Raw genomic sequence first — 56,794 nt, forward strand, 5'->3', positions numbered from 1 at the left:
GAGACATCATGGCCTGTTCCATCCGTTTCGTCGCGCCATTCCCGGCGCAGCCGCCCACCGCATCTTCCCGCTCGCTTCTTTCTTCGTTTAATCTTTTCAGGCAAGGCAAACCGCGTTTTGCCATGCGGGCAGCGCAAAGCCTATCGCTGTCCGTCGCGGCATAGCCCGTTTCTTGCCGTTTCCATTGATGCGCAGGACGCGTCCCAGCCGTCGGCATCGCGCCTGCCTGGTGTTTGAGTTGGAGGGAGTCAGATCATGTCGGAAGCCATCGCGGCCACAAAACACGCAGCAGCCGTTCCCGCCGCAGGCGCCGTCCCTGGCGCAAGCGGCAGCGCGGAGGCGCCTTACCTGAAGATATCCGGAGTGGTGAAGAAGTTTGGCGATCATCTGGCGGTGGACCATATCGACCTGGATATCCGTCAAAAGGAAATCTTCGCCCTGCTGGGCAGCTCCGGCTGTGGCAAGTCCACGCTGCTGCGCATGCTGGCGGGCATGGAGACGCCGAGCGGCGGGCGCATCATTCTGGACGGCCAGGACATGCAGGGCCTGCAGCCCTACCAGCGGCCGGTCAACATGATGTTCCAGAACTACGCGCTGTTCCCGCACATGACGGTGGAGGAGAACGTGGCCTTCGGCCTGAAGCAGGACAAAGTCCCCCGGGATGAAATCGCTGAACGGGTGGCGAAAATGCTGGATCTGGTGCAGATGCGCAAGTTCGCCGGCCGCAAGCCGCACCAGTTGTCCGGCGGCCAGCAGCAGCGGGTGGCGCTGGCGCGCAGCCTGGTGAAGCGGCCCAAGCTGTTGTTGCTGGACGAACCACTTGGCGCGCTGGACAAGAAGCTCAGGCAGCAGACCCAGCTGGAGCTGGTCAACACCATCGAAGCGGTGGGCGTCACCTGCATCATGGTCACCCACGACCAGGAAGAGGCGATGACCATGGCCAGCCGCATCGGCATCATGAGCGAGGGCAAGCTGCTGCAGGTGGGCACTCCGACCGAGATCTACGAATACCCCAATTGCCGCTTCACCGCCGAGTTCATCGGCGAGACCAATATGCTGGAGGGCGCGGTGGTGGTGGACGAACCGGATCTGGTTGAGATCAACTCGCAGGAGCTGGGCGGTGTGATCCGCATCGACCACGGCATCACCGGTCCCAAGGGCATGCACGTGTGGGCCAGCATCCGGCCGGAAGACGTGCGGCTGGACAAGCAGCCGCTGGCGTCGGGGCCCAACCGCGCCGCCGGCGTGGTGCAGGATATCGCCTATCTGGGCAGCTATTCCATCTATCACGTGAAACTGGCGGGCGGCAAGATCGTCAAATCGATAGTGCCATCGTCGCGCTGGTGCGACGCCAATGAAACGCCGCCCACCTGGGGCGAGCCGGTGTACGTCAGCTGGCGCGCCGATGTGCCGGTGGTGCTGATCATGTAGCGCTGCCTGTATGGCCCCGCCTTGGCGGGGCCTCCCGCCGGTCTTTGCTTTCGAGGATTCTATGCTGCGCTTCGCCCATCAGCCGCACCCTCCGTCCTACTATGCCGCCACTGCCCATCCCTGGGTCCGCCGCGCCGAACTGCAAGGGGACGCCAGCTGCGACGTCTGCGTGGTGGGTGGCGGCCTGGCCGGCCTGTCGGCGGCGCTGAACCTGCGCGAAAAGGGCTTCTCCGTGATCCTGCTGGAAGGCTCCGCGGTGGGTTTCGGCGCCTCCGGCCGCAACGGCGGCCAGGTGATAGCCGGCTTCGCCAGCGATATCGATTCCATCCGCCGCCAACTGGGCGACGACGCCGCGCGCGCGATGTGGAACATGTCGGTGGAGGCGATAGACATCATCGACGAGAGGGTGAGGCGCCACGACATCCAATGCGACTGGCGGCGCGGCTATGTCAGCGTGGCGGTGAAGCCGCGCCACCTGAAGGCGCTGGAAGCCTGGCAGCGGGAGGCGGAAATCCGCTATGGCTACGGCGGCCAGCAATTATGGGACCGCGCCGAGCTGCGTCGCCGTTTGTCCAGCGAGCGCTACCAGGGCGGCCTGTTCGATTCGCGCTCCGGCCACCTGCATCCGCTGAATTACACGCTGGGCCTGGCCCAGGCGGCGCGGGACGCCGGCGTGGACATCTACGAGCAATCGCCCGCCACGCGGCTGGAGCAGGGCGCGGCGCCCAAGGTCCATGCCGAGCATGGCGCGGTGTCTTGCAAGCAAGTGGTGCTGGCCTGCAACTCCTACATCGGCGCGCTGGTTCCAGAGCTGGAACGGCGCATCATGCCGGCCGGCACCTATGTCATCGCCACCGAGCCGCTGGGCGAAGCGCGCGCCCGCGCGCTGATCGCCGACAATATGGCGGTGTGCGACACCAATTTCGTGCTGGATTACTACCGCTTGTCGGCCGACCACCGCTTGCTGTTCGGCGGCAAGGTCAGCTATTCCGGTCGCGAGCCGCGCGACCTGGCCGGCGCCATGCGCGCCGACATGCTGCGCGTGTTCCCGCAGCTGGCCGACGCGCGCATCGACTATGCCTGGGGCGGCTTCTGCGACATCACCGTCAACCGCGCGCCGGACTTTGGCCGCCTATCCGGCAATGTCTACTACCTGCAAGGCTTTTCCGGCCACGGCGTCAACATCACCGGCCTGGCCGGCAAGGTGGTGGCGGAGGCCATCGCCGGCACCTCGTCGCGGCTGGATCTGTTCAGCAAAATCCGCCACCGGCCCTTCCCCGGCGGCAAGCTGCTGCGCACGCCGGCGCTGGTGTTGGGCATGGCTTATTACCGGATGCTGGATTACCTGTGATCCGGTTTCTGATAGGCATGGAAACGGCCCGTATGCGCTGAGCGCCTGCGGGCTGTCTGCTTTTCAGGGGCGTGCGACGCTTGCGGGATTGGTTCTGGCGGACTATGACGTCATCTGTTTGGGATTGAAGGGGATGGTTTTGGCCGCCTCCCGATTTGACTGGGCTGATTGTCGGAGCGTGTGATGGATGTCTCGATTGCTGACCTGGACGGACAGATTCTGGACGGCCTGGATTTTTGTTCCAAATCCTATGCCTTGTTTGAAAAACTCAGGGCGGAGCCGGGCGGGATCGAGCGGTTCAGGATGCGGTCCGAGCGGGGAGCGGTGAAACGCTTGCTGGACGAGATTATGCCGATTTGCCGCTATGTTCAGCATTATTACCGAGCGGGCCGGTATATCTCGGTGCGCTGGGTGGACGGGAGCCAGCATTATGATGCCGAGCTTCACCAGAGAGGAGACTACGTCGCGCAAGGTTATTATGAAAAGCTGGCATATCTGGAGGTAACCAGCGCTATGCACCCCAATCAGCACTGGGTGCGCAAGATGTTGAATCGAGGGGAGGTCGTCTACGCTCCCAAAGGGATAGACGCCAGCAGGAATACGCCTCTGAAATCCGAACCGGTCGTATTCGGAAACCACGAGCATGTGCTCAACTTTGTGCCTATCGTTGTCGAATCCATACGCAAAAAATCGGCAGTCGCCTATCCCCGCCATACCTCGCTGGTCATTCAATGCTGCCTGAATAATATTTACATGGTTGATGATTGGAAGCTGTTGGTGGCGGAAGTGGAGAAGCAGGTTGCATCTTCTCCTTTTCTGGAGATTCTCTTGATGGACGAGTGCACGCAAAGAGCCACTGCGCTGACGCTGACAATGTAAGCCGCCAGGCAGGGGAAACTGCAAGCGTATCGCAGGGTAACAAGTCCATGCGCAAGAGCGCCCTCTTGAGCAAAGACGGCTTGGCTGGCTTGCGGCTATTTTTCTGCCGGCGCCGCCTGCTTCAGGAAGCCGGCAATCGTTCCGGCCAGCTCCGGCGCCAGCGGCGGCGCCTGGTCTTGCTGCGAAACCGGACGACTGGACGAACCGTCGCCATGCAGCAGGTGATCCATGCCGTTTATCAGTGCCAGCCGGCTGTCCGGCTGGGCGGTGTGCAGCGCCAACGCTTCCTGCTTGTCCACCTGCCGATCCGCGGTGCCTTGCACGATCAGCATCGGGATGCGCAGCGACTGGACGACCTGGCTGGGCGTATAGCGGAACCAGGAGATCAGGTAGGGCTGGATGCTGGGGCGGTACACCACCATCAGCGGGCCGGGCACATTGTCGGCTTCGCGGCCTTGCTGCAGCGCCTGCAGGATGCGTTCACTCGCTTTGGCTAGATGTTCCGGCAGGCGCGGCTTCAACTGGGCGCGCAGGATATCGGCGGCGTTGCGGGCCGGGCCGTTCAGCGAGACGAAGACGGCTACCGGCTGTTTTCCCGCCGCCAGCATGCCAATCAGCGCCCCTTCGCCGTGTCCTATCACCATCACCGAAGAGAAGCGCGGATCGGCGCGCAGCTTGGCGATCCAGCCGGCGGCGTCGGCCACGTAGTCGTCGAAATGCAGCTTGCCTTCATCCAGGCCGGCGGCGCGGCTGGCGGCGATGGCGCGCTTGTCGTAGCGCAGCGAGGCGATGCCGGCGTCTGAGAGCGCCTGCGCCAGCTGCTTGAGGTTGTCTATCCTGCCATCGGGGGGCCCCGGGTAGTTGCCGTCGCGGTCTATCGCGCCTGAGCCGGCGATGATCAGCGCCACCGGCGGTTTGGCGGCGTGGTCCGGCAGCAGCAGCGAGCCGGAGATGCGGCCGCTGGGGGCGTCCAGGTCGATGGGCTGGCCGATCGCCGCCAGCGCCTGGCTGGAAACGATGGTCAGCAGGGCGGCGAAGAAGGCAAGGCGCATGGCGGACTCTACGGGTGAAAAGCCCATGATACGGCGCCAATTAATTTAATGTCATTCAATTGCCGCGGCGTCCGGCAAGCGGCGGTTTTATTGTCCGCGCATGAACAGCTTGTCCAGATCGCGCATGGTCAGCCGGCTCCAGGTGGGGCGGCCGTGGTTGCACTGGCCGGAGCGTTCGGTCGCTTCCATGTCGCGCAGCAGCGCGTTCATTTCTGGCAGCGTCAGCTGGCGGTTGGCGCGCACCGCGCCGTGGCAGGCCATGGTGGCCAACAGTTCGTTGCGGCGCTCGGTCAGCACCTGGGACAGGCCGAATTCGCGCACGTCCTTCAGCACCGCGCGCGCCAGCTCTACCGGATCGCCGTCTTTCAGCCACACCGGCACGCCGCGCACGGCGATCTGGGTCGGCGACAGCGGCGCCAGTTCCACCCCCAGCGTCTTCATTTCCTCGCCATGCTCGTGCGCGGTGGCCACTTCCATGCGGTCGGCGGCGAACGATACCGGCAGCAGCAGAGGCTGCAGCGGAATGGCGTCGGTCTCCAGCGCGGTTTTCAGCCGTTCGTAGACGATGCGCTCGTGCGCGGCGTGCATGTCCACCAGGATCAGGCCTTCGGCGCATTGGCTGAGGATGTAGACGCCGTGCAGCTGCGCCAGCGCGAAGCCCAGCGGCGGGATGCCGTCTTCGTCGTGGGCCGGCATGGCCAGGACGACGGGATGGGGCAGCGCTGACGCCGGCGAAGGCATGAGGGGGGCGGCCTGGTTCAGCGCCCGTTCTTCCTCGCGCATGCCGCCGAACATCTTGTCGTAAACGCCCACCGCTTCTCGCGCCACCGACAGCGGAATGGACTGTTGCTGATAGTGGAAGGGCTGCGGCGCCGGACGCGCGGCCGGCGGGCTGGAGGAGGTCGGGGCCTGGAATAGCGCCGCGGATTCGCCGCGCGCCAGCGCGGGTTCCGCCGGCGCGTCGTTCATCTGCACCGTCGGCGCGGCGCCGGCGCTGGTGCCGGCCAGCGCCTTGTGCACGCTGTGGAACAGGAACTGGTGCACCGCCTGGCTTTCGCGGAAGCGCACCTCGATCTTGGTGGGGTGGACGTTGACGTCGACGCCGGATGGCTCAAGCTGGAAGAACAGCGCGTAGGCCGGATGGCGGTCGTGGTGCAGCACGTCGCGATAGGCCTGGCGCAGCGCGTGCTGGGCGGTTTTGTCGCGCACGAAGCGGCCGTTGACGTAGAAATACTGGGCGTCGCGGCTGGCCTTGGAATAAGTGGGGGAGGCGATGAAGCCGGACAACGAGAGCGGCCCGGCCTGGTTGTCCAGTTCGATGGCGGCGGCGACGAAGTCTTTGCCCAGCAGCGCCGCCACGCGCTCTTGAGCGCCCTGCGCCGGCAGTCGCCACGCCACCTTGCCGTTGTGGCGCAGCAGGAACTCCACCTGCGGGTGCGCCAGCGCGATGCGCTCGAAGGTGGTGGCGCAATGCGCGTACTCGGTGTTTTCGCTTTTCAGAAACTTGCGCCGCGCCGGGGTATTGAAATACAGGTCCACCACTTCCACGCTGGTGCCGTGCGGATGCGCGGCCGGCTCCACCGGGTGCAGCGTGCCGTCTATCGCGATGATCTGGTGCGCGTGTTCGGCGTCGTGCGGCCGGCTGATCAGGGTAAGCCGCGAAACCGATGCCACGCTGGCCAGTCCTTCGCCGCGGAAGCCCAGCGTGCCCACCGATTCCAGATCGTCCAGCGAGGCGATCTTGCTGGTGGCGTGGCGGTCCAGCGCCAGCGGCAGGTCTTCCGCCGCGATGCCGGCGCCGTTGTCGGTGACGCGGATCAGCTTGATGCCGCCCTGGGCCAGGTCCACGCTGACGCGCGTCGCGCCGGCGTCCAGGCTGTTTTCCAGCATTTCCTTCAGCGCGGAGGCGGGGCGTTCCACCACTTCGCCGGCGGCGATCTGGTTGACGAGGTGGTCGGGCAGGCGGTGGATGCGTTTCATGGGCGGCGGCTATGCGGTGTCGGAGCGGTGTCGGAAAAGAATCATGGCCGCTGCGGCGGCCATGGGGAGAATTCTACTACTGTTTGGCGGCGGCGCGCTTGTGGCGCCATATCTCGATCAGCCCGGGCAGGAAGGAGACGAAGATGATGCCGAAGATCAGCAGCTCCAGATTCTTGCGGACGAAAGGCAGGTTGCCGAAGAAGTAGCCGGCATAGGTGAAGCCCGCCACCCAGACGACGGCGCCGACCACGTTGAACTTCAGGAATTGCGGGTAGTGCATCTTGCCGATGCCGGCGACGAAAGGCGCGAAGGTGCGCACGATGGGCACGAAGCGGGCGAAGATGATGGTCTTGCCGCCGTGGCGCTCGTAGAAGGCGTGGGTCTTGTCCAGGTAGCTTTGCTTCAGCAGCCGCGGAAAGCGCTCGAACAGCTTCATGCCGATGTTGCGGCCGATGGAGTAGTTGGCGGCGTCGCCCAGCACGGCGGCGACGAACAGCAGCGCCACCAGCAGGTGCGGGTTCATCTGGCCCATCGCCGCCAGGGCGCCGGCGACGAACAGCAGCGAGTCGCCGGGCAGGAAGGGCGTCACCACCAGGCCGGTTTCGCAGAACACGATCAGGAACAGAATCGCGTAGATCCACGGACCGTAGGCGGCCACCAACTGGGTGAGGTGGGCGTCGATGTGCAGGATGAAGTCGATCAGAAAGGTGATGGCTTCCATGGGTATCGTCTTGTCAGGGGGCTAAAGAAAAACTGGCCGGACAAGCCGGCCAGTCGGTAAAAACTGTGGTCAGACCACCGCTTCCTCTTTGGGTTTCACCGGTTTGATCATGTGCTCGCGCGTCACGCCCAGCCACAGCGCGATCGGGCTGGCCACCAGCACCGACGAGTAGATGCCGAACAGGATGCCGATGGTCAGCGCCATGGCGAAGCCGTGCAGCGCCGGGCCGCCGAATACCAGCATCGACACCACCATCATCTCGGTGGAGAAGTGGGTGATGATGGTGCGGCTCATCGTCGAAGTGATGGCGTTGTCGATGACCGAGGCCACCGGCTGGCCGCGCATGCCCGGCTTGCGGAAGTTTTCGCGGATCCGGTCGAACACCACCACCGATTCGTTCACTGAATAACCCAGCACCGCCAGGATGCCGGCCAGCACGGTCAGCGAGAACTCCCAGCGGAAGAAGGCGAAGCAGCCGAGGATGATCACCACGTCGTGCATGTTGGCGATGATGGCCGCTACCGCGAAGCGCCATTCGAAGCGCAGCGCCAGGTAGGCCATGATGCCCAGGCACACCAGGATGACGGCGGTCAGGCCGCTGGACACCAGTTCGGCGCCGACGCTGGGGCCGACGAAGTCCACCTTGCGCAGCTGCACGCCATTGTCGATGGCCTTAAGCTGGCCCATTACCTTGTCCGACAGCTGGGCCGAGCTGGTGCCCGGTTTGTTGGGCAGCCGGATCATCACGTCGCGGCTGCTGCCCAGGTTCTGCACGGTGGCTTCGCCCAGCTTCAGCTGGTCGACGGTGTCGCGGATCTTGTCCAGATCGGCCGATTGCTGGTACTGCACTTCCAGCACGGTGCCGCCGGTGAACTCCACGCTGAAGTTCAGGCCGCGGGTTGCCAGGAAGAATACCGCCACGATGAAGGTCACCAGCGAAATCGCCGTGGTGAGCCTGCCGTAGCTCATGAACGGGATGTCCCGTTTGATGCGGAAAAGCTCCATGATTTAGCCCTTGTTTTCCGGTTTCCACACCTGGCCGATGGCCAGCGAGGTCAGTTTGCGGCGACGGCCGTACCACAGGTTGACCAGGCCGCGCGAGACCAGCACCGCCGAGAACATCGAGGTCAGGATGCCCAGGCAGTGCACGATGGCGAAGCCCCGCACCGGGCCGGTGCCGAAGATCATCAGCGCCAGGCCGGCGATCAGCGTGGTGACGTTGGAGTCCAGGATGGTGGCCCAGGCGTGGCCGTAGCCGGCCTGGATCGCCGAGTGCGGCGGCACGCCGTTGCGCAGCTCTTCGCGGATGCGTTCGTTGATCAGCACGTTGGCGTCGATCGCCATGCCCAGCGCCAGCGCGATGGCGGCGATGCCGGGCAGGGTCAGCGTGGCCTGCAGCGCGGACAGGATGGCTACCAGCAGGAATACGTTGATCGCCAGCGACAGGCCGGAGAACACGCCGAACAGGCCGTAGTACAGCACCATGAAGGCGACGATGGCGGCGAAGCCCCACAGCGTGGCGTGGAAGCCCTTCTCGATGTTTTCCTTGCCCAGACTCGGGCCGATGGTGCGTTCCTCGATGATGTTCATCGGCGCGGCCAGCGAGCCTGCGCGCAGCAGGAGGGCGGTGTCGTTGGCTTCGGCGGAGTTCATGCTGCCGGAGATCTCGACGCGGCCGCCGCCGATCTCGGTGCGGATCACCGGCGCGGTCACCACTTCCTTGCGGCCTTTTTCCACCAGCACCATCGCCATGCGCTTGCCGACGTTTTCGGCGGTGAGCTGGCGGAAGATGGCGGCGCCGGCGCTGTCCAGCGTGATGCTGACGGCGGGCGCGCCGAACTGGTCAAAGCTGGGGTTGGCGTCGTTGATGTTGTCGCCGGTGAGCTCCACGTCGTTCTTCAGCAGGATCTTGCTGTGGCCGCGCGAACTGACATCGTCCAAGAGTTCATAGCCGGCCGGAACATTGCCGTTGACGGCGTCGTTGAGCTTGCCCTGGTCGTCTTCCACCATGCGCACCTGCAGCGTGGCGGTGCGGCCGATGATGTCCTTGGCGCGGGCGGTATCCTGGATGCCGGGCAGCTGCACCACGATGCGGTTGGGGCCTGCCTGCTGGATGATGGGTTCGGTGGTGCCCAGCTCGTTGACGCGGTTATGCAGAGTCATGATGTTCTGCTTGACGGCGTCGGTCTGGATCTTGGTGATCTCTTCCGGCTTCAGCGTCAGCAGCAGCTTGTTGCTGCTGTCGTCGGTCTTGACCGCCAGCGAGGGCAGCGTGCGGTAGGCCACGTCCTGCGCCGACTTCAGCGTGTCGCCATCGCGCAGTTGCACTTCCAGCGTGTTGCCGTTGCGCTTGATGGCGCCGTAGCGCACCTGCTTGTTCTTCAACTCGCGGCGCAGGTCGCCGGCGTAGCGCTCCATGGTCTTGTCGGTGGCGGCCTGCATGTCGACTTCCAGCAGGAAGTGGACGCCGCCGCGCAGGTCTAGGCCGAGGAACATCGGGTTGGCGTGCAGCGCGGTCAGCCAGGCGGGAGAGGCCGGCAGCAGGTTGAGCGCGATGATGTAGTTGTCGCCTAGCGCGTGCTGAATGGCGTCGCGCGCCTTCAGTTGGGTGTCGGTGTCCTTGAAGCGCACTTTCAGGCTGTTGGCGGCGTCCAGGTAGACGCCGTCAGGACTGATGTTCTGCGCTTTCAGCGCCTCTTCCACCCGCGCCATCACGGCGGTGTCCACCGGAATGGACTGGCGCGAACTGGAGACCTGCACGGCGGGGGTTTCGCCGTAGAAGTTGGGCAGCGTGTAGATCGCCGACAGGATCAGCGCCACCACGATGACGAGGTATTTCCAGAGAGGGTAGCGGTTCATGTTCTAGTTCTGGGGAGGGAAATGAACAGGCCGCCAGCGGAGGGCTTCCGGGGCGGCCAGGGCTTGCTTACAGGGACTTCATCGTGCCTTTTTCCAGCTTGCCGTTGACGGCGGCGCGCTGCACGTTGATTTCTACGTTGTTGGCGATTTCCAGGGTCAGGTATTGCTCGCTGGCTTTCACCACGCGGCCGACGATGCCGCCCTGGGTGACGACTTCGTCGCCCTTCTGGATTTCCGACAGCATCTTCTGGGTTTCCTTCATGCGCTTCTGCTGCGGGCGCACCATCAGTAACCAGAACAGCACGAAAATCACGATCATGGGCAGGAAGCCCATCAGGTCGAAACCGGCGGGAGAGCCGTTGCCGGCAGCGAAGGCGGGGGAGATGAACATCAGGATGACTCCTAGTTGTTATGGCTACTGATTTCAAACAGGGCATTGTAGCCATGCTCCATGGCTTTTCCAACCATGGAGCGCGGCAAGGGCTTAGGACCGGCGCTTTTGCGCGCCGGTTCCCCCGCCCCCGGCCTTAATTGACGCCGCGCGCGCGGTTGGCGGCGAATGCCAGGCGGAAGTCCTCGAAGCGGTCGTCCTCAATGGACTTGCGCACCTGGCGCATCAGTTCCTGGTAGTAGAACAAATTGTGGATGGTGTTGAGGCGGGCGCCCAGGATTTCTCCGACGCGATGCAGATGGTGCAGATAGGCGCGGCTGAAATTCTTGCAGGTGTAGCACTCGCACGCCTCGTCCAGCGGCTTCTTGTCGTCCTTGTAGCGCGCGTTCTTGATCTTGACGTCGCCCCACTGGGTGAAGATCCAGCCGTTGCGCGCGTTGCGGGTCGGCATCACGCAGTCGAACATGTCCACGCCGTTGGCCACGCCGTGCACCAGATCTTCCGGCGTGCCCACGCCCATCAGGTAGTGTGGCTTGTCCGCCGGCAGCATGTCCTTGAGCTCGGTCAGCATCCGGTACATTTCAGGCTTGGGCTCGCCCACCGACAGGCCGCCGATGGCGATGCCGTCGAAGCCCACCTGCATCAGGCCTTCCAGCGATTCCTGGCGCAGGTCGGTGTACAGATTGCCCTGCACGATGCCGAACAGCGCGTTGGGGTTGTTCAGGTCGTCGAAGGCGCGGCGCGAGCGCTCGGCCCAGCGCAGGCTCATCTGCAGCGATTTCTGCGCGGTGGCGTGGTCCACCTGGCCGGGCGTGCACTCGTCCAGCTGCATCACGATGTCCGAATTGAGCACGGTCTGAATCTTCATCGAGATCTCCGGGCTCAGGAACAGCTTGTCGCCGTTGATCGGGCTCTGGAAGGTGCAGCCCTCCTCGGTGAGCTTGCGCATGTCGGACAGGCTGAACACCTGGAAGCCGCCGGAGTCGGTGAGGATGGGGCGGTCCCAGCCTATGAACTCATGCAGGCCGCCGAACTGCTCGACGATCTCCAGCCCCGGGCGCAGCCACAGATGGAAAGTGTTGCCGAGGATGATCTCGGCGCCGATGTCCTTGAGCTCGACCGGGCTCATCGCCTTGACCGAACCATAGGTGCCCACCGGTTGGAAAACCGGGGTCTCCACGGTGCCGTGGTTCAACTCCAGCGTGCCGCGCCGCGCGCCGCCGGAGGTCTTGTGTACGGTAAACTTCAGCATTCTGGATGTGTTTGTTTAGCAAAATCAGGCCGCTAGTATACCGTAAGCGCGCCTTGCGCGGCGCGTCTTGAAAATTATGCTTGCCAAGCTTTGCGTGTTTCTTTAATATTCTGAGCTCGACGGCAGGCACGTAGCTCAGTTGGTTAGAGCACCACCTTGACATGGTGGGGGTCGTTGGTTCGAATCCAATCGTGCCTACCAGAATTTAATGCATGGAGTTGCCAAGTGAATTTCTTGCGAACTACCACAACCCGACATACTCACGGAAGCTGAGCCTTGCGGGTTGTTCCCATGCGAAAGAAGTGCGGCTCAGGCCGCACTTTTTTTTTACCCTTTTCCCAGAATTCGTTTTAGATTCGATCACCGAAAATACTCGCCCTCGTTGGAGTTGATATGCCAGACATTCGCTTGCCGGACGGCTCTATCCGTTCTTTCGACAAACCGGTAACGGTTCATGAGGTGGCCGCCTCCATCGGCACTGGCCTGGCGCGCGCCGCGCTGGCTGGCCGGGTGGACGGCAAGCTGGTGGATACCAGCTTCCTGATCGACGGTAATGCCGATCTGGCCATCATCACCGACAAGGACGCCGACGGCCTGTCCATCATCCGCCACTCCACCGCCCACTTGCTGGCCTACGCCGTCAAGGAGCTGTTCCCGGAGGCGCAGGTGACCATCGGGCCGGAGATCGAAAACGGCTTCTACTACGATTTCGCCTACAAGCGTCCGTTCACGCCGGAAGACCTGGCCGCCATCGAGAAGAAGATGGCCGAGCTGGCGAAGAAGGATATCCCGGTCGAGCGTTACGAGCTGTCGCGCGACGAAGCCATCGCCTACTTCAAGGGCATAGGCGAAGCCTACAAGGCCGAGATCATCGAATCGATTCCGGCGGACCAGGTGCTGAGCCTTTACCGCGAAGGCGATTTCACCGACCTGTGCCGCGGCCCGCACGTGCCTTCCACCGGCAAGCTGAAGGTGTTCAAGCTGATGAAGGTGGCCGGCGCCTACTGGCGCGGCGACAGCAAGAACGAGATGCTGCAGCGCGTCTACGGCACCGCCTGGGCCAAGAAGGAAGACCTGGAGCAATACCTGTTCATGCTGGAAGAGGCTGAAAAGCGCGACCACCGCAAGCTGGGCGTGCAGCTGGACCTGTTCCACCTGCAGGACGAGGCGCCGGGCATGGTGTTCTGGCACCCCAAGGGTTGGCAGCTGTGGCAGAGCGTGGAGCAGTACATGCGCGCCAAGCTGAACCGCGAGGGCTACCAAGAAGTGCGCACGCCGATGATGATGGACGTGAACCTGTGGGAGCGTTCCGGCCATGCCGCCAACTACCGCGAGAACATGTTCATCACCGAGTCGGAAAAACGCGACTACGCGGTGAAGCCGATGAACTGCCCGGGCCACGTGCAGATCTTCAATAGCGGCCTGCGCTCCTACCGCGACCTGCCGCTGCGCTACGCCGAGTTCGGCTCCTGCCACCGCAACGAGCCCACCGGCGCGCTGCACGGCATCATGCGCGTGCGCGGTTTTGTGCAGGACGATGGCCACATCTTCTGCACCGAAGACCAGATCAATCAGGAGGCGAAAGATTTCCACCGCCTGGTGATGGAAGTGTACGAACGCTTCGGCTTCGACAAGGTGGCGATCAAGCTGGCGCTGCGTCCGGACAAGCGCATCGGCGAGGAGTCCACCTGGGACAAAGCCGAAGAAGGCATGCGCGAAGCGCTGCGCGCCTGTGGCGTGGAATGGGAAGAGTTGCCGGGCGAAGGCGCCTTCTATGGCCCGAAAATCGAATATCACGTCAAAGATGCGCTCGGTCGCTCCTGGCAATGTGGTACCCTGCAACTCGACTTCATGCTGCCGGAGCGTCTGGATGCCGAATACGTGTCGGACGACAACAGCCGCAAACGTCCGGTGATGCTGCACCGCGCGGCATTGGGTTCGCTGGAGCGCTTCCTCGGCATTCTGATCGAAAACCACGCCGGGGCCTTCCCGCTGTGGCTGGCGCCGGTGCAGATGGTGGTGATGAATATCACCGAGGCACAGGCGGATTATGCTAGTGAAGTTGCCAAATCTCTTGAGAAACAAGGCTTCCGCGTCGCGCTTGACTTGAGAAACGAGAAGATCGGCTATAAAATTCGCGAACACAGTCTGCAAAAGTTGCCGTACCAGATCATTATCGGTGACAAGGAAAAGGCAGACGGTCTAGTTGCCGTGCGCGCCCGGGGCGAAGACCTGGGTCAGCTCACGCTGGACGCCTTCGCGGCGCGCCTCAAGGCTGAGATGCCTGAGGCCTGATCCAGCAACGGCAGACAAATTATTTTTTAGGAGATTTAGCTATAGCTCAGGAACGCGAAGCACGGATCAACGGCGAAATTACCGCCCGTGAGATCCGTCTGGTAGGTAAGGAAGGTGAGCAGATTGGCATCGTCAGTCTGCGTGAAGCGATGGCTCTGGCCGAAGAGGGCGATGTGGATCTGGTGGAGATTTCCCCGACCGCTCAGCCCCCGGTGTGCAAGCTGATGGACTACGGCAAGTACAAGTACGAGATGTCCAAGAAGCGTCACGAAGCCAAGCAGAAGCAGAAGCAGGTTCAGATCAAGGAAATCAAGTTCCGTCCGGGTACCGACGATGGCGATTACAACGTCAAGTTGCGCAATCTGGTCCGTTTCCTGTCTGAAGGCGACAAGGCCAAGGTCACTCTGCGCTTCCGCGGTCGTGAGATGGCACACCAGGACATCGGCCTCGCGCTGCTCAAGCGCGTGGAAGCCGATCTGGCGGAAGTGGGCACGGTGGAGCAGTTCCCGCGCCTGGAAGGCCGCCAGATGGTGATGATGATTGCACCGAAGAAGAAATAATCGGTATAATCGTTTTTCCGAACACGGCAGAGTGATCTCTGCCGTGTCGGTTTTGTAGGTCGGCAACGTCCTTAAAAGCGTGACGCAGCGGTTTCAAGTGCAACCAGTTAAGTCTGGGGGCCACCCTGTGTCTAATCCAAACAAATTCAGCAGGAGCATTTCCATGCCGAAAATGAAGACCAAGTCGAGCGCGAAAAAGCGTCTCAAAGTGCTGGGCAGTGGTGGTATCAAGCGCTCTTATGCGTTCAAGCGTCACATCCTGACCAAGAAAACCACCAAGAACAAGCGCCAACTGCGTGGTACCACCATGGTGGATAGCACCAACATGGCCTCTGTTCGCGCCATGCTGCCCTACGCTTAAGGAGACTGATATATGCCACGCGTAAAACGCGGTGTAACCGCACGTGCTCGTCACAAGAAAATCCTCGCACTGGCGAAAGGCTATCGCGGCCGCCGGAAGAACGTCTATCGCATCGCCAAACAGGCGGTGATGAAGGCGGGTCAATACGCCTACCGCGACCGTCGTCAGAAAAAGCGTCAGTTCCGTCAACTGTGGATTGCCCGTATCAACGCAGGTTCCCGTGAAAACGGCCTGCCGTACAGCAAGTTCATGAACGGTCTGAAAAAAGCCGGCATCGAAATCGACCGCAAGGTTCTGGCCGATCTGGCTGTTTTCGAAAAAGCGGCTTTTGCGCAGATCGTCGAAAAGGCGAAAGCAAGCCTCGCTGCTTAATCGTCTGGATGGATCTAGAGGGAGGCAACATTGCCTCCCTTTTTTTTGCTGTTGGCGCCGCGGGCGTCTGAAGAGTGCTGATTAGACTGGGTACGGACAGTGCCTGCTGTGGTCAGCCTTCTTTTCGCATACGGTGTGGAACACGATGAACAACGTCGACGCGATTCTCCAAGCCGGTCTGGCCGCCGTGGCGGCTGTGACCGATCTCGTGGAACTGGAGCAGGTCAAGGCTCGCTATCTCGGCAAGAGCGGCGAGTTGACCGAGCTTCTCAAGCAACTGGGCAAGCTGCCGCCGGAAGAGCGCAAAGCCGCCGGCGCCACCATCAACGTCGCCAAGCAGGCGTTCGAAGCCGCGCACAACGCGCGCCGCGACGCGCTGAACGCGCAGAAGCTGGAAGCCCAGCTGGCGGCCGAAGCGCTAGATGTGAGTTTGCCGGGACGCGGCAGCGTCGGCGGCGGCCTGCATCCGGTTGCGCTGACGCTGGAGCGCATCAGTGGCCTGTTCCGCAGCATGGGTTTCGAAGTGGCCGACGGTCCGGAAATCGAAACCGACTTCTATAATTTCCAGGCGCTGAACATTCCGGAAAACCATCCGGCGCGCGCGATGCAGGATACGTTCTACGTCGAAAATGGCGACGTGCTGCGCACCCATACCAGCCCGATCCAGGCGCGCTTCATGGAGAACAACCAGCCGCCGATCAAGATCGTCGCGCCCGGCCGCGTCTACCGCGTGGATTCCGACGCCACCCATTCGCCGATGTTCCATCAGATGGAAGGCCTGTGGGTGGACGAGGGCGTGTCCTTCGCCGACTTGAAGGCAGTGGTGACCGACTTCCTGCGCCGCTTCTTCGAGCGCGACGACCTGCAGGTGCGCTTCCGTCCGTCTTTCTTCCCGTTCACCGAAACTTCGGCCGAAATCGACGTGCTGGACGATAAGGGCCGCTGGCTGGAAGTGGGCGGTTGCGGCATGGTGCACCCGAATGTGTTGCGCATTGCCAACATTGATCCGGAAATCTACACCGGCTTCGCCTTCGGCATCGGCCTGGACCGTTTCGCCATGCTGCGCTACGGCGTCAACGACCTGCGGCTGTTCTTCGAGAACGATCTCAACTTCCTGAAGCAATTCAACTGATCGCGCACGGAGCCGACTATGCAATTTTCCGAACAATGGCTGAGAAGCTGGGTTAATCCGGCGCTGACTACCGCTGAACTGTCCGATCTGCTGACCATGGCGGGTCTGGAAGTGGAAGAAGTGAGCGCCGCCGCGCCGGCTTTTTCCGGCGTGGTGATCGGCGAAGTCAAAGAATGCGTCAAGCACGAGAACGCCGACCGCCTGCGTGTCACCAAGGTGGACGTGGGTGCTGGCGAACTGGTGCAGATCGTCTGCGGCGCGCCCAATGTCGCCGTCGGCGTGCGGGTGCCGTGCGCGCTGCCGGGCGCCATCCTGCCTGGCGACTTCAAGATCAAGCCGACCAAGATGCGCGGCGTGGAGTCCGGCGGCATGCTCTGCTCCGGCAAGGAACTGGGCGTGCCGGAAGACGTCGACGGCCTGATGCTGCTGCCGGCCGATGCGCCGGTAGGCCAGAATATCCGCGACTACCTGGGGCTGGACGATGCGCTGTTCACGCTGAAGATCACCCCCAATCGCGCCGACAGCCTGTCGCTGCGCGGCATCGCCCGCGAAGTGGCGGCGCTGACCGGCGCCGAGCTCAAGCCGGTGGCGATAGAGGCGGTGGCCCCTAGCATAGACGACGTCCGCTCGGTGAAGATCGCCGCGCGCGAAGCCTGCGGCCGCTATCTGGGCCGCGTGGTGAAGGGCGTCAATGCCGCCGCCGCCACGCCGGCCTGGATGCGCCAACGCCTGGAGCGCTCGGGCCTGCGCTCGATCTCGGCCATCGTCGACATCACCAACTACATCCTGCTGGAGCAGGGCCAGCCTATGCACGCCTTCGATCTGGCCAAGATTCAGGGCGGCATCACCGTGCGCATGGCCCGCGCCGGCGAGAACCTGCTGTGCCTGAACGAGAAAACCGTCGAGCTGAAGGATAGCCACCTGGTGATCGCCGACGACGCCAAGGCGCTGGCCATGGGCGGCATCATGGGCGGCGAAGAAAGCGGTGTCACGGAGGCCAGTACCGACATCTTCCTGGAGTCCGCCTTCTTCGCGCCGGCCGCCATCGCCGGCAAGGCGCGCGAGCTAGGCTTCGGCTCGGATTCCTCATTCCGTTACGAGCGCGGCGTGGATTTCCAGCTGCAGCGCGAGGCGATCGAGCGCGCCACCCGCCTGATACTGGATATTTGCGGCGGCGCGGCGGGCCCGGTGGTGGAAGAAGTGGCCGAACTGCCGGCGCGCAAGGCTGTGACCCTGCGCACCTCCCGCGTCGCCAAAGTGCTGGGCGTGGCCTTGTCCTCGCAGCAGATCGCCGGCATTCTCGGCCGTCTGGGCTTGGCATTCACTCTGGCCGACGAAGTCTTCACCGTGCAGGCGCCGTCGTTCCGCTTCGACATCGAAATCGAAGAGGATCTGATCGAGGAGGTGGCGCGCGTCTACGGCTACAACGCCATCCCGGCCGACGCGCCGCGTTCGGGCATGCGCATGCTGGCGCAGCCGGAAGAGTTGCGCCCGGTGGACCAATTGCGCCATCTGCTGGCGGCGCGCGACTACCAGGAAGTGGTCAGCTACGCTTTCGTGGATGAGCGCTGGGAGCGAGACTTCGCCGGCAATGATGATCCGGTGCGCTTGCAGAATCCGATCGCCAGCCAAATGAGCGTGATGCGCTCCACGCTGATCGGCGGCTTGGTCGACGTGCTGGCGGGCAATATCAACCGCAAGCAGCCGCGCGTGCGGGTGTTCGAAGCCGCCCGCGTATTCTTCAAGGCGGAAGAGGGGTTCGACCAGCCGGAAAAAGTGGCCGGCCTGGCCTGGGGCCTTCGCCTGCCTGAGCAGTGGGGCAGCAAGGCCGAGCGCGTCGATTTCTTCGATGTGAAGGCTGATGTGGAGGCTGTGCTGCATCCGGCGCTTGCCGAATACCGCAAGGCCAGCCATCCAGCCTTCCACCCTGGCCGTTGCGCCGAAGTGCTGGTGGATGGCAAGGCCGTCGGCTTCATCGGCGAGCTGCACCCGCAGTGGGTGCAGGCCTACGATCTGTCTAGCGCCCCGGTGCTGTTCGAGCTGGATCTGGCTGTGGCCACCGCGCGCAGCCGCATCAAGGCGCGGCCGGTGAGCAAGTTCCAGGCAGTGCGCCGCGATCTGGCGCTGGTGGTGGACGAGCAGGTTTCGGTGGCGCAATTGATGGCGGCATTCGCCATGCAACGTGCGCAAATTGTCACCGATATCGCCTTGTTTGACGTATATCGCGGCAAAGGCGTGGCGGAAGGCAAGAAGAGTCTGGCCTTTAGCGTGCTGATGCAGGACAATAGTCGGACTCTGACCGACGAGGAGGTGGAGCCTGCGGTGCAGGCGCTGCTGGAGGCGGTGTCGGGACTGGGCGCGCAGCTGCGCGTTTGATTATGAAGTGAGCGGATGGTCCATCTGGGGCCGTCCGCCGTTTGTCGCTTAGAAGTTTGAGGGGAATGTCATGACTTTGACGAAGGCTGAACTGGCCGATTTGCTGTTTGACCAGGTAGGTCTGAACAAACGCGAAGCCAAGGACATGGTCGAGTCGTTTTTCGAAGAGATCCGGTTGGCTTTGGAGTCGGGGGATTCGGTGAAATTGTCCGGTTTCGGCAATTTCCAGCTGCGCGACAAGCCGCAACGTCCGGGACGCAATCCCAAGACCGGGGAAGAGATTCCCATCACTGCGCGTCGTGTGGTAACTTTCCATGCAAGCCAGAAACTCAAGGGAATGGTTGAGCAATACCATGCTAACAAGCAAGGCTGATCTGCCGTCAATTCCATCCAAGCGTTACTTTACCATTAGCGAAGTCGGCGAGCTGACCGGGGTAAAGCCGCATGTATTGAGATATTGGGAGCAGGAGTTTTCCCAGTTGCGCCAGGTGAAGCGGCGCGGCAACCGCCGTTATTACCAGCACCATGAAGTGCTGTTGGTAAGGCGTATCCGCACCCTGCTTTACGATGACGGTTTTACCATTCAGGGCGCGCGCCAGCGCCTGGGTATGGGTATGGGCGAGGTTTCCGAGCGGCCGATTACGGCGCAGGAAGTGCGCGCAGAATTGGAATCCATCCTAAATTGGTTGGATTCGGGTATTGGCAAGAAATAACAAATCAGTTACACTGTGTTTCTCTTGAGTCGGGGTGTGGCGCAGCCTGGTAGCGCACCTGCATGGGGTGCAGGGGGTCGGAAGTTCGAATCTTCTCACCCCGACCAAAACCAAATTCTGTTTAATAAAAAACCCGGAAAATTCCGGGTTTTTTATTGTCATTTTTCTTGCGGGTTCTCCGCGGCATTTGAATTTGCTTGCAACTGATATATTCTGCTGAATCCCGCAGCTTTCTCGACAGGTGGCTGTGGGTTTTCGCAAGTTATTGCTTTCAATTGAATTGAGCGCTGATAGTCATGAGCACCTCCCGTCCTGATTCCCCTTGCATCGCCTTGTGTTCCACTGCGCTGGGGGATAACGTCTGCCGTGGCTGCGCGCGCACTTTTGCCGAGATCAGCCAATGGTGTTTCATGGGTGAGGACGAGAGAGAGCGGGTTTGGCGGAGTTTGCCGCAGCGGCAGCGGCTGCTGCAGTTGGCGACAGCGTGCGCGGTGTTGTTGGAGCTGGACAAGTTGGATGGCGTCGAGTGGGCCAGGTTGCCCAATGGTTCGCATTATCGCCTGGATGAGCATGGGAACGAGCGCCTGCTGCTCTGGCGGGACGCCGCCGGGGGCAGGGCGCAATTGCCATGCCGGGAGCTGGCGCTGGAGCAGGCGGCGCAGTGGCTGTTGGCGCAATGATTTGATGGAGGCGGCATGCAGGACAGTTCGCAGCAGGAGTTCTGGGAGCGTCGCTACCGCGAGGGCGTGATGCCATGGGAGGGGGCGGAGCTGCTGGAGCCGGCCCGAAAATTCTTTTCCGCTCAGCCGCGAATGCGAATGTTGCTGCCGGGCTGCGGCAGCGCGTCCGATATGCCGCCGCTGCTCGGCATGGGGCACGATGTGCTGGCGGTGGATTTCAGCGAGTCGGCGCTGGAGCTGGCGCGAAGGCAGTGGCCGGATGCGGCTGGCAGGCTGATGCTGGCCGATTTTTTCCAATTGGATTTGCCCGCTTTCGACTGCGTGTTCGAGCGGGCTTTTTTGTGCGCGTTGCCTATTTCGATGCGAAAGGAATATGCTGCTGGCGTGGCTAGGATGGTCAAGCCGGGCGGGGTGCTGGCGGGCGTGTTTTTTCTGGCGAAAACCGACCGGGGTCCGCCTTTCGGCATGGATATTGAACAATTGGAAGCGCTTGTCGGCCAATGGTTTTTCTTGGAGGACAAGCAGCATTTGCCGGATGGTCTGCATGTATTTCGCGGCCAGGAGTATTGGATGGTCTGGCGCAGGCGCAAGTTTGATCTGGATCAAGTTTCGACGGCGTGAGGTTCTGGCTATTCGAGTCGATTTAAGAAAAAATACCGACCAATAAAAATAATGATGCGAATTGTTCAGGAGGAGAGCAAATGGAATCGTTTTGGCGGCTGTACGCGTTTTCGGAAAAAAACTTCTGGAACACGCTGACCAGAAAGTTATGCAGTTTCTTTTTCATCAGCGGCTTCCAGTTGCTGATGGTGGCTTATTGCTATTGCGCACTGTCGGATATCCGCGCCACGTTGCGGGCGGCCGGGGTGGCGCCGCAAGTGCTGGCCCGGGTAGAGAACAATATAGACAGCGCGCTGTGCTGGACGCTGGGTTTGTGGCTGGTCAGTTTTGTCTTCATCGCTTTCATGGTGTGGTATCTGCGTTACCTGATCGTGCGCCCGCTGCGCATGATCATCCAGATCTTCAATGAAATCGGCGCGGGCGCCGGCGATCTGTCGCGCGAAATCCCCACCGTCACTTACGATGAAATCCGCGAGCTGTCGCTGTCGTACAACCGTTTTCTGCTGAAGATGCGCGAAATCATCAGCAATGTGCGGCTTATGACGGTGCGCATCGCGATGGACTCCGCGGTGACGCGGCGCAATGTCAGCGAATCTTTGGGCAGCGCCCGCCAGCAGGACGAGTTAGCCAAGCGGGTGAGCCAGGCCAGCGATCAGAGCACGCGGGGAGTCGAGCAGGTGACGGAGCAGACCGAGGGCATTTCGTCCACCACGGCGGAAAACCTCAAGGTGGCGCAGGAGTCCTGCGAGGAATTGCGGCGGGTCACCGGCAGCATTCACGACATCAGCCGCAAGGTCGGACACTTCAATCTGACGGTGGAAGATCTCAGCCAGCGTTCGGCCAGCATCAAGACCATTGTCGACCTGATCAAGGACGTGTCGGAGCAGACCAATCTGCTGGCGCTGAATGCGGCGATCGAGGCGGCGCGCGCCGGCGAGAGCGGCCGCGGCTTCGCGGTGGTGGCGGACGAGGTGCGCAAGCTGGCCGAGCGGGTGAAAAAGGCCACGGATGAAATCTCGCACAATATCGACGGCATGCTGGGGCTGGTGGCGGAGACCCAGCAGGAAACCGCGGCGATTACCCAGGACACCAATCAGGCGCGCGATGTGATTTCGCGGGCTTCCGAGCACTTCAGCAAGATGATGGGCGATTTCGAGGCCACTTCGTCCAGTCTGAGCCAGATCGCCGCGACCATGCACGATTTCTCGCAGGCCAATCATCAGGTGAACGAACATGTGGCGCAAATCCATTTGCTGGGACAGCAGGTGAATGCCCGCCTGGGGCAGACCGAGGGCGCGGCTGCGGAACTGACCGCGGCGGCCGAGCAGGTGCAGGAATTGGTGTCCAAGTTTGTGATCGGCGACGGCGTGTTCGACCAAGCGGTCAACCAGGCGCGCGGGGTGCGCGACGAGGTGCAGCAGCTGCTGCACGATGAGCTGACGCGCGGACTGGATCTGTTCGATCAGCGCTACCAGCCGATTGCCGGCACGACCCCGGCGAAGTACCGCACCGTTTACGACGGCAAGCTGGAAAAAATGCTGCAACCGCTGCTGGATCGGCTGGTGGGCCTGATTCCCGGCGGCAAGTTCTGCGTGGCGGTGGACGGCAACGGCTATGCGCCCACCCACAACAGCTGGTACAGCCGGCCGCTGAGTGGTGATGCGTCCAAGGACTTGGCTGAAAGCCGCGACAAGCGGATATTCAATGACCCGGCGGGTTTGCGCGCCGCGCGCAATCATCAGCCTTTCCTGCTGCAAACCTATAGCCGCGATACCGGCGAAGTGTTGTCCGAAGTAGTGCTGCCGCTGGAAGTGCGGGGCCGCCATTGGGGCGCCTTGCGGGTGGGTTTCGATCCTAACAGCCTGCTGGCGCAAGTCTGAGGCCTGTACCTCGGGCAGGGGCGGGGAGGCTAAGCCTCCCCGTTGCTTTTTGGCCGGTATCAGATGTTCAGCGGCGACAGCAGGGTGATGATGCCCAGCACCACGAATAGCACCGCGGCGATGCCGTGCATCAGCTTTTGCGGCAGCTTCTTGGCGGCCACTTCGCCCAGCAGCACCGCCGGTACATTGGCCAGCATCATGCCCAGCGTGGTGCCGGCCACTACCATGGGCAGATCGTGGAAGCGGGCGGCCAGGGCGACGGTGGCGATCTGGGTCTTGTCGCCCATCTCCGCCAGGAAGAAGGCGATGACGGTGGTGCCGAAGATGCCGAAACGCTCGCGCAGCTTGTTGTCTTCATCCAGCTTGTCCGGAATCATCATCCACACCGCCATGGCGACAAAGGAAATGCCCAGGCCCCAGCGCATGATGTCGGGGCCGACTTTGACCATCAGCCATTGGCCGACGGCCGCGGCGGCGAAGTGGTTGACCAGAGTGGACACCAAAATGCCCAGGATGATGGGTACGGGTTTTTTGAAGCGGGAGGCTAGCAGCAGGGCGAGCAACTGGGTCTTGTCGCCGATCTCGGCCAATGCCACCACGCCGGTGGAAATCAGGAATGCTTCCATTGGGAACTCCAGGGGCCGCGCATACGCCATGACAAACCTGCGCCGCGGCCCCGCGATGCGCAAGCATGTCATGGGTCTTGCCAAACGGAAGGTATCGTCGCAACTGCCATGGCTGTGAAGCCAAGCATGTTGACAGTTGCCGGCGCTGTCGCTCGCCGAGGCTACTCCCCCAGAACGAGGCGGATTGTAGGGGAATTGCCCGGCGCGGGCAAGCTTAGTCTAATTGCGAGGTGCAGCAGGGGCAGCGGGTGGCCTTGTCCGGAATGGCGGACAGGCAGTAACGACACTCCTTGGTGGCGGTAGCCGCGGGGACTGGTGCGGCTTCCTCGCGCTTGAGGCGGTTGATCATCTTGACCAGCATGAAGATGGCGAAGGCGACGATGGTGAAGCTGACCAGCGCGTTGATGAACAGCCCCAGGTTCAGTGTGGTGGCGCCTGCCTGCTTGGCGGCGGCTACCGATACATAGGGGCCGGCCTGTTTGGCGCCTTCCTTCAGCACGAAGAACAGGTTGGAAAAGTCGACGTTGCCTATCAGCAGGCCTACCGGTGGCATGATGATATCGTCAACCAGCGATTTGACGATGGAGCCGAAAGCGCCGCCGATCACCACGCCGACGGCCAGGTCGATGACATTGCCTTTGACGGCGAATTCCTTGAATTCCTTCAGAACAGACATGGTTTCTCCCTTTTTGATTAGGTTGATTTTAACTGTTTGAGCTTGTGGTGAAAACTCATGCTGCTTGACTGGCTGGTCTGCGAGAGCCGGGCAGGGTTCCCAGCAGTGCGCCTCCCAGGATCAGTAGGATGGCCAGCAGCGTCAGCGGGTTCAGCCGCCCTTGGCCGCTGATGGCCAGCAGCAGGGTGGACAATAGCGGAGTGATGTAGGACAGCGAGCCGATCTGGCGCGGATCGCCGTGCTTGAGCGCGCGCTCCCACAGGAAAAAGGCGCCGCCCATCGGCCCCAGGCCCAGCAGCAGCAGCGCCGCCCATTGCATGGCGTCGGGCTGGGCGCGGGTTTCGAACAGTGCATGGCACAGCAGCGACAGCAGGCCGGAAATCAGGCAAAAGCCGCCGACGGCGCTGCCGCGGAACTCGGGTAGCCGGCCCAGCGCCAGGCTGAAGGTCGACCAGACGACTGCGGCGGCCATGGCCAGCAGGTAGCCTGGCAGGTATTGCTGGGACAGCGCCAGCGAACCGCCGGAGACGATCAACCCGGCGCCGATGAAGCCGAGCGTGCCGCCGGCGATGTGGCGGACGCCCAGGCGTGAGCCGGGCCGGAACAGCGGAGTCAGCATCACGATCAGCAACGGCCACAGATAATTGAGCAGATTGGCTTCCAGCGCGGGGGCCATCCGGAAGGCGAAGAACAGCAGGAAGTGATAGCCAAACAGGCCGTAGATGCCAACCAGCAGCGTGGGCAGCGGCACTTTCCAGTCGCGGATGCGGCGCAGCGCCAACAGGCTGCCTATGGTCAGGCTGATGCCTACCACGAAGAAAGGCGGCAGCGAGCGGGTCAGGGCGCCCAGCGTGGCGAGCGAGGCCCAGAGCAGGATGGCTCCGGCTGCTAGCAGGGTGGGTTTGCTTGGCATATCGTCTCCGGGGGGAGATTGATTGTAAGTGGGAAATGCCAAACGAAAAAGCCGCAGCGTAGGCTGCGGCTTATCGTATATAGGCTGGCTCCCCGAGCAGGGCTCGAACCTGCGACCTGCGGATTAACAGTCCGTCGCTCTACCAACTGAGCTATCAGGGAACAAAACTTTGAAATCGGGCGGCGTGTGGCTCCCCGAGCAGGGCTCGAACCTGCGACCTGCGGATTAACAGTCCGTCGCTCTACCAACTGAGCTATCAGGGAACACGCGACTCAAAATTAGCCAAGATGAATTGGCTCCCCGAGCAGGGCTCGAACCTGCGACCTGCGGATTAACAGTCCGTCGCTCTACCAACTGAGCTATCAGGGAATTGAGTGAGGGCGAACTATATACTGGGCCAGGAAGGGATGTCAATGCTATGGGCGGTAAAAAATGGCGGTCCGGGGCGTGTTTTTTCAGGCTGTACGGTAGGTTGTTGTTATCGAATGGAATTTTCATTGTGGCGCATCGGACTCGCTAGGCGGCTGGCGATGGTGAGCTGGTTGGCGTTAAGATCGCGCATCGGAATAACAATCGGGAGTGGGGCATGGATGCATTCTGGAGTGAATGGCTGCGGCAAAAGGGCGTCGAGCGCGATGAGCATGGCGAGTTGCCGTTGGCGCTGCAACTGCGTCAGGTTGAGGCGCTGCAGCGGCAGTCGGTGGCGGCGCCCTTGGTGAACTTCGCCCTGATCCGGGTGGAAGGCGAAGATGCCGCCGTGTTTTTGCAGAATCAATTGTCCAGCGACATTCGCGACGTGGTCGAAAGTCGGGCACAGTACAGCACTTACTCCAGCGCGAAAGGCCGCATGCTGGCGAGTTTTCTGGTTTGGCAGTATCAAGGCGCTTATTACCTGATGGTGGCGGCCGATATTGCCGCCGCGATAAGCAAGCGTTTGAGCATGTTTGTGTTGCGGGCCAAGGTTAGGCTATCTCTGGCTGATGAATGGTCTTTGTTGGGAATGTCCGGCGCGCGGGCGGTTGCGCTATTGCAGAATCATTTCTCCGGAATTGCCGAGCTGGAGCAATTGCAAGTGTTGACTATTGATGGCGCGGCGCTGCTGGCGTTGCCAGGTGGAGGATATGTGTTGGCGTTGCGCGAGACTGGCGCCCTGGCGCGGGAAATTGCCGCGGACGAGCAGCTATGCCCGCTTGCGCCAGAAGCATGGGCGCTGCGCGATATCGAGGCGGGAATTGCCTGGGTGGTGCAAGAGACTCAAGAGCAGTTTGTTCCGCAAATGGCGAATATGGAATTGCTTGGCGCGGTAAACTTCAAGAAGGGATGCTATCCGGGTCAGGAAATCGTTGCTCGCAGCCAGTACTTGGGCAAGATGAAACGCAGGATGTTCAGGGTCGAGTTTGAAAAGCCGCTGGCTGTCGGCGCCAAGCTATATAGCCCGCAATTGCCGGATCAGGGAATTGGCATGCTGGCGGCGGTTTGCCGGGTGTCCGAAGATGGATATCGAGGCCTTGCTGTCGTGCAATCGCAGACTTGGGAGTCTGGAGTATTTGGCGATGAGGGTTACACTATTGCATTGACGGTCTTGGAATTGCCATACTCGATGGAGTCCGTAACCGAATAATGGGTAATGTGTTTTCTTTTTAATTCTTGACTTGTCCCAATTCCATTGGCTACATTACATCCTGTAATCGATAAACCAATAATCAAGGAACATGTTATGGATCTGTCCAAGCTGGAATTCACCGAACTGGTCGCGCTGAAAGCCGACGTTGAAAACGAAATCAAGCGCCGCGAAGTTGAAGAAAAGTCCAAAGCCAAGAAGCAGATTATCGAGCTGGCCCGCGCTTATGGCCTGAGCGTTGAAGATGTTTTGAGCAAGACTGTTGCCGTGCGTAAGCCAGTTGAAGCCAAGTATCGCCACCCGTCGAACAACGAACTGACCTGGACTGGCCGTGGCCGTAAACCGGCTTGGGTGCAGGCCTGGATTGACAGTGGCAAGTCCTTGGACAAGCTGGCTATCTGAACCTGGCCATCGGATTGTAAAAGGCGCCGTTTCGGCGCTTTTTTTTTGCTGAGTCGAGCGGCATGCGATAGCGTTTTACGCTTGCTATAAATACTAGTAGCATTGCTCTGGTTGGCAGTGCTCTGACGCTGCACCTGGTTTTGAACGAGACTGGACAAGCGCATGCTGGATTTCTTTTCAAGGGGGTCCAAGGGCAAGCCGGATCCCTTGACCAATGCGGTGACCGCCAAGGCTTATGCGGATGCATTGCGCCTGGAGTATGGCGCTGGCGCCCACGACAAGGTGGCGGAGTTGCTGGGCGGCTTGAATTCACCTTCGCTGGAGATGTCGGCGGATCTGCTGGATGCGGTGCTGACGCTCAATCTGGAGACGCAGGCGCTGCACGACACCCTGTGCGTTCAGTATTTGATGAACACCCGGATGCCGAAAGTCCTGGAAAGCCAACTGCGCGGACAAATCCTCAATTATGGCAAGCAGTTTACCGATTTCTATCAATATGCCTTGCCGGTAGCGGCGGACCACCCCAACGGTTTGAAAATACACGATCGCCTGCCTTTAGTGCTGGCGCGCATGATGTATTACCTGACGGAATACGCCAGATGGCAATACATAAGAAACTTTCAACCGGATGAAGTATTCTGGATGAATGTAAACCAGCTGTATCGCTTTGCCGAACAGCGCGGTTTCGACTCTCAGCCGGTATTCCTGTTTGGCGAAAAATCTGCCGCCACCACTGTGCAGGATCTGTATTTGGTCATGCAAATGCTGTCGGTGCTGTGCAACGGCAATCTGAGCGTCAGGCAGATCAATTTTTCCTACGAGTTGCTGACGTTGCTCAGCAATCGAATGACCTTGACCAAGGCCTATGTTGAGGAGTCCAGTTTTGCCGTGACGCTGACCGATCCCAAGCCCGCCGCCCGGGTGCATGGGGCGGGAGCCAGCGAGTGGGTCCGCTACTGGAGCACGGTCGAGGCGGTGGAGATCCTGCATGGCTGGGCGATCGTGATGGAAGGCGGGCGCATTCCGCAGGAGCTGAAGCGCCTGGTGGAGCCGGGCATCGATGCCGGGCTGCTGCGGGTGTTGACGCGGGAGTGGGCCGCCAAGCCGGTGGTGTTCGAGCGGGCGGAGCGGGTGGCGGTCAGCAATCGCCATGTCGAAGTTGCGCACCGCCTGACGGTATTGCATAAGCTGATCCGCAAGCCGGACGAGGAGTCGATGCAGCAGCATCGCGGCGTCGACAATGACAGCTATGACGATGCGGCCAATATCCGCATCTACGGCTTTGTCACCAGCCGCAAGCGCGAAAAGTCGTTGTCGCCGCTGCCGGCGGGGGCATTGTCGCTGTCTGGCGAAACGGCTGAGGCCGCCGTACAGCAGGAATTCCAGAAATGGGCGCTGGAGAACATCAGCCAGACCGGACTGGGCGTATCGCTGGATGTGATGGGGAACGAATGGGTGAGCCTGGGCGGCTTGATCGGTTTTCACGAGGCTGGCGGCGAATCCTGGAATCTCGGCATTATACGGCGCGTCAAACGCACCAACCGGGAGAGCATCTATCTGGGGATAGAAACGCTGAGCACCCGTCCGCTGGCGGCGTCGCTGCGGCCTACGGACGCCAGGCTGATCGATCCCACTCTGCCGCCGGATCAGGTGTGGCTGGCCGGCCATATCAGCCTGTTCATGCCCTATCGCCGCAATGGCAAGCTGATCAACGCGCTGATTCTGCCATTGTCGCTGTACATGCTGGGCAAGCAGTTCTACATGACCGCCCGCGGCAAGCATTTCCAGATTGCGCTGGGCAAGGTGATGGAGAAGGGCAGCGACTGGTGCATGGTGGAGGTCGAGCTGGTCAAGACCCTGGACAAGCTGCCGGTTGTGCTGTGACTGGTAAGGCCGCATGAAAAAAGCCGACCACGTGGTCGGCTTTTTTATTGGACATCGCGGCTTATTCGCCAGCAAGGTCGTCCAGGATGGCGTAGATCGGCGACAGGGCGGCTTCGCCCAGGCGCAGGCTGCGCTGGCCGCTCCAGCCGAAGTCGTCGTCCGGCAGATTGTTGTTGTCCTTGAACGGCATTTCCAGCGTGAAGGCCAGACAGCCGAACTGCTGGCAGACCCAATTGGTGGCGATGCCCATATTGGCCTTGCCCGCCTCGTTGCGCGGATAGCCGTGCTCGGTCTGGAAGTCCGGGCTGGCCAGCAACAGGTGGTGGCGGAAGCTGTCGGCCAGCTTCTCTAGCCGCTGGTTCCACGACGGCACGCCTTCGGTGCCGGCCAGGAAGACATAGGGAATGTTTTCGTCGCCGTGGATGTCCAGAAACAGGTCCACGCCGGTTTCCAGCATCTTTTCGCGCACCAGCAGCACTTCAGGGCTGCGTTCCAGGCTGGGTTCCGACCATTCGCGGTTGAGATTGGCGCCGGCGGCGTTGGTGCGCAGATTGCCCAGCACCGAGCCGTCCGGGTTCATATTGGGCACCACGTAGAAGGTGGCGCGGTCCAGCAGCGCGCGGCTGGTCGGGTCTTGCGGGTCCAGCAGACGGTTGAGGAAGCCTTCGACAAACCATTCGGCCATGGTTTCGCCCGGATGCTGGCGGGCGGTGATCCAGATCTTCAGATCGGATTCCACTTCATGGCCGATGGTCAGCAGGTTGATGTCGCGCTGCTGCACGGTGAAGCCCAGATCGGTGACCTGGCACAAGCCGGAGCCCTGTGCCTGACCGATCAGATTCAGGTGCTGCTCGTAGGAGTAGGGCTCGAAGTAGGCGTAATAGATGCTGTTGGAGAGCGGGACGTGCTCTATCGTCATCACGCCGTCTTCAAAGCGGGTGGGTACGCGGAACCAGTTGATGCGGTCGTAGGAGGCCATCGCCTGGTAATCGACCCAGCCCTGCGGATAGGCGCATTCCGCGGCGTTGAGGAAGCGGAAGTTGCAGTGCTGGTAGGCAGCGCCCTGGGCGCGGAAGTAGAACCATTGCGCGAACTCTGCTGCGTTGTCGCGGCGGATGCGCAGTTGGATGTCCTCCGCCGAGACGGCGGAGACGATTTCGATGCTGCCGGCGTCGAAGTTGCTGCTGATTTTCATGCGTGGAACCCGTAGTGCTTGCTGAATCTCTAGAACCCGGATTGTAAACCTGTCGCGGGGGCTATGCATCCTTTAAAGCAGAAACCCCGCCGATGAGAGGGCGGGGCATGGGCGGAAGCGGACGATGCCTTAAACGGTGGCGCCGCGCTTGGCCGAGTTTTTCACCGCGTCGGCGGTGGCGCTGGTGGCGGCCTTGACGCTGCTGTCGGTGAATTCTGCAACCTGCTGGGCGGCCTTGCTGAAGGTGTTGACCGCGGCGGCGGCGGCGGCGAACGAGGTCTTGACCGCGTTCAAGGTGGCATCGGAGCCGGCCGGGGCGTTCTTGGCCGCCGATTCGATGGAGCTGATCAGCGATTTGTTGAACTGGCCGACGCTTTCTTCCACCAGCCTGCTCAACTCGCTTTGCGCGCCGGAAACCACTTCGTACAGATTGCGGGAGTGGTTGACGGCCTTGTCGATCGATTGAGTGGCCAGCTTGTTCAGGTGGTTGATCGCTTCCTGGGCATCCTTGAACTCGGTCAACTGCTTGGCTGCCGTGGTGTGGTCTTCCAGGGATTGCTTGGATGCGTCCAGTTGCAGTTTGACCAAGCGCTCGGTGCTGTCCAGCGCGATTTGCGCGAAACGGAGCGAGGATTCGAAACCGGTCAGGGAAAGTTTGTTCAGCTGTTCATTGTTGAAGGACATGGTGTAAAACCTCCATTGCGTGGAAAATGGGGCCAACGATATTCCGTAAAGGTAATTGTGCGCCGCACAATGACGTGGAAATGTAGCATGACGCGTCAGGGGGTGGTAGAAGATTTACTCTAGTTTGTTGTATTTATGTTAGATTGCCAGCGCACAACGCCACGACAATAACCAGGAGCGTTAAATGAGTGTTGAGAAACGGGTCATCAAGAAGTACCCGAACCGCCGTCTGTACGATACCGCCACCAGTTCCTACATCACGCTGGGAGACGTCAAGCAGCTGGTATTGGACAATGTCGACATCCAGGTCCAAGACGCCAAGACCCAGGAAGACATCACCCGCGGCGTGCTGCTGCAGATCATCCTGGAAGAGGAAAACGGCGGCATGCCGATGTTCAGCTATGAAGTCCTGACCCAGTTCATCCGCTATTACGGCCAGGCGATGCAAGGCATGATGGGGCCCTTCCTGGAGAAAAATCTGCAGCTTTTCTCGCAGTTGCAGCAAAAAATGCAGGAACAGACCCGAGCGATGTATGGCGACAACGCCATGCTCAATACCACCTTGTGGGGCGAGTTCATGAATCTGCAGGGGCCGGCGATCCAGAACATGATGGCCAACTATATGGAGCAGAGCACCGGCATGTTCCTGGAAATGCAGAACCGCATGCAGGAGCAGACCAAGCAGCTGTTCGGCGGTTTCGGCTTTCCCGGTTATCCGGGCAGCGAAACCAAGGACAAGGAATAAATGATGGCGCGGCATGCCTGGCATGCCTGAGCGACGGATACCAAGGGCCGGAGGCGAACACGCTTCCGGCCTTGTTGTTTGCGATGGGTGAGTCGGCATGGTAATGAGGGGCTGGAAATGAGGGATGAGCAAAGCGGCGGCGGGCGCTTGCAGCTTGCGCAGCGCTTGCATCTGGAGGGAAGGGCTGCGGAGGCCGAACACGCTTACCGCGAGTTGCTGGATGACGGCATGGCCGGCACCGCCGCCCGCCACTGGCTGGGCTTTCTGCTGCAGCAGCAAGACAGGCTGGAGGAGGCGCAACTATTGCTGGCATCGGCTATCGCACAGGATGCCTCCCATCCCGAATGGCATTTCAATCTGGGCATGGCCCATGCGCGGCTGGGGCAAGCCGCAGCGGCCATTTCGGCCATGCAGACGGCGGCAGAGCTGGATCCCGGCCAGTATTTCTATTGGACCAATCTGGGAGCGCAACTGGCGCAGGACGGGCAGGCCGTCCGCGCGGAGGCGGCCTACCGCCAAGCGGCGGCGCTGAACCCGGCCTGTGCCGATGCCTTCTACCTGCTCGCCACGCTGTTGCTGGGCCAGCAGCGTTATCCGGAAGCGCGGCAGTGCAATGCGCAAGGGGTGCTGACCGAGCCGGCTGGCAGAATGTCGCTGATCGCGGTCGGCCAGGCCTTGTGCGATCTAGGCCGTCACGGCGAGGCACAAGCCTTGGCGCAGAGCTGGCTGGAGCGGGAGCCGTCCAATCCTGTGGCGGCCCACCTGCTGATCGCTTTCGGCAAAGGCGAAGCGCCGACGGTCTGCAGCCGCGACTACGTGGCCTACACTTTCGATGCCGCCGCTCCTGCATTCGACCTCGCCTTGCAGCGCTTGCGCTACCGCGGTCCGCAGCTGGTGGCGGACTGGCTGATGGCGGAGGGCTGCCAGCCGGCATCGCTGGAGGCGCTGGACCTTGGTTGCGGCACCGGGCTGGTGGGCAGCGTGCTGGCGCCTTATGCCCGGACGCTCACCGGGGTGGATCTGAGCGAAGGCATGCTGAGGCAGGCTGACGGCAAGCGGCTTTACCAGCAGCTGCACCATGCCGATATATGCGACTTTCTGGCTAGCGGCGCGGCCAGTTATCAGTTGATCTGCTGCATGGACACGCTGATCTATCTGGGCGATATGCGGCGCTTTTTCGCGCTGGCGGCGGCCCGTCTGGGGCCGGACGGCGCGCTGCTGTTCAGCACCGAGAGGCTGGATGAGGGTTCTGGATACCTGCTGGGGCGCAGCGGCCGTTATCGGCATCATCCGGATTACATCCGCGCCGAGCTGTGGGCGGCGGGGCTGCGGATACGACAGTTTGCCGAAGTCAAGATCCGGGAGGAGGCCGGCTGTCCGATTGCCGGCCACTTCGTCTGCGCCGCGCATGCCGAGCGATGACTTTGCCGCCGGATGATTGTGGCGCCGCTATGTTTGTAATTGTTAATGTGATAATTAAGGCTTTATTTTGCAAAATATATATCGAATTGGCGAGTGATCAGTCTGATCCGCTCGCCTTGCGCCATGGTGCAAGGAGGCCCGGCCGTGAAGCTGAAAACCGTGATTCCCGTCTTGTTGTTGAGTTTGGCGCCATTGGCGCAAGCCGCCGGCAAGACGCCAGGCAGCTATACCCATTATCGCTTTCCGGCCGGAGTAAAAGCGCTGGACGCGGTTGATTTCACGACCACCGTCAACCACGATCCCGGTGACTCCGCCAACGTCTACTGGGCCAACCAGTTCGATCTGGTGGGCACTTCCGGCGCCTATGCCGGAATGCAGAGCAATGGCGGCCGCCAGCGCACTTTCCTGTTTTCCGCCTGGGACACCACCGATGCCAGACCAGGCTCGCCCGGCAGTTATTGCACCAGCTTCTCCGGAGAGGGCGAGGGACGCAGCTGCCGCATTCATGTCGACTGGACGCATGGCCACGCTTATCAGTTTCATGTCGCTTACGAGGGCGGCGGCTGGCTGGGGGTGACCGTCAACGATCTGACCAGCAAGACCTCGTTCAAGTTGGGCAGCATCAAAACGGCCTCCAAGCGGATTTCGCCGAACAATATGGTGAACTGGACCGAGTATTTCGAGTGGAACAACAGCCGCTCCACCTGTCTGGGCCAGCCATACAGCCAAGCGACTTTCGCGGCGCCGGCCGGTATGGTGGGCGGCAAGCCGCAACAGGCGGTTATCAACGGCAGCGAAACCAGCAAAGCCTGCCTGGGATTTTCTAATGTGACTGTCTCGGCGCGCGCCAGCGTGCAAGAAAACGGCATAGGCAACAGCGCGCGCGGCGCTCTAGCCAACCGCGGCTTGTGCCTGGAAGCCAGCAATGGCTTGCAAGACGGCTCGACGCCGCTGACTTCCGTCTGCAACGGCAGCGCCTTCCAATCATGGGTGTGGGCGCGCGACCAGTCGCTGCAGTTGCAGAATAACTACTGCCTGGAAGAGAACGGCAGCGGAGTCGAGGTTCGCACCTGCAGCGGCGCCTCCGGCTGGAATTTGGGCGGCGGCCAAATCCGCAGCCAGCAGTCGGGCCTGTGTCTGAGCGCGAATCGCCCCGGGCAGCGGCCCAGCCTGCTGCAATGCAGCGACGCGGCCAGCCAGGCCTGGTCGCAGCCGCCGCTTGGACCGGTATCGCCGCTTGCGGGGGGTAAGCGATAAGGGGGCGGCTGGCACGGTCCATGTGCCGTGCGGCTGTTGTTGGTTTTAAGATGCAAAAAACGGCGCATGGCGCGCCATTTTTCATTCTGCTCGGATTTTGACCGGACAACCCTTCCGTGAACAGGGTTGAGGGTATAATGGCCGCATTGTTTATGACGAAGCCATTTTAATTCCCATGCCCTATCCGACACAGACGATTGCCGGGATCGCTTCCTGCGACCTGCTGTGCTGCCCGCCGTCGCTGAGTTTGCGCGAGGCGGCCAGCCGCATGATGGCGGCGGGATGCAGTTCCATCCTGGTGCAAAATGACGATGGTTCGATCTGCGGCATCTGGACTGAGGCCGACGCGCTGTGGGCCTTGCCGGGGGCACTGGATCCACTGCAGCCGGTAGGCGCTGCGCTGGGCGCGCCGCCGGCCAGCCTGCCGCACGACATGCCGCTGGCGGAAGCGGTGGAGATTTTCCGCCGCCGCCAGCTGCGCCATGCGCTGGTGTCGCGGAATGGACAGCCGCTGGGCATGCTGACCCTGACCGACATCGTCCGCAATCAGGGGGTGGAGTCCTTCCTGATCGTCAAGCGCGTCAGCAGTTTGCCCGGCCCGCAGGCCGTTATCCTGCCGGTGGCGGCAAGTCCGGTCGAGGCGTTGCAATTGATGCGCGAGCAGGGGCTCACCGCGCTGGTGTTTGCCCTGCCGCAGGGCGGCTACGGCATTCTCACCCAGCGCGACGCGCTGCGCTGGCTGGCCGACGACAGCATGCCGGCCACGCTGGATGCAGGTTGCCGCCAGCCGTTGATCGGGGTGCCGGCACAAGCCAGCCTGCTGCAGGCGCGGCAGCTGATCCAGCAGCACAATATCCGCCACCTTGGCGTGTTCGGCGACGATGGCCGTTTGCTCCGGCTGCTCGGTTTCGACGACATCGTGCGGGGCATCGAGCATGAATACCAGCATGAGTTGGGCCAGGCGCTGCGTCAGCGCGACGAGGCCTTGCAGCAGTCGCGCCACAGCCTGCTGCTGGCGGACAAGGTGTTCGAATCGACGATGGAAGGCATCGTCATCACCGACCGCAATGGCTTGATCCAGTCGGTGAACCCTGCTTTTTCCCGCATCACCGGCTACAGCCGCGAGGAAGCGCTGGGGCAGACGCCGGCAATGCTCAAATCCGGCAAGCAGCCGCCGGAGTTCTACCAGCAATTGTGGCGCGGCCTGTTGCGCGACGGCCGCTGGCAGGGCGAGGTGGTGAACCGCCGCAAGGGCGGCCTGCTGTATACCGAGCACCTGAGCATCACCGCGATACGGGACGCCGATGGCGAATGCCTGCATTACGTGGCGGTGTTCTCCGACATCACCCAGCGCAAGCAGGCTGAGGAAAGGCTGCATTTCCTCGCCAATCACGACGCGCTCACCAGCCTGCCCAACCGCACGCTGTTCCTGGAGAAGCTGCAGGGCGCGGTGGAGCGGGCGGCGGCCAAAGGTCATGGCCTAGCGTTGTTGTTCATCGATCTGGACCGCTTCAAGCTGGTCAACGACACGCTGGGCCACTACGCCGGCGACCAGCTGCTGGTTCGCATCGCCGGCCAGTTGCAGGCGCAACTGCAGCCCGCCGAAACGGTGGCGCGGCTGTCCGGCGACGAATTCACCGTGCTGCTGGAGGGCGTCGACGGGGTGGCGCAGGTGGCCGGCCGGGCGCAGGCCATTCTGGACGCCATTACCGAATTGTCCGGCGCGGCCGGCCAGCAGATGTTCGTTTCCGCCAGCATGGGCATCAGCCTGTTTCCCGATGACGGCCGCGAGGCCGATACCCTGCTGGTGCACGCCGACACCGCGATGTACCGCGCCAAGGAAAGCGGCAAGAACGGCTTTCAGTTCTATACCGCCGACATGAACGCCCGCGCGCTGGAAAGGCTGAAGCTGGAGTACAGCCTGCACCGCGCGCTGGCCCAGCAGGAACTGGAGTTGTGGTATCAGCCCAAGGTGGCGCTGGACAGCCGGCGCATCGTCGGCGCCGAGGCGCTGCTGCGCTGGCGCCATCCCGAGCTGGGCCTGGTGGCGCCGGACCGCTTCATTCCCATCGCGGAAGAAAGCGCCTTGATTGTGCAGATGGGAGCCTGGGTGCTGGAAACCGCCTGCGCCGACATCCGCCGCTGGCGCGATGCCGGGCTGGCGCCCGGCCGGGTGGCGGTGAACGTGTCCGGCCGCCAGCTCAAGTATGGCGATTTCGTGCGGCAATTGGAGCGGGTGCTGGCGGAGCACGGCCTGGACAGCGCGGCGCTGGAGCTGGAAATCACCGAGAGCGTGGCGATGGAGGAGGGCGGCGGCATGGTGGAGACGCTGCGCCGGCTGCAGCAGCTGGGCATGTACCTGTCCATCGATGACTTCGGCACCGGCTATTCGTCCTTGTCCTACCTGAAGCGGCTGCCGGTGCGCGGCCTGAAGATAGACCGTTCCTTCATCGCCGACCTGCACTGCGACAGCGACGACGCCGCCATCACCCGGGCCATCGTGTCGATTGCCCGCAGCCTCGGGCTGGACATTGTGGCCGAAGGGGTGGAGCGGGAGTCGCAGCGCCGCTTCCTGCTGGAGCAGGGCTGCGATTGCGCGCAGGGCTACCTGTTCCACAAGCCGCTGCCGAAGGCGGAGTTTGAAGCTTTGCTGGCGGCGCAAGGATGCAGGGAAGCGGAGGCATTGCCGGCGCAATGAAAAAACCGGCATCGCGGGATGCCGGTTTGTCTTGGGCCAGGCCTGGGCTCAGCCGCCTATCTTGGCCTTGCCGCCCATGTACGGGCGCAGCGCGGCCGGGATGGAGACGCTGCCGTCGGCGTTCTGGTAGTTTTCCAGCACCGCCACCAGGGTGCGGCCCACTGCCAGGCCGGAGCCGTTCAGGGTGTGCACCAGCTGGTTCTTGCCGTTCTCGTCCTTGTAGCGGGCCTTCATGCGGCGCGCCTGGAAATCGCCCATATTGGAGCAGGAGCTGATTTCGCGGTAGGTGTTCTGCGCCGGCAGCCACACTTCCAGGTCGTAGGTCTTGGCCGAGCCGAAACCCATGTCGCCGCTGCACAGCGTCACCACGCGGTAGGGCAGCTCCAGCGCCTTCAGGATGTTCTCGGCGTGGCCCACCATTTCTTCCAGCGCGGCGTACGAATGCTCCGGCTTCTCGATGCGCACCATCTCCACCTTGTCGAACTGGTGCTGGCGGATCATGCCGCGGGTGTCGCGGCCGTAGCTGCCGGCTTCGGAACGGAAGCAGGGCGAATGCGCGGTCAGCTTCAGCGGCAGCTCTTCCGCCTTCAGGATGGTGTCGGCTACGGTGTTGGTCAGCGTCACTTCCGAGGTGGAGATCAGGTATTGCGGCGCGGCCGATTCGTCGCCGCCGCGGGTCACCTTGAACATGTCTTCGGCGAACTTGGGCAGCTGGCCGGTGCCCAGCAAGGCGCTGTCGTTGACGATGTAGGGGGTGTAGTGCTCGACGTAGCCGTGATCGCCGGTGTGGGTGTTCAGCATGAATTGCGCCAGCGCGCGGTGCAGGCGGGCGATGTCGCCCTTCAGCACGGTGAAGCGGGCGCCGGACAGCTTGGCGCCGGTGTCGAAGTCCAGGCCCAGCGGGGAGCCGATGTCGACGTGGTCTTTCACTTCGAAGTCGAACTGGCGCGGCACGCCGACGCGGCGAACTTCCACGTTCTGGCTTTCGTCCTTGCCGGCCGGCACCGATTCGTGCGGCAGGTTGGGGATGGTCATCAGCCAGCCGTCCAGCTGCTTCTGCACGGTCTCGAAGGCCTGTTCTGCCGCTTTCAGCTCGTCGCCCAGGGTGGCCACCTCCGCCATGATCGCGGAGACATCCTCGCCCTTGCCCTTGGCCACGCCGATCTGCTTGGAAGACGCGTTGCGCTTGGCCTGCAGTTCCTGCATGCGGGATTGCAGGGACTTGCGTTCGGATTCCAGCTGGTTGAAAGCCACGGTGTCCAGGGTGTAGCCGCGCGCTGCCAGGCGGGCGGCGACGGCGTCGATGTCGTTGCGAAGCAGAGTAATGTCGAGCATGGTTATTCCTGTTTTTTACTTGTCGGGATCTTGCTGGGCGTCAGCATCCAGCTGACGCAAAAAAGCCAGTTTATCCTGAATCTTGCTTTCCAGTCCGCGCGGCACCGGGCGATACCATTCGATGTCTTCCAGGCCTTCCGGGAGATAGGTTTCTCCAGCGGCGTAGCCGTGGGGTTCATCGTGCGCGTAGCGGTAAGCGTGCCCGTAGCCCAGTTCCTTCATCAGCCGGGTGGGGGCATTGCGCAAGTGTACCGGCACCGGGCGCGATTTGTCCTGTTTGACGAAGGCGCGGGCCTCATTATACGCCTTGTATCCGGCATTGCTCTTGGCGGCCACGGCCAGATAGATCACCGCCTGTCCCAGCGCAAGCTCGCCCTCGGGGCTGCCCAGGCGCTCGTAGGTGGCGGCGGCGTCGTTGGCGATCTGCATCGCGCGCGGATCGGCCAGGCCGATATCCTCCCAGGCCATGCGCACGATGCGGCGCGACAGGTAGCGTGGGTCGGCGCCGCCGTCCAGCATGCGGGTGAGCCAGTATAGCGCCGCGTCCGGGTTGGAGCCGCGCACCGATTTGTGCAGCGCGGAGATCTGGTCGTAGAAAGCGTCGCCGCCCTTGTCGAAGCGGCGCGCGTTCAGCGTCAGCACTTCTTCCAGGAAGACGGCGTCTATCTTTTCCACCTTGCGCGCCAGCGCCGCGGTGCGGGTCTGCTCCAGCAGGTTGAGGAAGCGGCGCGCGTCGCCGTCGGCGTAGCCGGTGAGGGTGGCCACCGCCGGAGCGTCGAACTCCAGGCCATCCAGCGCGTGTTCGGCCTGCGCGCGCGCCAGCAATTGCTTCAGCTCGTCTTCGGTCAGGCTGTTCAGCACATAGACTTGGGCGCGCGACAGCAGCGCCGAGTTCACTTCGAACGACGGGTTCTCGGTGGTGGCGCCGATGAAGGTGACCAGTCCGGATTCGACGAAGGGCAGAAAGGCGTCCTGCTGGCTCTTGTTGAAGCGGTGAACCTCGTCGACGAACAGTATGGTGTGACGGCCGTCACGCTGCAGCACCGCGTGCGCGCGCTCCACCGCCTCGCGGATGTCCTTCACTCCGGCGAAGACGGCGGAAAGGGGGATGAACTCGGCGTCGAAGCTGGCAGCCAGGATGCGCGCCAGCGTGGTCTTGCCCACGCCCGGCGGCCCCCACAATATCATCGAGTGCGGCTTGCCGGCTTCCACCGCCAGGCTCAGCGGCTTGCCGGGGCCTATCAGGTGCTGCTGGCCGATGACGTCGGCCAGCCGAGCCGGGCGCAGCGCTTCGGCGAGCGGCTTGTTGGGTTCGGTGGCGAAGAGGTCGGGCATGGCGTTAATCTGGCGGGACGGGGCAGGGCAAACAGTATACCAGCTGGCGGCGGGCATGAAAAAAGCGCCCTGGTAGGGCGCTTTTTCGCACTGCTGGAAACAGAAGGGGCTTAGGCGCGCTTCTTGAATTCGTTGGTGCGGGTGTCGATTTCGATCTTTTCGCCGGTGGTGACGAAGGCCGGAACTTGTACTTCGAAGGTGGTGCCTACCAGGCGGGCCGGCTTCAGTACCTTGCCCGAGGTGTCGCCGCGCACGGCCGGCTCGGTGTATTCCACTTCGCGGATCACGGTGGTCGGCAGTTCCACGGAGATGGCCTTGCCATCGTAGAAGGTTACCTGGCAAACGTCGTCCATGCCGTCAACGATGTAGTTGAGGGTGTCGCCCAGGTTGTCGGCTTCCACTTCGTACTGGTTGAACTCGGCGTCCATGAACACGTACATCGGGTCGGCGAAGTAGGAGTAGGTGCAGTCCTTGCGGTCCAGCACCACTACGTCGAACTTGTCGTCCGCGCGGTATACGGTTTCGCTGCCGGTGCCGGTCAGCAGGTTTTTCATCTTCATCTTGACGACGGAGGCGTTGCGGCCGGATTTGCTGAATTCAGCTTTTTGCACGACCATCGGGTCGTTACCGACCATGAATACGTTGCCAGCGCGCAGTTCTTGTGCGGTTTTCATGCTTGTCTAATCCCAAACTCTTGATGGAAGCCGGGAAAGATTCCCGACAAAACGCGGTATTCTAGCCGATATCGCCGATAAAGTGCAGCAGTCTAGCGACCAGATCGCCTGGTTGCAGCAGCGCCTGTTGCCAGTTTGATGCATGTCGGCGCCAGGCCGGCAGCCAGGGCGCGGCGTCCCTCCAGGCTGCGGCGATGTCGCCATGCCAGTTCCAGCACAGATTGAGCGCGCGCGCCGCGGCGGCCGCTTCGGGCGGCAGATCCCGGCAGTACAGGTCCAGGAAAGCCCGCAGTTTGGCGAGATGGGCCTGGTCGTCCTGCGGGTAGATGTGCCACGCCATCGGCCGCGCCGCCCATTGCGCGCGCACCAGGCTGTCCTCGCCGCGCACGAAGTTGAAATCGCAGCCCCACAGCAGGCGGTCGTAGTCGTCCTGGCCGCTTAAGGGCAGGATGTGGACGGCCAGTCGGCCCAGGCTGGCATGGTCGCCGGCCACGAGCGTCCGGCCAAACACCTTCTCCACATCGGCCAGCACCTTGCCGGCCGGCACCAGGCAGCGCACGGCCTGCGGGCCATCGGCCCAGGCTTGCAGCAGCGCGGCCGCGCTCGGGTTTTCATAGGCGAACAGGCTGACGCGCAGTTCGCCCTCGGCCGGCGGCGGCAGGCCGCGGCTGCGCCAGTAGGCCAGCTGCTGCGCCTCGTCCGCCTGCCACGCCTGGCGCGCGGCGATCAGGCCGTCTTCGCAGATCAGCCCGCCGCTATGTTCGTCAAAGCCGGGGAAGAAGAAATGCTTGGTCAGCGGCAGCCTGGGGTGGGGCGAGGGCAGCAGGTGGCAGCCGCGCGTCCAATCCTCAGCCGACAGGTACTCCAGGTTGATCCATGCCGGTTGCGCCGGCAGGGCGGCCATCGCGGCTTCAAAGCTGTCCGGCAGCCGGCAGCCGAAGGCCTCCACCACCGCCTCGCCAGGAATCGCGTCGGCGGGGAAGTCCTGCTGCGGCCAGTGGCGGATGTCTATGCCGGCCAGCCGCTGCCGCTCCAGGGCCGGGTCCAGCCCCGGCGCGATGCGCGCGAAGCTGGAAAGATCGTCCACCCATAGCCGCACTTCCAGGCCGTGGTCGCGCGCCAGCCGGCGCGCCAGGCGCCAGGCGACGCCGATGTCGCCGTAGTTGTCGATGACGGTACAGAAGATATCCCAGCTGCGAGGTGGCATGAGGCAAGATGATAGTTGGCAAACGCCGGCAGCTTACCATGGAAGCGGCGCGCTGCGAGCTTTGGCCGGCGGGCCTTATAATCCAGCCATGCCGCGTCTATTCGCCCTGTTTTTGATCGCCCTGAGCCTGCCCGCCCGCGCCGACGTCGCCGCGCTGCAGGCCTCGCTGCGCGAGGCCCACCCCCAGGCCGAGACGGCGGTGGCCGCCTTGCAGCAGCTGGACGCCGCGCTGCTGCGGCCCGATTCGCTGTACCCGGCGCTGGACCAGTTTCCGCTGTCCGAACTGCAGGCCTTGTACCGCCAGCGCGGCCAGTGCCGCCAGCCCTGGCCGGCGCTGCCGGCCGAGCTGCTGCGTTTCGAGCGCGCGCTGTGCGGCGGCCAGGCGCTGCCGACCCGCTGGTTCGCCTCCCACCTGATCCATCCGCTGGGCGGCAGCTATGCCTGGCACTATCTGCAGCGCCATCCCGAAGCCGCATCCACGCTGCAGCCTTACCTGCACCTGCGCGAGCGGCCGGCGGCCTTCGCCGGCATCGGCCGATTGGGCGACGACAATCTGGCCGCGCTGCTGTCCGGCGAGCGCTGGCTGCTGGACGGCGGCGCGCTGTGGTGGCGCGACGGCTCAAACTGGCGGCGCTACGGAGCAGGGCAGTGGCGGCCGCTGGCGGAGGCGGCCGGACTGGAGCTGAGTCCGCAGGCTGACGGCGACGCCTGCCCGCAGCTGCTGGGGCGGGTATGCGCGCGGCCGCTGCCGCCATCGCCGTGGTGGTGGCGGGCGCTGGCGGGCTTCTCGCTGCTGGCTGCGGCGGGGGTGCTGGCATACGGCTGGCGGCAGCGCCGCCGCCTGGAGCGCGAGCGGCGCTTCGTGCTGCAGATGCTTACCCATGAGCTGCGCACCCCGATCGCCGGACTGGGCAATGTGGTGGAGGAGTTCCGCTCCGGCTTCGACCGGCTGCCGGAGGATGCCCGGCAGGGCTTCGGCCGCCTGGCCGACGGCGTGCTGAGGCTGCGCCAGCTGGCAGATGCCAGCCGCCACTACCTGGCGGCGGACCGCCGGCTGGGGGCGCCGCAGCCGCTGCCCTTGGTCGAGTGGCTGGACAGCGTCGCGGAACGCCATGGCGCGACGTACTGTCTGGATCAGGATAGAAATCTGAATCTGCCCGCTTATTGGCTGGGGCTGTGTCTGGACAATCTGCTGCGCAACGCGCGCCAGCACGGCCGGCCGCCGGTGCGGGTGACGGCTGTCTGGCGCTCCCGCCGCTTGCGGCTGCAAGTCAGCGACGGCGGCGCGCTGCCGCGCTACCGTTTGTCGCTGTTGCGGCGCGAGCTGGGACTGGGGGCCGGCATGGGGCTGGGGCTGGCCATCGTGCGGCGGGTGATGAAACGCCTGGGCGGCCGGCTGGCGCTGGAAGGGCCGCCGACGACATTCGTGCTGGAGTTGCCGTGTGACGATATTGCTGATTGAAGACGATGCCGAGCTGGGCGCTGGCCTGCGCCAATTCTTGCTGCAGCAGGGTTATGCCTGCGTGTGGTTGCGGAATGGCGGCGAAGTGGCCGCCCATTGGCGGCAGGCCGAGCTGGCGATACTGGACCGCCAGCTGCCGGACGGCGACGCGCTGCGCCTGCTGCCGCAATGGCTGGCATTGAAGGCGCTGCCGGTGATCGTGCTGACCGCCAGGGTGGAGCTGCAGGACCGGGTGGCCGGCCTGGAGGCGGGCGCGCGCGACTACCTGACCAAGCCCTTCGCCCATGTGGAGTTGCTGGCGCGGGTGCGCGCCCAGTTGCGGCCGCTGGGCGAGGGGCAGCTGGCCTGCGGCGGCCTGCAGTTGTGGCCGGCGCGGCAGGCGGTGGCTTGGCGCGGAGGCGAAGTGGCGCTCACCCGCACCGAATTCGACCTGCTGGCTATGCTGGCGCGCATGCCCGGCCGGGTGTTCACCCGCGATGAGCTGCTGAACCAGGTGTGGGGCTACCAGCATTTTCCGTCCACCCGCACCGTCGACACCCATGTGCTGCAGCTCAGGCAGAAACTGCCGGACATACAGATAGAAACGGTGCGCGGCGTCGGCTACCGGCTGCGCGAGGGCGAGGCGTGAGGCCGGCCTGGTGGCTGGCGCTGGGCTGGGCGGCCCGGGCGGCGGCCGCGCCGGTGCTGCCGGCCACGCCGCTGGAGCCGGCCTATCACGCGCTTTTTTCCGGCGACCGCGCAGGCGCCTGGCGCCAGCTGGACGCGCTGGGGGCCGGGCTTTCCAGCGCCGCTCAGCGCCAGGCCTGGTTGCAGCTTCAGCGCGAACTGGTGTCCGGCCAGTGCGGCCGCGACATGCCGCTGGCGCCGCCGCCGTGGCTGGAAGAGCTGGAGCTGGACCTGATCCAGCGCGACATCCCGCTCAGCCGCATCTATAGCGTACGGCTGAGCGGCGCCAGCTCCCGGCGCGACCTGCAGTGGTCGCTGCGGCTACCGGACGGCCGCGTGCTGCTGGCCGGCAATGCGGCGCGCTACCAGGGCCGGCGCTTCGAGCTGGATAGCGATGAGCAGGCCGCCGCGCTGCCGCCCGGCGTGTACCGGCTGACCGTTCAAAGCGGCGGCCAGGCGTGGCGGCAGGACCTGTCGCTGTCGGGCGCGGCCGCGCTGGATTGGCTGCGGCGCGACGGCCGCCGGCTGGAGCCGCGCCCGCCGGCGCAGCCGTCCGCCTGCCCTCGGCCCTGGCTGGAGCAGGCGCTGCTGTCGCAGCCGGATTTCGAGCTAAAATGGTGGCGGCGGCGCGAGCTGGGCCAGCCGTTGAGTTGGCCGGCCGGCAAAGGCGGCCAGCCGCTATGGGCCAGCGTGTCCCTGTTGCGCGCCGAGTTCCGCGGCGCCGTCGCCGTCCGCCAGGTCCACCGCCTGGCCGCGCCATGGCGGCAGTTCTGACATTATCCTGACAATTACCTTTTCCTTTTGCGCTGCAATGCGGTTTTACCGAGATGAACGGATTGCGGGAGAAGGAATGAAGCATTTTATTAAAGCATTGCCGCTGGCCGCGGCACTGGGCCTGCCTCAATTGGCCTGGGCCGGGCTGGTGTTGCAGAACCCGGACTGGAACGTGGAGCTGGAGCCGGCCACATTGGCGCTGCGAGTCACGGCGGCGAGTGAGCCGGCGCGGCAGTTGTCCGACGGCGTGGCTGGGCGCGAGGTGTCCGCCTTGCGGCAGGACGGCCAGTCCGCCGACTGGCAATGGGACGGCGGCCGCTACCGTTGGCAGGCCAGGCTGCGGGGGCGCGAACTGATGCTGACGCTGCGCGCCGCCGTGCCCGGCCGGGTGGAGCTGTTGCGCCAGCCCGCCGCCGCCATGGGGCGCGGCCTGCTGCTGCCGCTGGCCGAAGGCAGCTACATCCCGGCCGGCGACAAGCGGTGGCAAAGCTTCCTGCCCGCCTTCGCCGGCGACGGCTTGAATACCAGCGAAAACCTCAGCTTGCCGCTGTGGGGCATGGACTATGGCCGCCGCAGCCTGCATTGGCTGCTGCTGGAGCCGTTCAACAACCGGCTGTCCTTCCGCGCCGACGGCCAGGGCATGGCGCTGGGCCTGAGCCACGACTTCAACGCGCTCAATCAGCAGCGGCCGATGACGCTGCTGTTGCGGCTGGCCGACGACAATCCGCTGGCCGGCGCGCAGCGCTACAAGCAATGGCTGGTGTCGGAAGGCCGCTACCGGACGCTGGCCGACAAGATCAAGGCGCAGCCCGGCACCGCCAAGCTGATAGGCGCCAGCCACATCTATCTATGGGGCAATAATCTGCTGGACGCGTCCGACGTGCGCGACTGGCCCGCCTTCCTCAAGCTGCTGCAAGGGCCGGATCCGCTGGCGGCCAGGCTGCGCGCGCGTTTCGACGCCGAAGCCGGACAGGCGCTGCGCCAAGCCGGAGCCAAACCTGACCGCTACCAGCAAAGGGTGTTGATCGAAGCCGTCAACCAGGCATTGACCGGCGAGGCCCGCGCCGGATGGCTGGGCAAGCAGCCGGATTGGGCGCGGATGGCGCAGCCGTATCTGCAACTGCACGCCCAGGTGGCCGCCCTGTTCGGCCCCGCGCTGACGCCGGATCAAAGCCGCTGGGGCGGCGGCCTGTCTCGCAAAACCATGGACGCGCTGCAGGCTGCCGGCCTCAAGCGGCTGTGGCTGGGCGTGGACAACTGGGAAGGAGGCCTGTGGCAGCCCCGGGCGGTGGCGGAGGGCGTCAAGGCCGGCTATTTGATGGCCGCCTACGATTCCTATGAAACCACGTTGCCTCCGGGCGAGCGGGTAGACTGGCTCACCGCCCAGCAGGGCGAGGCCGTTTACCGTCAGTGCGGCATCACGCTGGCCAACGGCAAGAAAAAAACCGGCTTCCAGCAGTCCGGCTATTACACCAATCCCGACTGCGTGCGCGACACCCTCAAGCAACGCGCGCGCGCGCTGCTGTCGGCCACCGGTTTCAACAGCTGGTTCCTGGACGCCTACGCCACCGGCATGACTTTCGACGACTACGCCCCGGGCCGCCGTACCGGCGAAGCGAAGATGGCGGAAGGCTATGAGCAGTCCATGCAATGGGTAGCGGACAATTACAAACTTCCGGTGGGTTCGGAGAACGGCAACGCCGCCACCAGCCTCGGCATCGCCTTCGCCCACGGCATGCAAGCGCCGGCGCTGAGCTGGGTGGATCCAGACCTGCAGAAGCACCCGCAGTCGCCGTATTACCTGGGCCGCTGGTATCCGTCTGATCAGCCGGAAACCTTCTTCAAGCAAGTGCCGCTGAAACAGCCCTACCGCGATCTTTACTACGGCGCGGGCTACCGGTTGCCGCTGTACCAGGCGGTGTTCCATGGTTCGGTGATCACTACCAACCACTGGCTGTACGACAACCTGAAATTCTCCAACGCCTACGCCGACAACCTGCTGGCGCAATGGCTGTACAACGTGCCGCCGCTGTTCCACCTGTCCGCCGCCAGCCTCAAGGCGCGGCTGCCGCAGCTGCAATGCGCCGACCAGGCCTTCAGCCCCATCCACCGGCAACTGGCTACCCAGGCGCTTACCGGCTTCGCCTGGCTGAATGCCGAGCGCACGGTGCAGCAAACCCGCTTCGCCGACGGCAGCCGCCTCACCGCCAATTTCGGTTCGACGGCGGCGGGCGATGGCGGCCAGGCGCTGCCGCCGCAAAGCCTGCGGGTGGAGTTGGCCGACCAGCCGTCCAGGCTGCTGCGGGTGGCGGATTGCGCCGGCACATAAGCTGCGGCGATAATGCCGATGTCGTTTTTCGGCCGCGGGGGCATGCTCCCCGCGGCCGGCGGCTGGCTGGCGTGATGTGATTTGGATGGCGGTTTTTGAGTCGGGAAAATCGGTGGAATTCCGGGTGTGGTTTTTATCTTTAAAAATCAGTAGCTTGAAAATGGTGTGTTCCCCACGTGCGTGGGGATGAACCGCGCTGCGGCTGGACTTCTCGCTTGATTGTGTAGTGTTCCCCACGTGCGTGGGGATGAACCGGATTGACCATGAAATTCATCGCCGTAGTACTGGTGTTCCCCACGTGCGTGGGGATGAACCGATGGTGAGGAAATAGAATTACCTATCACACGCGTGTTCCCCACGTGCGTGGGGATGAACCGGCTTAACATGTCGAAAAAATCGCTTGATTACCGTGTTCCCCACGTGCGTGGGGATGAACCGCCAGGGGCGGGAACGCCCAGCCAAGGCCAAGCGTGTTCCCCACGTGCGTGGGGATGAACCGTCATTCGACGTGGGCGCGTTGGGGTCGCCAGTGTGTTCCCCACGTGCGTGGGGATGAACCGGGGTGGCAAAAGCCACCCCAGCGAGAGCAGTTGTGTTCCCCACGTGCGTGGGGATGAACCGGGAGGTAAACCAAAACGCGCCAAAATCAAATTGTGTTCCCCACGTGCGTGGGGATGAACCGACTCTTCAGCCGGTGGCAAACCCACTTCTTCCGTGTTCCCCACGTGCGTGGGGATGAACCGACATTCGATTCCATGCTATCCCCTCCTCTGGCGTGTTCCCCACGTGCGTGGGGATGAACCGGACGACATGTCGTCAAAGTTGTCCGGATCCATGTGTTCCCCACGTGCGTGGGGATGAACCGATTTTACATAATATAGACTTGTCATGGTATTTGTGTTCCCCACGTGCGTGGGGATGAACCGGCCTGACCCCATGTCCGTCTTTGTCGATTGGAGTGTTCCCCACGTGCGTGGGGATGAACCGAGGTGGCCTCCTGGGCGCAAGCGAATCCGCAGGTGTTCCCCACGTGCGTGGGGATGAACCGGCTTTGAGCGGCTATAGCCGCCAGGTGAAAAAGTGTTCCCCACGTGCGTGGGGATGAACCGTCTGTGGCTATTCTCTCATTGCATGGGTTTGAGTGTTCCCCACGTGCGTGGGGATGAACCGCATTAATAGGCATAGGTTATCCAATCACAGGCGTGTTCCCCACGTGCGTGGGGATGAACCGCGCCTGGACCGCATCAATTGGCCATTCATCAGGTGTTCCCCACGTGCGTGGGGATGAACCGTCTTGATTCGCTCCGGCAGCGTTCAGGCTATTGTGTTCCCCACGTGCGTGGGGATGAACCGTACCGCGAGACGATTGCCGGCCTCCCGGTGGTGTGTTCCCCACGTGCGTGGGGATGAACCGGTTGTCACGAATTCTAGAATTTTGGTTGACTCGTGTTCCCCACGTGCGTGGGGATGAACCGGACGCTACATGACCAAAGCCCAAATCATCAAAGTGTTCCCCACGTGCGTGGGGATGAACCGCCGTCCCGGCCCGGCCCCCTGCGGAGCAGGGGGTGTTCCCCACGTGCGTGGGGATGAACCGCACTGGTAGCGTACAACGAAGGCGCAGGCTCCGTGTTCCCCACGTGCGTGGGGATGAACCGCTTGCTTTGTTCCGATCGTTGTGGAGGTTCGGGTGTTCCCCACGTGCGTGGGGATGAACCGACATCATCCTCGGTGTGCAGGTAGGCAATCAGGTGTTCCCCACGTGCGTGGGGATGAACCGCGCCGCAATGGCTATGTGGAGTGGAAGCTCAAGTGTTCCCCACGTGCGTGGGGATGAACCGCAAAAATCCAATCATTGCCCACTCCTTATGACGTGTTCCCCACGTGCGTGGGGATGAACCGGCTGCAAGTTTGGCCGAGCGGCCAAGGCGGCAGTGTTCCCCACGTGCGTGGGGATGAACCGCAGTGGCAAGAGAGTAAAGAGCGCGACCGCCTGTGTTCCCCACGTGCGTGGGGATGAACCGCTGGCTGATCGCGCGTATTGCGCAGTTGTGCCGTGTTCCCCACGTGCGTGGGGATGAACCGGCTGCCGCCTAACAGCGTATCCGGACCCCGGCGTGTTCCCCACGTGCGTGGGGATGAACCGGGCCACGTGAAGACCGGGAAGCGCGGCAGCATGTGTTCCCCACGTGCGTGGGGATGAACCGCGTTTCAATCAAATTGTCCGCCGTCTTAAAAAGTGTTCCCCACGTGCGTGGGGATGAACCGGACGAGGAGCTGGCGGCCAGGGAAGACGAGGCGTGTTCCCCACGTGCGTGGGGATGAACCGAGCCGGACGGCGAAGTGCTGCAGGTGGCGAGTGTGTTCCCCACGTGCGTGGGGATGAACCGGTCATCAATCACATCTAGCGCTTGCCGATGGCGTGTTCCCCACGTGCGTGGGGATGAACCGAGCGATAGCTGACGTTCGTAACCGGGCGGCCCGTGTTCCCCACGTGCGTGGGGATGAACCGTACGCCGTAATGCCGGCGTGACCCATTATTGGGTGTTCCCCACGTGCGTGGGGATGAACCGGACGACCTGGAGACGCTGTTTCTCGCCGACCAGTGTTCCCCACGTGCGTGGGGATGAACCGGCAGTCATTGATCAGGAGCTGGCGAATGTAGAGTGTTCCCCACGTGCGTGGGGATGAACCGATTCAGCGTGACCGGCGTCGTCTTGACCACGTGTGTTCCCCACGTGCGTGGGGATGAACCGTCCAGATTGTTAATCCAAAAACTATTGCTAATGTGTTCCCCACGTGCGTGGGGATGAACCGTAGTAACCCTAGTGACGTACCAGGGCAATAACGTGTTCCCCACGTGCGTGGGGATGAACCGCGCGGCAGCATGACGCCCTGGGACATCCTTCGGTGTTCCCCACGTGCGTGGGGATGAACCGGGGGGGAGGGCGCCTTTCCAGTTGCTGGCGGAGTGTTCCCCACGTGCGTGGGGATGAACCGAAGCTTTTATGCTCCGGCAACAGCTTGCAGTCGTGTTCCCCACGTGCGTGGGGATGAACCGCCATTGACCATAGTCGACGTGCCCAGGACGGCGTGTTTGCCACGAGAGCGGGGATGGGCCGGCCAGCAGTGGAACGGACAGCGTAACGACCCCGTGCTCCCCGGGTCATCAGAAATGTGTCGGTCCGCCATCGCGGGTCTTGTGGTTGATGGCGAGGGGAAGGCTGAGCTTGTATAAGGGTGGCAAAATGCCGATAATTGATGTGCAGATTGCGCCAATTGGAGGTTGTCATGCCCACACGCACCGCATTCAGGCCGGACCCCGCCATCATCCGCCGCGCAACGGTCAGGGAGGGGGAGCGCCGTTCCCGCCAATCCGATCTGTTGGGCCAGCCTGTCTGCACCGATTACGACATCGTGAAGGTGGTGGCCAATGGTTTGGACCCAGGCGTGATCACCCGCTTGACCAACGAGGGGTTGACCCGGCGCGAGCTGGAGTTTGTCATTCCCCCGCGCACGCTTACCCACCGTATCAAGAATGGCGAGCGCCTGAGCACCGACGAGTCCGAGCGCAGCGTCCGGCTGGTCAATCTGCTGTTGCAGGCCGAGCAGCTGCTGGGTGGCAAGGAGGCGGCAACCGCCTGGCTGCGTCAGCCGCTGCGCCGCTTCGACGGCCGCAGCGCGCTGGAAGTGGCCAGAACCGAGCAGGGCGCGCGGCTGGTGGAGGAGTTGCTGATCCAGATCGAGGAAGGTTACGTGGCATGATCGCCTGGCGGATCAGCCGGTTTGAAGACCTTCGCGGCCTGGGTGGCATCCGGGCGCGCGGCCGCTGGCACAATGCCGGCCAGCCGATAGTTTATCTGGCCGATCACTCGGCCAGTTCCATGCTGGAGATGCTGGTGCATAGCGAGTTTGCCGCGCTCCCGGATACCTTCACGCTGCTGAAGGTGGACATTCCGGATGGCCTGGTTCAGGTGCTGGATCTGAACGAGCTGTCGGCAGACTGGCGCAATGATCAGGAACAGACCCGCGCGCTGGGCGACACCTGGCTGGCCCAGGCTCCCTCCGCGGTGTTGCGGGTGCCCAGCGCCCTGGCGGTGGAAGGGTGGAACTACCTGCTCAATCCCGTCCATTCCGGTGCCGCCAGTTGCCGGATAGTGGACACCATACGGGCCCCGCTCGATTCCCGCTTCCGGATGGCGTAGCCCAATCCCGGCGGCAAGCTCCTTGCAAACCGAACGCCATCGTCGTTCGGTTTTTGCTTTTTCAGCGCGACTTTCCACGTATCTGCAATGGTTAATTCATGTCAGAACATTTTCAATGTGAAATGACAAAGATATTTCTTGTTGCTACTCTGCCCGTTTGTCTTGGGTCTAGCAGGTTGACTGGTGCGGTCTGGAGGGGCGATGCAGGCTTATTGGCGGTACTGGGGCAAGGCATCCGGCGACAAATTGGGTGCTGGCTGGCATCTGTTGCCATTCCATGCGCTGGATGTGGCGGCGGTGATGAATGCGCTGCTGGATCAGAGGCCGGCGTGGGTGTCGGCATGCGCTAATAGCCTTGGCTGGAGCGCGGCGCAGTTCCGGGCGGCGGCCTGCTATTTCGCGGTCTTGCACGATCTTGGCAAGTTTGCCCGCAGTTTTCAGGCGTTGTTTTCATCGTGCAGCGCCGATCTGGTGCCGATTGACCGGGCGCCTGGCTACACCCAGCGCCACGATACCTTGGGCTTCCTGCTGTGGATGGGCCATCTGCGACACGGATTGCCGCATGACATTTTGCCGGAGCCCGACCACCTGCTGTGGCAAGGCTGGATACGCATAGTTTGTGGCCACCACGGCCAGCCGCCGCGCGAGGGCAGCGCGCGCCGCTTGTATGCCGACGACCATTTTCTGCCGGACGACATGGCGGCGGCGCTGGAATTCGCATGCGATGCGGCCAGCCTGTTCGACGATCTGCCGCAAGCCATCCGTGTAGAGCAGCTGGATACGCGCGCAGGCTGGCAGCTGGCGGGCCTGATGGTGCTGGCGGATTGGTTGGGCTCCAATCAGCGCTATTTTCCTTACCGGTCCGCACCGATGGCCTTGGCGGACTACTGGCGCGAGCAGGCGCAGCCGGCGGCGGCGCGGGTAGTCGCCGAATCAGGCCTGCAGTCCTGTCTTTGCGCGCCTTATGCCGGGTCGCAGAAACTGGCGGACTTCATTCCTTATCTTTCTTCCCCCACGCCATTGCAGGAATACGCCGCCAGCACTCCGCTGGCCGAGGGGCCGCAGCTGTTCCTGCTGGAGGATGTGACCGGCGCCGGCAAGACCGAAGCTGCGCTGATTCTGGCGCACCGGTTGATGGCAGCCGGGTTGGCCGATGGCCTGTACTTCGCTCTGCCCACCATGGCTACGGCCAATCAAATGTACCGCCGCGTCGGCGGCGTGTATCGCCGTCTGTTCGCCGTAGGCGAGCAGCCGTCACTGGTATTGGCGCATTCCGCCCGCCAACTGGTGGAAGACTTCGCGCTCAGCGTGCAGAGCGGCGGCAAACCCTATGCCAAGGATGACGCTTCGGCTGGCATGAGCTGCAACGCCTGGCTGGCGGACAATAACAAAAAGGCCTTGCTGGCGCAGGCGGGCGTTGGCTCCATAGATCAGGCCTTGCTGGCGGTGCTGCCGGTGCGGCATCAGTCGCTGCGCTTGCTGGGCCTGAGCGGCAAGGTATTGGTGGTAGACGAAGTGCACGCTTTCGATTCCTATGTCCGCACGCTGTTGGCCGGCCTGCTGCGCTGGCACGCGGCGCAGGGCGGCAGCGCCATCCTGTTGTCCGCCACCGTGCCGGAACAGATCAAGACCGAACTGCTGAACGCTTATCGCCAAGGGCTGGCGCAGCCGGTCTTGGCTGAATCGTTTGTATCCGCCTACCCGCTGGCCAGCCACTTGTCCGCTGCGCATTTTGACCAGCAAGCCTGCGAAACCCGGCGTGAGGTGAAGCGTCGGGTGCGGGTGGAGCATCGGCATGACGAGGCCGAGGTGATTCGTCTGATTGCCAGCGAGGTTGCGGCTGGCCGCTGCGTGTGTTGGGTGCGCAATACGGTGGACGATGCCCGCCGCGCTTTTGATCTGCTGAAGGACAGCATTTCACGGGACAAGCTGCATCTATTCCATAGCCGCTACGCGATGGGACATCGGTTGGCGATAGAGGACGAGGTGCTGGATGCGTTTGGCAAACGGTCGGATGCCGCCATGCGCAGGGGGCGGGTGCTGATTGGCACCCAGGTATTGGAGCAGTCGCTGGATTTTGATGCCGATGTGATGGTAAGCGATCTCGCCCCCATCGACTTGCTGATCCAACGTGCCGGCCGCCTGCAGCGCCATGTTCGTCTGGCAAATGGCGATCGGTGGCCGGACGCGGTCCCGATGGTGCAACACGTTGAGCAGCGGCCGGAGCCGGTGTTGTGCGTTTATGGTCCGCCGCCGGACGACGAGGCCAAGGCGGACTGGTACGTCCGGCTGTTTGCCGGCGCGCAATATGTGTACCCGGACTTTGCCGCATTGTGGCAGACCCAGCAGGCGTTGTTGGCCGCCGGCAATATTGTGTCGCCGGGCGAGGAGGGCGAAGCCGGCGCGGTGCGGCAACTGGTGGAGTCGGTGTATGGCGCAGCCGGCGAGCGTGAAACCCCGGCAGCCTTGAAGGCTGCGGCGGACAAGTGCCTAGGCGAGGCGATGAGCGAGCGCAGCATGGCGCTATTCACCGCGCTGCAGCTGGACAAAGGCTATTGCGAAGACAGCAGCAAGCACTGGATGGAGGAAACCGATGTTGCCACCCGGCTGGCCGATGAAACGCGGCTGGTTTATTTGGCGGTAGCAGATGGGGAGGCCTTGCGGCCGCTGTACCCAAGCGACGATCCGCGCCTGCAATGGCAGCTGTCCGCGCTGCGGGTGGATGCCAACAGGCTTAAGGACATCGCGCCGGCCTGGCGGCAGCGCTTCAAGCTCTTGCTGGATCGCTTGGCGCAGGAGCAACCCTGGCTGACGGAATACGACCTGGTCTTGCCCCTGCTTGCCGGCGAAGAGGCGGGCGCGTGGCTGGGGCAGGGCGTCGATGCCACGGGCAGGGAGCTGGGTGTGAGGTACAGCCTGGAGCTGGGACTGTTGTGGAAATGAACCAGGCGGCCGGGGCCGCCTGGATTCTCATCCCCACAAGTGTGAGGAACTGGTCAATGATTATGACTTTTATGCCACGCCATCGGGTTCATCCCCACATCTATGGGGAACACCACCCTCACCATAGCTAGAGGCGACCCAAAACGAAAGGAAAATCATAAGCCACCCCATCCTTTTATATTGATGAAAGATCGCCTATGTTGATGGTGGTCGAGCGCTTACGGGGATGGGGCATGCGCACGACTCTAGGGTTGCTGCTTGGAGCAGGAGCGTTGATCTTCTTGATGATTAGCAGCGTTGTGAAGATATGCCTTGGGGTCCTGTTCGTTATCGGATTGGCAGGATTGGTCCGTGTCAGCCAAAAGCCTGCTGGTAAAGCGAGAAGTGACGAGTGGTCGGAAGATCGAGAGGAGACGGAATGAATCTACTCAACCCCGCCAACCGCTGGCTCCGCCTCAAACGGCGCGACGGCAGCGTGTCGCCGGGCAGTGTCTATGGCGTAGCGGACCCGGAGGTGGTGGATGTGCTGGCGCCGCGCGCGGATTTTCGCGGCGCCTTGTATCAGTTGCTGATCGGCTTGCTGCAAACGGCGGCACCACCGGACAATCTGAATGACTGGCTCGGTTATTGGAACGAACCGCCTAGCGCGGCGGAGTTGGAGATTTGGCTTGCGCCGCTCAAGCCAGCGTTCGAACTGATAGGCGATACCGCCTTCATGCAGGACCGGGACCCGTTGCAGGACGGCAATGTCAAGAGCACGGCCGAGTTGCTGATAGACACCGGCTCCGGCTCCAACCTGTTTTTCAACAAGCTAGCCGATTGGCAGGGCTTGTGCGCAGGCTGTGCGGCGCAGGCCTTGTTTGCCTTGCAGATCAACGCGCCCGGCGGCGGGGTGGGCCACCGCACCTCATTAAGAGGTGGCGGGCCGCTGACCACGCTGGTGCTGCCGAAGGATGCCGACGCCTCGCTGTGGCGCAAGCTGTGGCTGAACGTGCTGCCGTTGGACGGGGAAGGTGCCGACTGGCGAGCTGAGCCGCCGCTGTCCGCCAAGCTGCCGTGGTTGGCGGCTACCCGCGTCAGCGACAAGAGCGGGGTGGAGACGCTGCCGGAAGACGTGCATCCCGCTCAGGCTTACTGGAGCATGCCGCGTCGCATCCGGCTGGACGTGGACGATGTGGCCGCCGGAGTGTGCGAGGTCTGCGGCGAGACGCACGATACGCTGTACCGCCAGTACCGTACCCGCAATTACGGCGTCAACTACGCCGGCCCTTGGCAGCACCCGCTGACGCCATATCTATTCGATGCCAAAGACCCGTCCAAACCGCCGCTGTCGGCTAAGGGCGCGCGCGCGGCCGGCGGTTACCGCCATTGGCTGAGCCTGACGCTGGGCGAAAATGACAACGAGAAGGTGGCGCGGGTGGCGCGGGATTTCAACCGCATCGGCGGCAAGGCCGACAGGCTGAAGCTGCGCGGCGATGCACGGCTGTGGTGTTTCGGCTACCAGATGGACAATATGAAGGCCGAGGCCTGGCGCGACGCCACGCTGCCGCTGTTCCGCTTGCAAAGCGGAGACGAGCGCCATTTCGGCGAGGCCGCGCGCCAACTGCTGGAAGTGGCCAGACAGAGCTCGCTGATGCTGGGCGAGCAGGTTAAGAAGGCCCGCAATATGGACAAGAAGGAGCCCGCAGTCGAGCAGAGCTTCTGGCAGCGCAGCGAGGCGCTGTTCTATCAGGCGGTGGAGGGGTTGGCCAAGGCGCCGCAGCTCGACGCTGCCGCGCAGGCGCAGGTGTTTGCCGCCTGGTTGCCGCCGCTGCGCCGGCTGGTGTCGGATTTGTTCGACTACTGGGTGCTATGCGCGCCGATAGAGGAAATGGACATGCCCAAGGTGGTGGCGGCGCGTGCCGATTTGCGGCGGGGCCTGTGGTGGTCCAAGCATCACAAAGCGATGGGCGAGCTGATCGCCCGTTATCAGGGGGAAAGCGATGAAGCTATTGCTTGATAAGACTGGCCGGGAGGCCTTGGCCAAAACGGTGGTGCAGTGGCGGCTGGCGCTGGATCCGAGCGATGAAGAAAAACATGGTCCGTTCGCCATGCTGAAACGGGCCGACCGCGCTCAGCTGCGGCGCTGTGAAACCCCGGACGACGTGCTGTTGCAGTCCGCCTTTCATCGGCTGATGCAAGAGCTGCAACGCCAGCAGCTGGCGGTGAGGGCGGATGAACTGGCGTTGGCCGTTGGCGTGGCGGCGCATGCCCAGCATGCGCCAGGCAAGGCGTTTGCCCGCAGCCTGGGCCGTAAAAACGATTCCGGCCGTGCGGCGATGAGCGAGCTGCGTTTCCGCCAGCTGCAAACCTGCCGCGACGAAGCCAGCTTTTTCCGCCAGGCGCGCCGCGCGGTTGACCTGCTGGGCGGCGAGGTCGATGTAGGCAAGCTGGCGGTGGACCTGTTGCAGTGGGTGCGCGAATTCCGCCAGCCGGACGCTGCCCTGCCGCCGACAGAACGATTGAAACTGCGCTGGGCCACCGATTATTACCAGGAATCCCTGCGCGACGCAGATCAAGAACCCGCCTGATTGCTATTTGGAGACAAAACATGAGCCGTTTCATCCAGCTGCACACCCTGATTTCCTATCCGCCGGCCAATCTGAACCGCGACGACCTGGGCCGACCCAAGACTGCGATGATGGGCGGCGTCGAGCGTCTGCGCGTGTCGTCGCAAAGCCTGAAGCGCGCCTGGCGCACGTCCGAGCTGTTTGCGCAAAAGCTGTTCAGCCAGGTGGGCGAGAGTGAGGGGCATCTGGGTACCCGCACCAAGCAATTGGGCGTGAAGGTCTATGA

At 62.9% G+C, this 56,794-nt stretch carries 48 protein-coding genes, 5 tRNA genes, 1 CRISPR repeat array and 1 riboswitch (1 of these 55 running past the window's edge); of the genes, 34 read left to right on the plus strand and 19 right to left on the minus strand.

What is annotated here, in order from left to right; genetic code table 11:
- Positions 1 to 8: 8 nt before the first annotated feature.
- The 4 genes from BI347_RS23975 to BI347_RS12455 all read left to right on the plus strand — a co-directional run bounded on the left by BI347_RS23975 (position 9) and on the right by BI347_RS12455 (position 3,661).
- Positions 9 to 164, plus strand: a complete 156-nt coding sequence (locus BI347_RS23975; protein WP_158020780.1) for a hypothetical protein — start codon at positions 9 to 11, stop codon at positions 162 to 164.
- Positions 165 to 255: 91 nt separating this feature from the next.
- Positions 256 to 1,431, plus strand: a complete 1,176-nt coding sequence (locus BI347_RS12445; protein WP_083338849.1) for an ABC transporter ATP-binding protein — start codon at positions 256 to 258, stop codon at positions 1,429 to 1,431.
- A gap of 61 nt (positions 1,432 to 1,492) precedes the next feature.
- On the plus strand, positions 1,493 to 2,782 hold the full coding sequence (locus BI347_RS12450) for an NAD(P)/FAD-dependent oxidoreductase (protein ID WP_071115980.1): 1,290 nt from the start codon (positions 1,493 to 1,495) through the stop codon (positions 2,780 to 2,782).
- A gap of 183 nt (positions 2,783 to 2,965) precedes the next feature.
- Positions 2,966 to 3,661 (plus strand): hypothetical protein, encoded by a 696-nt coding sequence (locus tag BI347_RS12455; RefSeq protein WP_071115981.1) that lies wholly within the window; start codon positions 2,966 to 2,968, stop codon positions 3,659 to 3,661.
- Positions 3,662 to 3,756: 95 nt separating this feature from the next.
- Here the strand turns inward: BI347_RS12455 and BI347_RS12460 are convergent, their stop codons facing one another.
- From BI347_RS12460 to tgt, 7 genes are all read right to left on the minus strand, one after another.
- Entirely contained in the window at positions 3,757 to 4,713 is a 957-nt protein-coding gene (locus BI347_RS12460) for an alpha/beta hydrolase (protein WP_071116411.1), read from the minus strand.
- A gap of 87 nt (positions 4,714 to 4,800) precedes the next feature.
- Positions 4,801 to 6,693, minus strand: a complete 1,893-nt coding sequence (gene mutL, locus BI347_RS12465) for a DNA mismatch repair endonuclease MutL (protein WP_071115982.1) — start codon at positions 6,691 to 6,693, stop codon at positions 4,801 to 4,803.
- Between the two features lie 76 nt (positions 6,694 to 6,769).
- The gene (locus BI347_RS12470) at positions 6,770 to 7,414 is read right to left on the minus strand and encodes a DedA family protein (RefSeq protein ID WP_071112892.1); all 645 of its coding nucleotides are present in this window, start codon (positions 7,412 to 7,414) and stop codon (positions 6,770 to 6,772) included.
- 69 nt (positions 7,415 to 7,483) lie between these two features.
- A complete protein-coding gene (gene secF / locus BI347_RS12475) occupies positions 7,484 to 8,419 on the minus strand; it encodes a protein translocase subunit SecF (RefSeq protein ID WP_071112893.1) in 936 nt (311 codons plus the stop codon).
- Positions 8,420 to 8,422: 3 nt separating this feature from the next.
- Positions 8,423 to 10,273: a protein translocase subunit SecD gene (secD, locus tag BI347_RS12480; RefSeq protein WP_071112894.1), complete on the minus strand. Its 1,851-nt coding sequence runs from the start codon at positions 10,271 to 10,273 to the stop codon at positions 8,423 to 8,425.
- A gap of 67 nt (positions 10,274 to 10,340) precedes the next feature.
- Positions 10,341 to 10,664 (minus strand): preprotein translocase subunit YajC, encoded by a 324-nt coding sequence (yajC, locus tag BI347_RS12485; protein WP_071115983.1) that lies wholly within the window; start codon positions 10,662 to 10,664, stop codon positions 10,341 to 10,343.
- Between the two features lie 136 nt (positions 10,665 to 10,800).
- Complete coding sequence (gene tgt / locus BI347_RS12490; RefSeq protein WP_071112896.1) at positions 10,801 to 11,916, minus strand: tRNA guanosine(34) transglycosylase Tgt; 1,116 nt, start codon at positions 11,914 to 11,916, stop codon at positions 10,801 to 10,803.
- Between the two features lie 124 nt (positions 11,917 to 12,040).
- Here tgt and BI347_RS12495 point away from each other — a divergent pair.
- The 13 genes from BI347_RS12495 to BI347_RS12555 all read left to right on the plus strand — a co-directional run bounded on the left by BI347_RS12495 (position 12,041) and on the right by BI347_RS12555 (position 22,906).
- Positions 12,041 to 12,117, plus strand: a tRNA-Val gene (locus tag BI347_RS12495).
- Between the two features lie 192 nt (positions 12,118 to 12,309).
- Positions 12,310 to 14,211 (plus strand): threonine--tRNA ligase, encoded by a 1,902-nt coding sequence (thrS, locus tag BI347_RS12500; protein ID WP_071112897.1) that lies wholly within the window; start codon positions 12,310 to 12,312, stop codon positions 14,209 to 14,211.
- Between the two features lie 41 nt (positions 14,212 to 14,252).
- Entirely contained in the window at positions 14,253 to 14,771 is a 519-nt protein-coding gene (gene infC, locus BI347_RS12505; RefSeq protein ID WP_095210807.1) for a translation initiation factor IF-3, read from the plus strand.
- A 163-nt stretch (positions 14,772 to 14,934) separates the two neighbouring features.
- The gene (rpmI, locus tag BI347_RS12510) at positions 14,935 to 15,132 is read left to right on the plus strand and encodes a 50S ribosomal protein L35 (protein WP_071112899.1); all 198 of its coding nucleotides are present in this window, start codon (positions 14,935 to 14,937) and stop codon (positions 15,130 to 15,132) included.
- Between the two features lie 12 nt (positions 15,133 to 15,144).
- Complete coding sequence (gene rplT / locus BI347_RS12515; RefSeq protein WP_071112900.1) at positions 15,145 to 15,504, plus strand: 50S ribosomal protein L20; 360 nt, start codon at positions 15,145 to 15,147, stop codon at positions 15,502 to 15,504.
- 145 nt (positions 15,505 to 15,649) lie between these two features.
- Positions 15,650 to 16,636: a phenylalanine--tRNA ligase subunit alpha gene (gene pheS, locus BI347_RS12520; RefSeq protein WP_071112901.1), complete on the plus strand. Its 987-nt coding sequence runs from the start codon at positions 15,650 to 15,652 to the stop codon at positions 16,634 to 16,636.
- Between the two features lie 18 nt (positions 16,637 to 16,654).
- Positions 16,655 to 19,012 carry a phenylalanine--tRNA ligase subunit beta gene (gene pheT, locus BI347_RS12525; protein WP_071115984.1) on the plus strand — a complete coding sequence of 786 codons (2,358 nt, stop codon included), beginning with the start codon at positions 16,655 to 16,657 and terminating at the stop codon, positions 19,010 to 19,012.
- A gap of 70 nt (positions 19,013 to 19,082) precedes the next feature.
- A complete protein-coding gene (locus BI347_RS12530; protein ID WP_011134908.1) occupies positions 19,083 to 19,385 on the plus strand; it encodes an integration host factor subunit alpha in 303 nt (100 codons plus the stop codon).
- On the plus strand, positions 19,366 to 19,725 hold the full coding sequence (locus BI347_RS12535; RefSeq protein ID WP_071112903.1) for a MerR family transcriptional regulator: 360 nt from the start codon (positions 19,366 to 19,368) through the stop codon (positions 19,723 to 19,725). The genes BI347_RS12530 and BI347_RS12535 overlap by 20 nt, the downstream gene beginning before the upstream one ends.
- Positions 19,726 to 19,755: 30 nt before the next feature.
- Positions 19,756 to 19,832: transfer RNA gene (locus tag BI347_RS12540), tRNA-Pro, on the plus strand.
- Positions 19,833 to 20,021: 189 nt separating this feature from the next.
- Positions 20,022 to 20,405 carry a DUF1289 domain-containing protein gene (locus BI347_RS22695; RefSeq protein ID WP_083338851.1) on the plus strand — a complete coding sequence of 128 codons (384 nt, stop codon included), beginning with the start codon at positions 20,022 to 20,024 and terminating at the stop codon, positions 20,403 to 20,405.
- A 15-nt stretch (positions 20,406 to 20,420) separates the two neighbouring features.
- Positions 20,421 to 21,026 (plus strand): methyltransferase domain-containing protein, encoded by a 606-nt coding sequence (locus BI347_RS12550; protein WP_071115985.1) that lies wholly within the window; start codon positions 20,421 to 20,423, stop codon positions 21,024 to 21,026.
- An 80-nt stretch (positions 21,027 to 21,106) separates the two neighbouring features.
- Positions 21,107 to 22,906, plus strand: coding sequence for a methyl-accepting chemotaxis protein (locus BI347_RS12555; protein ID WP_071114772.1), 1,800 nt, complete (start codon positions 21,107 to 21,109; stop codon positions 22,904 to 22,906).
- A 59-nt stretch (positions 22,907 to 22,965) separates the two neighbouring features.
- On the opposite strand, the gene BI347_RS12560 is transcribed toward BI347_RS12555, so the two are convergent.
- The 6 genes from BI347_RS12560 to BI347_RS12585 form a co-directional block, all read right to left on the minus strand.
- Positions 22,966 to 23,532 (minus strand): TMEM165/GDT1 family protein, encoded by a 567-nt coding sequence (locus tag BI347_RS12560; protein ID WP_071115986.1) that lies wholly within the window; start codon positions 23,530 to 23,532, stop codon positions 22,966 to 22,968.
- Positions 23,533 to 23,535: 3 nt separating this feature from the next.
- Positions 23,536 to 23,715: riboswitch (yybP-ykoY riboswitch) on the minus strand.
- Positions 23,716 to 23,746: 31 nt separating this feature from the next.
- Positions 23,747 to 24,208, minus strand: a complete 462-nt coding sequence (gene mscL, locus BI347_RS12565; RefSeq protein WP_071114774.1) for a large conductance mechanosensitive channel protein MscL — start codon at positions 24,206 to 24,208, stop codon at positions 23,747 to 23,749.
- A 55-nt stretch (positions 24,209 to 24,263) separates the two neighbouring features.
- Positions 24,264 to 25,121 carry a DMT family transporter gene (locus tag BI347_RS12570; RefSeq protein ID WP_071114775.1) on the minus strand — a complete coding sequence of 286 codons (858 nt, stop codon included), beginning with the start codon at positions 25,119 to 25,121 and terminating at the stop codon, positions 24,264 to 24,266.
- Between the two features lie 85 nt (positions 25,122 to 25,206).
- Positions 25,207 to 25,282 (minus strand) — tRNA-Asn (locus BI347_RS12575).
- Between the two features lie 26 nt (positions 25,283 to 25,308).
- Positions 25,309 to 25,384, minus strand: a tRNA-Asn gene (locus BI347_RS12580).
- 30 nt (positions 25,385 to 25,414) lie between these two features.
- Positions 25,415 to 25,490, minus strand: a tRNA-Asn gene (locus BI347_RS12585).
- Positions 25,491 to 25,707: 217 nt separating this feature from the next.
- Between BI347_RS12585 and ygfZ the strand changes: the two genes are divergently transcribed.
- From ygfZ to BI347_RS12600, 3 genes are all read left to right on the plus strand, one after another.
- Positions 25,708 to 26,742 (plus strand): CAF17-like 4Fe-4S cluster assembly/insertion protein YgfZ, encoded by a 1,035-nt coding sequence (gene ygfZ, locus BI347_RS12590; protein WP_071115987.1) that lies wholly within the window; start codon positions 25,708 to 25,710, stop codon positions 26,740 to 26,742.
- Positions 26,743 to 26,838: 96 nt separating this feature from the next.
- Complete coding sequence (locus tag BI347_RS12595; protein ID WP_071114777.1) at positions 26,839 to 27,144, plus strand: H-NS histone family protein; 306 nt, start codon at positions 26,839 to 26,841, stop codon at positions 27,142 to 27,144.
- A 162-nt stretch (positions 27,145 to 27,306) separates the two neighbouring features.
- Entirely contained in the window at positions 27,307 to 29,028 is a 1,722-nt protein-coding gene (locus BI347_RS12600) for a hypothetical protein (RefSeq protein WP_071115988.1), read from the plus strand.
- A gap of 61 nt (positions 29,029 to 29,089) precedes the next feature.
- Here BI347_RS12600 and BI347_RS12605 read toward each other — a convergent pair whose 3' ends face one another.
- Together BI347_RS12605 and BI347_RS24820 are read right to left on the minus strand one after the other, a co-directional pair.
- On the minus strand, positions 29,090 to 30,223 hold the full coding sequence (locus BI347_RS12605; protein WP_071114779.1) for a M14 family metallopeptidase: 1,134 nt from the start codon (positions 30,221 to 30,223) through the stop codon (positions 29,090 to 29,092).
- Positions 30,224 to 30,352: 129 nt separating this feature from the next.
- A complete protein-coding gene (locus tag BI347_RS24820; protein WP_071114780.1) occupies positions 30,353 to 30,907 on the minus strand; it encodes a phasin family protein in 555 nt (184 codons plus the stop codon).
- A gap of 184 nt (positions 30,908 to 31,091) precedes the next feature.
- Here BI347_RS24820 and phaR point away from each other — a divergent pair, with 184 nt between their 5' ends.
- From phaR to BI347_RS12630, 4 genes are all read left to right on the plus strand, one after another.
- Positions 31,092 to 31,652 (plus strand): polyhydroxyalkanoate synthesis repressor PhaR, encoded by a 561-nt coding sequence (gene phaR, locus BI347_RS12615; protein WP_071114781.1) that lies wholly within the window; start codon positions 31,092 to 31,094, stop codon positions 31,650 to 31,652.
- Positions 31,653 to 31,769: 117 nt separating this feature from the next.
- Entirely contained in the window at positions 31,770 to 33,074 is a 1,305-nt protein-coding gene (locus tag BI347_RS12620) for a tetratricopeptide repeat protein (RefSeq protein WP_071115989.1), read from the plus strand.
- 144 nt (positions 33,075 to 33,218) lie between these two features.
- Positions 33,219 to 34,331 carry a DUF3472 domain-containing protein gene (locus tag BI347_RS12625; RefSeq protein WP_158020782.1) on the plus strand — a complete coding sequence of 371 codons (1,113 nt, stop codon included), beginning with the start codon at positions 33,219 to 33,221 and terminating at the stop codon, positions 34,329 to 34,331.
- Between the two features lie 175 nt (positions 34,332 to 34,506).
- Complete coding sequence (locus BI347_RS12630) at positions 34,507 to 37,029, plus strand: EAL domain-containing protein (protein ID WP_071115991.1); 2,523 nt, start codon at positions 34,507 to 34,509, stop codon at positions 37,027 to 37,029.
- 48 nt (positions 37,030 to 37,077) lie between these two features.
- Here the strand turns inward: BI347_RS12630 and serS are convergent, their stop codons facing one another.
- The 4 genes from serS to earP all read right to left on the minus strand — a co-directional run bounded on the left by serS (position 37,078) and on the right by earP (position 41,580).
- Complete coding sequence (gene serS, locus BI347_RS12635) at positions 37,078 to 38,364, minus strand: serine--tRNA ligase (protein WP_071114785.1); 1,287 nt, start codon at positions 38,362 to 38,364, stop codon at positions 37,078 to 37,080.
- Between the two features lie 15 nt (positions 38,365 to 38,379).
- Positions 38,380 to 39,699 (minus strand): replication-associated recombination protein A, encoded by a 1,320-nt coding sequence (locus BI347_RS12640; RefSeq protein WP_071114786.1) that lies wholly within the window; start codon positions 39,697 to 39,699, stop codon positions 38,380 to 38,382.
- Positions 39,700 to 39,809: 110 nt separating this feature from the next.
- On the minus strand, positions 39,810 to 40,373 hold the full coding sequence (gene efp, locus BI347_RS12645) for an elongation factor P (RefSeq protein ID WP_071114787.1): 564 nt from the start codon (positions 40,371 to 40,373) through the stop codon (positions 39,810 to 39,812).
- A 61-nt stretch (positions 40,374 to 40,434) separates the two neighbouring features.
- A complete protein-coding gene (earP, locus tag BI347_RS12650) occupies positions 40,435 to 41,580 on the minus strand; it encodes an elongation factor P maturation arginine rhamnosyltransferase EarP (protein WP_071115992.1) in 1,146 nt (381 codons plus the stop codon).
- A gap of 88 nt (positions 41,581 to 41,668) precedes the next feature.
- Here earP and BI347_RS12655 point away from each other — a divergent pair, with 88 nt between their 5' ends.
- The 10 genes from BI347_RS12655 to cas7e form a co-directional block, all read left to right on the plus strand.
- Positions 41,669 to 43,042, plus strand: coding sequence for an ATP-binding protein (locus BI347_RS12655; RefSeq protein WP_071115993.1), 1,374 nt, complete (start codon positions 41,669 to 41,671; stop codon positions 43,040 to 43,042).
- The gene (locus BI347_RS12660; protein ID WP_071114790.1) at positions 43,023 to 43,670 is read left to right on the plus strand and encodes a response regulator transcription factor; all 648 of its coding nucleotides are present in this window, start codon (positions 43,023 to 43,025) and stop codon (positions 43,668 to 43,670) included. Before BI347_RS12655 ends, BI347_RS12660 begins: the two co-directional genes overlap by 20 nt.
- On the plus strand, positions 43,667 to 44,482 hold the full coding sequence (locus BI347_RS12665; RefSeq protein WP_083338854.1) for a DUF2861 family protein: 816 nt from the start codon (positions 43,667 to 43,669) through the stop codon (positions 44,480 to 44,482). Before BI347_RS12660 ends, BI347_RS12665 begins: the two co-directional genes overlap by 4 nt.
- Before the next feature lie 76 nt (positions 44,483 to 44,558).
- Positions 44,559 to 46,811 carry a glycoside hydrolase gene (locus BI347_RS12670; RefSeq protein ID WP_071115994.1) on the plus strand — a complete coding sequence of 751 codons (2,253 nt, stop codon included), beginning with the start codon at positions 44,559 to 44,561 and terminating at the stop codon, positions 46,809 to 46,811.
- Positions 46,812 to 46,976: 165 nt separating this feature from the next.
- A CRISPR array of direct repeats spans positions 46,977 to 49,872; the repeat unit is 29 nt; unit sequence GTGTTCCCCACGTGCGTGGGGATGAACCG.
- Between the two features lie 230 nt (positions 49,873 to 50,102).
- Positions 50,103 to 50,576, plus strand: coding sequence for an antitoxin Xre/MbcA/ParS toxin-binding domain-containing protein (locus BI347_RS12675; protein ID WP_158020784.1), 474 nt, complete (start codon positions 50,103 to 50,105; stop codon positions 50,574 to 50,576).
- Positions 50,573 to 51,016, plus strand: coding sequence for an RES family NAD+ phosphorylase (locus tag BI347_RS12680; RefSeq protein WP_071114792.1), 444 nt, complete (start codon positions 50,573 to 50,575; stop codon positions 51,014 to 51,016). Before BI347_RS12675 ends, BI347_RS12680 begins: the two co-directional genes overlap by 4 nt.
- 201 nt (positions 51,017 to 51,217) lie before the next feature.
- Positions 51,218 to 53,959: a CRISPR-associated helicase/endonuclease Cas3 gene (locus tag BI347_RS12685; protein WP_071115995.1), complete on the plus strand. Its 2,742-nt coding sequence runs from the start codon at positions 51,218 to 51,220 to the stop codon at positions 53,957 to 53,959.
- A gap of 418 nt (positions 53,960 to 54,377) precedes the next feature.
- Positions 54,378 to 55,958 (plus strand): type I-E CRISPR-associated protein Cse1/CasA, encoded by a 1,581-nt coding sequence (casA, locus tag BI347_RS12695; protein ID WP_071115997.1) that lies wholly within the window; start codon positions 54,378 to 54,380, stop codon positions 55,956 to 55,958.
- Positions 55,942 to 56,529, plus strand: a complete 588-nt coding sequence (casB, locus tag BI347_RS12700; protein WP_083338856.1) for a type I-E CRISPR-associated protein Cse2/CasB — start codon at positions 55,942 to 55,944, stop codon at positions 56,527 to 56,529. Before casA ends, casB begins: the two co-directional genes overlap by 17 nt.
- A 20-nt stretch (positions 56,530 to 56,549) precedes the next feature.
- On the plus strand, positions 56,550 to 56,794 hold the 5' portion of the coding sequence (gene cas7e, locus BI347_RS12705; RefSeq protein WP_071115999.1) for a type I-E CRISPR-associated protein Cas7/Cse4/CasC. It continues 808 nt past the right edge of the window; the window shows 245 of its 1,053 coding nt (coding positions 1-245); its start codon is at positions 56,550 to 56,552; its stop codon lies beyond the right edge, outside the window.

The sequence above is a fragment of the Chromobacterium sphagni genome (assembly GCF_001855575.1).
Classification (GTDB): domain Bacteria; phylum Pseudomonadota; class Gammaproteobacteria; order Burkholderiales; family Chromobacteriaceae; genus Chromobacterium; species Chromobacterium sphagni.

Excerpts from the sequence above, each read along its gene's own strand:
- BI347_RS23975 (WP_158020780.1), top strand. The coding sequence starts at position 9 with ATGGCCTGTTCCATCCGTTTCGTCGCGCCATTCCCGGCGCAGCCGCCC.
- BI347_RS12470 (WP_071112892.1), bottom strand. The coding sequence starts at position 7,414 with ATGGAAGCCATCACCTTTCTGATCGACTTCATCCTGCACATCGACGCC.
- BI347_RS12530 (WP_011134908.1), top strand. The coding sequence starts at position 19,083 with ATGACTTTGACGAAGGCTGAACTGGCCGATTTGCTGTTTGACCAGGTA.
- BI347_RS12560 (WP_071115986.1), bottom strand. The coding sequence starts at position 23,532 with ATGGAAGCATTCCTGATTTCCACCGGCGTGGTGGCATTGGCCGAGATC.
- casB (WP_083338856.1), top strand. The coding sequence starts at position 55,942 with ATGAAGCTATTGCTTGATAAGACTGGCCGGGAGGCCTTGGCCAAAACG.
- BI347_RS12655 (WP_071115993.1), top strand. The coding sequence starts at position 41,669 with ATGCCGCGTCTATTCGCCCTGTTTTTGATCGCCCTGAGCCTGCCCGCC.
- BI347_RS12445 (WP_083338849.1), top strand. The coding sequence starts at position 256 with ATGTCGGAAGCCATCGCGGCCACAAAACACGCAGCAGCCGTTCCCGCC.
- BI347_RS12600 (WP_071115988.1), top strand. The coding sequence starts at position 27,307 with ATGCTGGATTTCTTTTCAAGGGGGTCCAAGGGCAAGCCGGATCCCTTG.
- BI347_RS12550 (WP_071115985.1), top strand. The coding sequence starts at position 20,421 with ATGCAGGACAGTTCGCAGCAGGAGTTCTGGGAGCGTCGCTACCGCGAG.
- rpmI (WP_071112899.1), top strand. The coding sequence starts at position 14,935 with ATGCCGAAAATGAAGACCAAGTCGAGCGCGAAAAAGCGTCTCAAAGTG.
- pheT (WP_071115984.1), top strand. The coding sequence starts at position 16,655 with ATGCAATTTTCCGAACAATGGCTGAGAAGCTGGGTTAATCCGGCGCTG.
- BI347_RS12620 (WP_071115989.1), top strand. The coding sequence starts at position 31,770 with ATGAGGGATGAGCAAAGCGGCGGCGGGCGCTTGCAGCTTGCGCAGCGC.
- phaR (WP_071114781.1), top strand. The coding sequence starts at position 31,092 with ATGAGTGTTGAGAAACGGGTCATCAAGAAGTACCCGAACCGCCGTCTG.
- BI347_RS12460 (WP_071116411.1), bottom strand. The coding sequence starts at position 4,713 with ATGCGCCTTGCCTTCTTCGCCGCCCTGCTGACCATCGTTTCCAGCCAG.
- thrS (WP_071112897.1), top strand. The coding sequence starts at position 12,310 with ATGCCAGACATTCGCTTGCCGGACGGCTCTATCCGTTCTTTCGACAAA.
- BI347_RS12675 (WP_158020784.1), top strand. The coding sequence starts at position 50,103 with ATGCCCACACGCACCGCATTCAGGCCGGACCCCGCCATCATCCGCCGC.
- BI347_RS24820 (WP_071114780.1), bottom strand. The coding sequence starts at position 30,907 with ATGTCCTTCAACAATGAACAGCTGAACAAACTTTCCCTGACCGGTTTC.
- pheS (WP_071112901.1), top strand. The coding sequence starts at position 15,650 with ATGAACAACGTCGACGCGATTCTCCAAGCCGGTCTGGCCGCCGTGGCG.
- serS (WP_071114785.1), bottom strand. The coding sequence starts at position 38,364 with ATGCTCGACATTACTCTGCTTCGCAACGACATCGACGCCGTCGCCGCC.
- BI347_RS12455 (WP_071115981.1), top strand. The coding sequence starts at position 2,966 with ATGGATGTCTCGATTGCTGACCTGGACGGACAGATTCTGGACGGCCTG.
- BI347_RS12640 (WP_071114786.1), bottom strand. The coding sequence starts at position 39,699 with ATGCCCGACCTCTTCGCCACCGAACCCAACAAGCCGCTCGCCGAAGCG.
- earP (WP_071115992.1), bottom strand. The coding sequence starts at position 41,580 with ATGCCACCTCGCAGCTGGGATATCTTCTGTACCGTCATCGACAACTAC.
- BI347_RS12450 (WP_071115980.1), top strand. The coding sequence starts at position 1,493 with ATGCTGCGCTTCGCCCATCAGCCGCACCCTCCGTCCTACTATGCCGCC.
- mscL (WP_071114774.1), bottom strand. The coding sequence starts at position 24,208 with ATGTCTGTTCTGAAGGAATTCAAGGAATTCGCCGTCAAAGGCAATGTC.
- secD (WP_071112894.1), bottom strand. The coding sequence starts at position 10,273 with ATGAACCGCTACCCTCTCTGGAAATACCTCGTCATCGTGGTGGCGCTG.
- BI347_RS12595 (WP_071114777.1), top strand. The coding sequence starts at position 26,839 with ATGGATCTGTCCAAGCTGGAATTCACCGAACTGGTCGCGCTGAAAGCC.
- secF (WP_071112893.1), bottom strand. The coding sequence starts at position 8,419 with ATGGAGCTTTTCCGCATCAAACGGGACATCCCGTTCATGAGCTACGGC.
- mutL (WP_071115982.1), bottom strand. The coding sequence starts at position 6,693 with ATGAAACGCATCCACCGCCTGCCCGACCACCTCGTCAACCAGATCGCC.
- yajC (WP_071115983.1), bottom strand. The coding sequence starts at position 10,664 with ATGTTCATCTCCCCCGCCTTCGCTGCCGGCAACGGCTCTCCCGCCGGT.
- efp (WP_071114787.1), bottom strand. The coding sequence starts at position 40,373 with ATGAAAACCGCACAAGAACTGCGCGCTGGCAACGTATTCATGGTCGGT.
- casA (WP_071115997.1), top strand. The coding sequence starts at position 54,378 with ATGAATCTACTCAACCCCGCCAACCGCTGGCTCCGCCTCAAACGGCGC.
- BI347_RS12680 (WP_071114792.1), top strand. The coding sequence starts at position 50,573 with ATGATCGCCTGGCGGATCAGCCGGTTTGAAGACCTTCGCGGCCTGGGT.
- rplT (WP_071112900.1), top strand. The coding sequence starts at position 15,145 with ATGCCACGCGTAAAACGCGGTGTAACCGCACGTGCTCGTCACAAGAAA.
- BI347_RS12535 (WP_071112903.1), top strand. The coding sequence starts at position 19,366 with ATGCTAACAAGCAAGGCTGATCTGCCGTCAATTCCATCCAAGCGTTAC.
- tgt (WP_071112896.1), bottom strand. The coding sequence starts at position 11,916 with ATGCTGAAGTTTACCGTACACAAGACCTCCGGCGGCGCGCGGCGCGGC.
- BI347_RS12555 (WP_071114772.1), top strand. The coding sequence starts at position 21,107 with ATGGAATCGTTTTGGCGGCTGTACGCGTTTTCGGAAAAAAACTTCTGG.
- BI347_RS12630 (WP_071115991.1), top strand. The coding sequence starts at position 34,507 with ATGCCCTATCCGACACAGACGATTGCCGGGATCGCTTCCTGCGACCTG.
- BI347_RS12670 (WP_071115994.1), top strand. The coding sequence starts at position 44,559 with ATGAAGCATTTTATTAAAGCATTGCCGCTGGCCGCGGCACTGGGCCTG.
- BI347_RS12570 (WP_071114775.1), bottom strand. The coding sequence starts at position 25,121 with ATGCCAAGCAAACCCACCCTGCTAGCAGCCGGAGCCATCCTGCTCTGG.
- BI347_RS12605 (WP_071114779.1), bottom strand. The coding sequence starts at position 30,223 with ATGAAAATCAGCAGCAACTTCGACGCCGGCAGCATCGAAATCGTCTCC.
- BI347_RS22695 (WP_083338851.1), top strand. The coding sequence starts at position 20,022 with ATGAGCACCTCCCGTCCTGATTCCCCTTGCATCGCCTTGTGTTCCACT.
- BI347_RS12685 (WP_071115995.1), top strand. The coding sequence starts at position 51,218 with ATGCAGGCTTATTGGCGGTACTGGGGCAAGGCATCCGGCGACAAATTG.
- ygfZ (WP_071115987.1), top strand. The coding sequence starts at position 25,708 with ATGGATGCATTCTGGAGTGAATGGCTGCGGCAAAAGGGCGTCGAGCGC.